The sequence below is a fragment of the Streptomyces sioyaensis genome, from assembly GCF_004122735.1.
GTDB classification, from domain to species: Bacteria; Actinomycetota; Actinomycetes; order Streptomycetales; family Streptomycetaceae; genus Streptomyces; species Streptomyces sioyaensis.
Map to the genome: position 1 here is coordinate 1 of NZ_SDIF01000056.1, position 42,271 is coordinate 42,271.

42 protein-coding genes and 4 pseudogenes are annotated in these 42,271 nt (G+C 69.5%); 13 read left to right on the top strand and 33 right to left on the bottom strand.

The annotated features are described in order from the left end of the window. Positions 1-101: 101 nt before the first annotated feature. Both EST54_RS19645 and EST54_RS19650 read left to right on the top strand, forming a co-directional pair. Positions 102-941: an ABC transporter permease gene (locus EST54_RS19645; protein WP_129248978.1), complete on the top strand. Its 840-nt coding sequence runs from the start codon at positions 102-104 to the stop codon at positions 939-941. 4 nt (positions 942-945) lie between these two features. Further along, on the top strand, positions 946-1,755 hold the full coding sequence (locus EST54_RS19650; protein WP_129248949.1) for a sirohydrochlorin chelatase: 810 nt from the start codon (positions 946-948) through the stop codon (positions 1,753-1,755). Positions 1,756-1,777: 22 nt separating this feature from the next. Here EST54_RS19650 and EST54_RS19655 read toward each other — a convergent pair whose 3' ends face one another. The 4 genes from EST54_RS19655 to EST54_RS19670 all read right to left on the bottom strand — a co-directional run bounded on the left by EST54_RS19655 (position 1,778) and on the right by EST54_RS19670 (position 6,737). After that, positions 1,778-3,448: a glycoside hydrolase family 13 protein gene (locus tag EST54_RS19655; RefSeq protein ID WP_129248950.1), complete on the bottom strand. Its 1,671-nt coding sequence runs from the start codon at positions 3,446-3,448 to the stop codon at positions 1,778-1,780. A 129-nt stretch (positions 3,449-3,577) separates the two neighbouring features. Next, positions 3,578-4,426, bottom strand: a complete 849-nt coding sequence (locus EST54_RS19660) for a carbohydrate ABC transporter permease (RefSeq protein WP_129248951.1) — start codon at positions 4,424-4,426, stop codon at positions 3,578-3,580. Further along, complete coding sequence (locus EST54_RS19665; protein ID WP_174857468.1) at positions 4,423-5,415, bottom strand: carbohydrate ABC transporter permease; 993 nt, start codon at positions 5,413-5,415, stop codon at positions 4,423-4,425. The genes EST54_RS19660 and EST54_RS19665 overlap by 4 nt, the downstream gene beginning before the upstream one ends. After that, positions 5,412-6,737, bottom strand: a complete 1,326-nt coding sequence (locus EST54_RS19670; RefSeq protein ID WP_129248952.1) for an extracellular solute-binding protein — start codon at positions 6,735-6,737, stop codon at positions 5,412-5,414. Before EST54_RS19670 ends, EST54_RS19665 begins: the two co-directional genes overlap by 4 nt. A 149-nt stretch (positions 6,738-6,886) precedes the next feature. Here EST54_RS19670 and EST54_RS19675 point away from each other — a divergent pair, with 149 nt between their 5' ends. The 4 genes from EST54_RS19675 to EST54_RS19690 all read left to right on the top strand — a co-directional run bounded on the left by EST54_RS19675 (position 6,887) and on the right by EST54_RS19690 (position 10,587). Continuing rightward, entirely contained in the window at positions 6,887-7,921 is a 1,035-nt protein-coding gene (locus tag EST54_RS19675) for a LacI family DNA-binding transcriptional regulator (protein ID WP_239012671.1), read from the top strand. A 228-nt stretch (positions 7,922-8,149) separates the two neighbouring features. Further along, complete coding sequence (locus tag EST54_RS19680) at positions 8,150-8,347, top strand: hypothetical protein (protein ID WP_129248953.1); 198 nt, start codon at positions 8,150-8,152, stop codon at positions 8,345-8,347. A 163-nt stretch (positions 8,348-8,510) separates the two neighbouring features. Then, the gene (locus EST54_RS19685; protein WP_167511574.1) at positions 8,511-9,140 is read left to right on the top strand and encodes a PadR family transcriptional regulator; all 630 of its coding nucleotides are present in this window, start codon (positions 8,511-8,513) and stop codon (positions 9,138-9,140) included. A gap of 73 nt (positions 9,141-9,213) precedes the next feature. Beyond that, a complete protein-coding gene (locus EST54_RS19690; protein ID WP_129248954.1) occupies positions 9,214-10,587 on the top strand; it encodes an FAD-dependent oxidoreductase in 1,374 nt (457 codons plus the stop codon). A 229-nt stretch (positions 10,588-10,816) separates the two neighbouring features. Here EST54_RS19690 and EST54_RS35925 read toward each other — a convergent pair whose 3' ends face one another. Next, entirely contained in the window at positions 10,817-10,942 is a 126-nt protein-coding gene (locus tag EST54_RS35925; protein WP_275416024.1) for a hypothetical protein, read from the bottom strand. Between the two features lies 1 nt (position 10,943). After that, on the bottom strand, positions 10,944-11,324 hold the full coding sequence (locus EST54_RS19700; protein WP_244942565.1) for a cation:proton antiporter domain-containing protein: 381 nt from the start codon (positions 11,322-11,324) through the stop codon (positions 10,944-10,946). A 414-nt stretch (positions 11,325-11,738) separates the two neighbouring features. Between EST54_RS19700 and EST54_RS19705 the strand changes: the two genes are divergently transcribed. Further along, entirely contained in the window at positions 11,739-12,995 is a 1,257-nt protein-coding gene (locus EST54_RS19705; RefSeq protein ID WP_129248982.1) for a DegT/DnrJ/EryC1/StrS family aminotransferase, read from the top strand. Positions 12,996-13,112: 117 nt separating this feature from the next. Here EST54_RS19705 and EST54_RS19710 read toward each other — a convergent pair whose 3' ends face one another. The 4 genes and pseudogenes from EST54_RS19710 to EST54_RS19725 form a co-directional block, all read right to left on the bottom strand. Then, complete coding sequence (locus EST54_RS19710) at positions 13,113-14,099, bottom strand: MsnO8 family LLM class oxidoreductase (protein ID WP_129248955.1); 987 nt, start codon at positions 14,097-14,099, stop codon at positions 13,113-13,115. Between the two features lie 104 nt (positions 14,100-14,203). Beyond that, positions 14,204-14,440, bottom strand: a pseudogene (locus EST54_RS35545) (SAM-dependent methyltransferase); the annotation flags it as partial. Between the two features lie 51 nt (positions 14,441-14,491). Then, entirely contained in the window at positions 14,492-15,217 is a 726-nt protein-coding gene (locus tag EST54_RS19720) for a nucleotidyltransferase domain-containing protein (RefSeq protein ID WP_129248956.1), read from the bottom strand. Between the two features lie 89 nt (positions 15,218-15,306). Then, positions 15,307-15,960 (bottom strand): maleylpyruvate isomerase N-terminal domain-containing protein, encoded by a 654-nt coding sequence (locus EST54_RS19725; RefSeq protein ID WP_129248957.1) that lies wholly within the window; start codon positions 15,958-15,960, stop codon positions 15,307-15,309. Between the two features lie 213 nt (positions 15,961-16,173). Here EST54_RS19725 and EST54_RS19730 point away from each other — a divergent pair, with 213 nt between their 5' ends. The 3 genes from EST54_RS19730 (at position 16,174) to mtnA (ending at position 19,668) form a co-directional block, all read left to right on the top strand. Further along, complete coding sequence (locus EST54_RS19730) at positions 16,174-16,374, top strand: hypothetical protein (protein ID WP_129248958.1); 201 nt, start codon at positions 16,174-16,176, stop codon at positions 16,372-16,374. A gap of 918 nt (positions 16,375-17,292) precedes the next feature. Beyond that, positions 17,293-18,117 (top strand): AfsR/SARP family transcriptional regulator, encoded by an 825-nt coding sequence (locus EST54_RS19735; protein ID WP_129248959.1) that lies wholly within the window; start codon positions 17,293-17,295, stop codon positions 18,115-18,117. A 24-nt stretch (positions 18,118-18,141) separates the two neighbouring features. After that, the gene (gene mtnA, locus EST54_RS35065) at positions 18,142-19,668 is read left to right on the top strand and encodes an S-methyl-5-thioribose-1-phosphate isomerase (protein ID WP_161989310.1); all 1,527 of its coding nucleotides are present in this window, start codon (positions 18,142-18,144) and stop codon (positions 19,666-19,668) included. On the opposite strand, the gene EST54_RS35070 is transcribed toward mtnA, so the two are convergent. The 5 genes from EST54_RS35070 to EST54_RS19755 form a co-directional block, all read right to left on the bottom strand. Then, complete coding sequence (locus EST54_RS35070) at positions 19,646-19,912, bottom strand: helix-turn-helix domain-containing protein (RefSeq protein ID WP_217371190.1); 267 nt, start codon at positions 19,910-19,912, stop codon at positions 19,646-19,648. The two genes, mtnA and EST54_RS35070, sit on opposite strands and share 23 nt — an antisense overlap. Next, positions 19,825-20,082, bottom strand: a complete 258-nt coding sequence (locus tag EST54_RS36230) for a DJ-1/PfpI family protein (RefSeq protein ID WP_372448163.1) — start codon at positions 20,080-20,082, stop codon at positions 19,825-19,827. Before EST54_RS36230 ends, EST54_RS35070 begins: the two co-directional genes overlap by 88 nt. Beyond that, on the bottom strand, positions 20,031-20,411 hold the full coding sequence (locus tag EST54_RS35080; RefSeq protein WP_217371192.1) for a hypothetical protein: 381 nt from the start codon (positions 20,409-20,411) through the stop codon (positions 20,031-20,033). The genes EST54_RS36230 and EST54_RS35080 overlap by 52 nt, the downstream gene beginning before the upstream one ends. A gap of 351 nt (positions 20,412-20,762) precedes the next feature. Beyond that, the gene (locus tag EST54_RS19750; RefSeq protein WP_174857470.1) at positions 20,763-22,025 is read right to left on the bottom strand and encodes an MFS transporter; all 1,263 of its coding nucleotides are present in this window, start codon (positions 22,023-22,025) and stop codon (positions 20,763-20,765) included. A gap of 73 nt (positions 22,026-22,098) precedes the next feature. Continuing rightward, the gene (locus tag EST54_RS19755; RefSeq protein ID WP_129248960.1) at positions 22,099-22,704 is read right to left on the bottom strand and encodes a TetR/AcrR family transcriptional regulator; all 606 of its coding nucleotides are present in this window, start codon (positions 22,702-22,704) and stop codon (positions 22,099-22,101) included. 380 nt (positions 22,705-23,084) lie between these two features. On the opposite strand from EST54_RS19755, the pseudogene EST54_RS19760 reads away from it, so the two are divergent. Then, positions 23,085-23,382: pseudogene (locus tag EST54_RS19760) on the top strand (transposase); the annotation flags it as partial. Here EST54_RS19760 and aceA read toward each other — a convergent pair. The 14 genes and pseudogenes from aceA to EST54_RS19830 all read right to left on the bottom strand — a co-directional run bounded on the left by aceA (position 23,379) and on the right by EST54_RS19830 (position 35,607). Beyond that, positions 23,379-24,665 carry an isocitrate lyase gene (gene aceA, locus EST54_RS19765; protein ID WP_129248961.1) on the bottom strand — a complete coding sequence of 429 codons (1,287 nt, stop codon included), beginning with the start codon at positions 24,663-24,665 and terminating at the stop codon, positions 23,379-23,381. The pseudogene EST54_RS19760 and the gene aceA overlap by 4 nt on opposite strands. A 63-nt stretch (positions 24,666-24,728) precedes the next feature. Beyond that, a complete protein-coding gene (metK, locus tag EST54_RS19770; protein WP_129248962.1) occupies positions 24,729-25,952 on the bottom strand; it encodes a methionine adenosyltransferase in 1,224 nt (407 codons plus the stop codon). Between the two features lie 57 nt (positions 25,953-26,009). Next, entirely contained in the window at positions 26,010-26,801 is a 792-nt protein-coding gene (locus EST54_RS19775; RefSeq protein ID WP_129248963.1) for an S-methyl-5'-thioadenosine phosphorylase, read from the bottom strand. Then, entirely contained in the window at positions 26,798-27,994 is a 1,197-nt protein-coding gene (locus EST54_RS19780) for an aminotransferase class I/II-fold pyridoxal phosphate-dependent enzyme (protein WP_129248984.1), read from the bottom strand. Before EST54_RS19780 ends, EST54_RS19775 begins: the two co-directional genes overlap by 4 nt. Before the next feature lie 5 nt (positions 27,995-27,999). Then, a complete protein-coding gene (gene mtnC / locus EST54_RS19785; RefSeq protein ID WP_129248964.1) occupies positions 28,000-28,719 on the bottom strand; it encodes an acireductone synthase in 720 nt (239 codons plus the stop codon). Further along, positions 28,716-29,306: a 1,2-dihydroxy-3-keto-5-methylthiopentene dioxygenase gene (locus EST54_RS19790; RefSeq protein WP_129248965.1), complete on the bottom strand. Its 591-nt coding sequence runs from the start codon at positions 29,304-29,306 to the stop codon at positions 28,716-28,718. The genes mtnC and EST54_RS19790 overlap by 4 nt, the downstream gene beginning before the upstream one ends. Continuing rightward, positions 29,303-29,977 (bottom strand): methylthioribulose 1-phosphate dehydratase, encoded by a 675-nt coding sequence (gene mtnB, locus EST54_RS19795; RefSeq protein ID WP_129248966.1) that lies wholly within the window; start codon positions 29,975-29,977, stop codon positions 29,303-29,305. The genes EST54_RS19790 and mtnB overlap by 4 nt, the downstream gene beginning before the upstream one ends. Positions 29,978-29,991: 14 nt before the next feature. Further along, positions 29,992-31,119 carry an aromatic ring-hydroxylating oxygenase subunit alpha gene (locus tag EST54_RS19800; protein ID WP_129248967.1) on the bottom strand — a complete coding sequence of 376 codons (1,128 nt, stop codon included), beginning with the start codon at positions 31,117-31,119 and terminating at the stop codon, positions 29,992-29,994. Positions 31,120-31,170: 51 nt separating this feature from the next. Continuing rightward, complete coding sequence (locus tag EST54_RS19805; protein WP_129248968.1) at positions 31,171-31,968, bottom strand: class I SAM-dependent methyltransferase; 798 nt, start codon at positions 31,966-31,968, stop codon at positions 31,171-31,173. Next, positions 31,965-32,843, bottom strand: a complete 879-nt coding sequence (locus tag EST54_RS19810) for a class I SAM-dependent methyltransferase (RefSeq protein ID WP_129248969.1) — start codon at positions 32,841-32,843, stop codon at positions 31,965-31,967. Before EST54_RS19810 ends, EST54_RS19805 begins: the two co-directional genes overlap by 4 nt. A gap of 1 nt (position 32,844) precedes the next feature. Further along, complete coding sequence (locus EST54_RS19815) at positions 32,845-33,966, bottom strand: NAD(P)-dependent oxidoreductase (protein WP_129248970.1); 1,122 nt, start codon at positions 33,964-33,966, stop codon at positions 32,845-32,847. Positions 33,967-34,037: 71 nt separating this feature from the next. Next, entirely contained in the window at positions 34,038-34,445 is a 408-nt protein-coding gene (gene speD, locus EST54_RS19820) for an adenosylmethionine decarboxylase (RefSeq protein ID WP_129248971.1), read from the bottom strand. Between the two features lie 276 nt (positions 34,446-34,721). Next, positions 34,722-35,060: pseudogene (locus EST54_RS19825) on the bottom strand (transposase); the annotation flags it as partial. 49 nt (positions 35,061-35,109) lie between these two features. Then, on the bottom strand, positions 35,110-35,607 hold the full coding sequence (locus EST54_RS19830) for a DUF1772 domain-containing protein (RefSeq protein WP_129248972.1): 498 nt from the start codon (positions 35,605-35,607) through the stop codon (positions 35,110-35,112). 343 nt (positions 35,608-35,950) lie between these two features. On the opposite strand from EST54_RS19830, the pseudogene EST54_RS36360 reads away from it, so the two are divergent. Continuing rightward, positions 35,951-36,682 (top strand): annotated as a pseudogene (locus EST54_RS36360) (IS5 family transposase); the annotation flags it as partial. Between the two features lie 422 nt (positions 36,683-37,104). On the opposite strand, the gene EST54_RS19845 reads toward EST54_RS36360, so the two are convergent. The 3 genes from EST54_RS19845 to EST54_RS34465 form a co-directional block, all read right to left on the bottom strand. After that, positions 37,105-38,196 (bottom strand): glycosyltransferase family 2 protein, encoded by a 1,092-nt coding sequence (locus EST54_RS19845; RefSeq protein ID WP_129248973.1) that lies wholly within the window; start codon positions 38,194-38,196, stop codon positions 37,105-37,107. A gap of 283 nt (positions 38,197-38,479) precedes the next feature. Next, complete coding sequence (locus EST54_RS19850) at positions 38,480-39,685, bottom strand: S8 family peptidase (protein WP_129248974.1); 1,206 nt, start codon at positions 39,683-39,685, stop codon at positions 38,480-38,482. 223 nt (positions 39,686-39,908) lie between these two features. After that, positions 39,909-40,157 carry a hypothetical protein gene (locus EST54_RS34465; protein ID WP_129248975.1) on the bottom strand — a complete coding sequence of 83 codons (249 nt, stop codon included), beginning with the start codon at positions 40,155-40,157 and terminating at the stop codon, positions 39,909-39,911. Positions 40,158-40,349: 192 nt separating this feature from the next. Here EST54_RS34465 and EST54_RS19860 point away from each other — a divergent pair, with 192 nt between their 5' ends. Then, positions 40,350-41,240, top strand: coding sequence for a phosphotransferase enzyme family protein (locus EST54_RS19860; protein ID WP_129248976.1), 891 nt, complete (start codon positions 40,350-40,352; stop codon positions 41,238-41,240). Positions 41,241-41,337: 97 nt separating this feature from the next. On the opposite strand, the gene EST54_RS19865 is transcribed toward EST54_RS19860, so the two are convergent. Beyond that, positions 41,338-42,057, bottom strand: coding sequence for a 3'-5' exonuclease (locus EST54_RS19865; protein WP_129248977.1), 720 nt, complete (start codon positions 42,055-42,057; stop codon positions 41,338-41,340). Positions 42,058-42,271: the final 214 nt, after the last annotated feature.

Below are 42,271 nucleotides of genomic sequence, written 5' to 3' on the forward strand. Positions count from 1 at the left end.
CCACCGACGCCACCGACGCCACCGACGCCACCGACGCCACCGACGCCACCGACGCCACCGACGCCACCGACGCCACCAACGACGCCGGTGACCTCGCCGGTCTGGAGGCCGGGCTCGACGCCCTCGAATCCCGGGTCGTCGCCCGGCAGCCGTGGCTGCGGGCCGCCGCCGCCAAGGCTCTGCCGCCCCTCCTGGCCATCGTCATCGTGCTCGGCCTGTGGCAGCTCGCCTACCACGTCGAGCTGAAGCCGCACTACCTGCTGCCCAGCCCCCTGGACGTCTTCGACTCCCTCCGGCAGAAGTGGCTGGAGGGCACCCTGCTGAGCTTCGTGTGGACCAGCGTCTCGCGTGGCGCCCTGGGCTTCGTGACCTCGGTGGCCATCGGGACGGTACTCGGCCTGATCGTCGCCCGGGTCAAGGCCGTACGGGCCGCGATCGGGCCGATCCTGAGCGGTCTGCAGTCGCTGCCCTCGGTGGCCTGGGTGCCGGCCGCGATCATCTGGTTCGGGCTGAGCGACGCCACCATCTACGCGGTGGTGCTGCTCGGTGCGGTCCCGTCCATCGCCAACGGCCTGGTGGCGGGCGTCGACCAGATATCCCCGCTCTATCTGCGGGCCGGCCGAACCATCGGCGCGACCGGTCTCACCGGGGTACGGCACGTGCTGCTGCCGGCCGCACTGCCCGGCTACATCGCCGGACTCAAGCAGGGCTGGGCGTTCTCCTGGCGCTCCCTGATGGCCGCCGAACTCATCGTCAACGCGCCCGATCTGGGCACCGGCCTGGGTCAGCTGCTGGAACAGGGCCGGGAACTCCAGGACATGTCCTGGGTGCTCGCCGCGATCCTGCTGATCCTGATCGTCGGCATCGGCATCGAGCTGCTGATCTTCGCCCCGATCGAGCGCCGGGTGCTGCGCAGCCGCGGCCTCCTCGTCAAGAGCTGACCCCATGGACGTCCGCCCCACGCTTCTCGTCATCGCCCACGGCAGCCGCGACCCGCGGCACGCGGCGACCGTCTCCGCGCTCTGCGCACGGGTACGGGCGCTGCGGCCCGGGCTGCGCGTCGAGGTCGGCTATCTCGACTTCCATGCGCCCCGGGTACCGCGGGTGCTGGAGCGGCTGGCGGACGGGACAGCGGGACGGCGCGCGGGGCAGGCTTCCGGGGGCGTACGGGACGTGGTGGCGCTGCCGCTCCTGCTGACCCGCGCCTTCCACGCGAAGTCCGACATCCCGGCGGTACTTCAGGAAGCCGCCGCCCGGCTGCCCCGGCTGGCCGTCCACCAGGCCGAAGTGCTCGGCCCGTCCGCCCTGCTGACCGCCGCGCTGGAGCGGCGGCTGGCACAGGCCGGGCTGCGGCCCGGCGACCGCCGTTCGACCGGGGTCGTCCTGGCCGCGGCGGGCTCCTCCGACCCGGAGGCGATCGCAGTGATCGCTGAAACCGCGCGGGAGTGGCGACGCACCGCTGGTTGGTGCGCCGTGCGACCTGCGTTCGCCTCCGCATCTCTTCCCCGCACGGCCGATGCCGTGCGGGAGCTGCGCGCCGAGGGTGTCGACCGGGTGGCCGTCGCCCCGTACGTCATCGCCCCCGGCTTCCTGCCCGACCGCATCGCCGCCGGGGCCCGCGAGGCCGGTGCCGATGTCCTGGCGCCGGTCCTGGGGGCCGCGCCCGAGCTGGCCCGGCTGCTGCTCCGGCGGTACGACGACGCGGTCGCGGTCGCGGACCGGGCCGGTGCGGACCGGCCGGCGCTGATCGCCTGACCGGTCCCGCCCGGTGTGCCGGTCAGCCGGCCGTGGTGCGCAGCCAGACCGTGGTCCACGGCGGCAGGTGGCCGCCGGTGACCGGTGCGGAGGACAGCAGCAGCTCGCCGGCCGGCAACGGGCGGGCCTCGTCCGACAGGTTGGCCACGCACTCCCAGCCGCCCGAGCGGCGGAAGTGGAGTATGTCCGGGGCGGCGGTCGGCGCGTCGTCGGCCCATTCCAGCGCCTCGTCGGCGACCAGCCGGCGGCGGGTGGCCAGCGCCGCGCGGTACAGCTCCAAGGGCGAGGAGGCCACGCCCTGCTGTGCCTCGACGGACCACTCGCCCCAGCCCGTGGGCTGCGGCAGCCACGAACCGCCGCTGCCGAACCCGTACGAGCTGCCCTCGCGCCGCCACGGCAGGGGCACCCGGCAGCCGTCGCGCCCCTTCAGCCGGCCCGCGCTGCGGGTCCACACCGGGTCCTGGAGGCTGTCCCGGGTCAGGTCGGCGACCTCGGGAAGCCCCAGTTCCTCGCCCTGGTAGAGGTAGCTCGAACCGGGCAGCGCCAGCATCAGCAGGGTCGCGGCCAGCGCCCGGCGCAGCCCGAAGTCCCGTTCCAGCGGCGGCTCCTGGCCGTCGGAGAGCAGCCAGGCCTCCTCGTCGCGGCCGTCCGGGAGGCCGTAGCGCGAGGCGTGCCGGATCACGTCGTGGTTGGAGAGCACCCAGGTGGCCGTCGCGCCGGCGGCCCGGGCGTCGGCGAGCGCGGTGTCGATGGAGGCGCGCAGCTGCGGCGCGTCCAGCTTCGCCTTCAGGAAGTCGAAGTTGAAGGCCTGCCCCAGCTCCTGGGGGGTGGCGTAGGCGGTGCGGCGGGAGTTGCGCACCCAGGCCTCGGCGACCGCGATACGGGGCGGGTCGTACTCGTTGAACACCTTGCGCCACTCGCGGAAGACGTCATGGACCTCGTCCCGGTCCCAGAAGGGGTGGCTGCCGTCCTCGGGCAGGTCCTCCGGCCGGTAGCTCTCCACGCCTCCGATGTCGCGCAGCGGCGCGGCCAGGTCCTTGGCGAGACCGTGGGCCACATCGACCCGGAAGCCGTCGACGCCGCGGTCGGACCAGAAGCGCAGGGTCTGCCGGAAGTCGGCGCGGACCTCGGGGTTGTCCCAGTTGAAGTCGGGCTGCTCGGGGGCGAAGAGGTGGAGGTACCACCAGCCGTCGGGCAGCCGGGTCCAGGCCGGGCCGCCGAAGCAGGAGACCCAGTCGGTGGGCGGCTCCGCCCCCCGCTCGCCCCGCCCCTCGCGGAAGACGTAGCGCTCCCGGGCGGCGGAGCCGGGCGCGGCACGCAACGCCTCCTGGAACCAGACGTGCTGGTCGGAGGAGTGGTTGGGCACGATGTCCACCATCACCTTGATGCCGAGGCGGTGGGCGGTCGCCACCAGGGCGTCGAAGTCGTCGAGGGTGCCCAGACGGGGGTCCACGTCGCGGTAGTCGGCGACGTCGTAGCCGCCGTCGGCCAGCTGTGAGGGGTAGAAGGGGCTCAGCCAGACGGCGTCCACGCCCAGATCGGCGAGGTAGGGCAGCCGGGAGGTCACGCCGGGGAGATCACCGAGACCGTCGCCGTCGGAGTCGGCGAAACTGCGCGGATACACCTGGTAGACGACGGCCTGCCGCCACCAGTCGGTGGTGTTGCTGTCGGAGCCGAGGTGCGGTGCGGTCACGTGGATACATACCTTTCGGTGCGGTGTGCGGTTGCGGTTGCGGACGTGTGGCGGGGTACGGCGCGGTGCGGCGCCGGGCGTTGGGGGCGGTGTGGGGCCGGCACCGGTGCCGGCCCCGGGGCGAAGGAGTCACCCCTTGACCGCCCCTGACGTCATGCCCGAGACGATCGAGCGGCGGAAGATCAGGACCAGCACGCCGATCGGAAGGGTGGCCGCCACCGCCCCCGCGAAGAGCGTCCCGTAGGGGACCGTGTACTGGCTGGTGAACAGGGCGATGCCGACCGGAACGGTGCGGTGGCCGTCCTCGCTGTTGAAGGTCAGCGCCAGCAGGAACTCCGCCCAGGTCGCGGTGAAGGTGAAGATGCCCGCGGTGAACAGGCCCGGCCGGGCGAGCGGGGCGATGACGGTCAGGACGATGCGCAGCGGCCCCGCGCCGTCGACGGTGGCCGCCTCCTCCAGTTCGTGGGGGATGCCGACCAGATAGTTGCGCATGATCCAGATGGCGAACGGCAGGTTGAGCGCGACGTACGGCACGATCAGGCCGGCGTAGCTGTTGAGCAGCCCCACCTGCCGCTCCAGCAGGAACAGCGGGACGACCAGCGCGATCGGCGGGAAGACCGACAGCATCAGCAGAACGGTCATCAGCGGACCGCGGCCCCGCAGCGGGGTGCGGGCCAGGGCGTACCCGGCGAAGAAGGACAGGCCCAGCACGACGGCCGTCGACACCGAGGCCACCAGCACGCTGTTGAGCAGATACCGGCCGATGCCGTTGCGGACGAAGGCCTCCGCGTAGTTGCCGAGCGTCGGCGACGTGGGGGCCAGGGTCGGCGGGGCGGCGCTGATCTCCCCCGGGCCCTTGAAGGACGACGCGAGCATCCAGTACAGCGGCAGCGTCGACAGCACGACGATCGCCAGACCGCCGAGGTTGACGACGTTGAGGTACCGGCGGATGCCGGACGCCGGTGCGCGGCGGCTCATCCCCGCCCCCCTTCGTCGGCCTGCGCCTTGAAGAGCCGCAGGAAGAGCAGACAACAGCCGATCACGATCACGGCGGTGCTGGTCGCCACCGCCGCGCCCCGGCCGATTTCGAGATTCTGGAAGAGCGTTTTGTAGCCCAGGATCGCCAGCGACTGGGTGGCGGTGCCGGGACCGCCCTGGGTCAGCACGAAGGGGAGGTCGAAGATGCCGAAGGCCTGGAGGATGCGGAAGAGCACGGCGATGGCCATGATCGGGCGCAGCTGCGGCAGCGTCACCTTCCAGAACGTGGTCCAGGCACCGGCCCCGTCGATCTCTGCCGCCTCGTAGACGTCGTCGGGAATCAGCATCAGCCCGGCGAGGACGACAATGGCGACAAAGGGCGTGGTTTTCCATACGTCGACCACCACCATGGCTCCCATGGCGGAGGCGGGCTGCCCGAGAATGTCCGGCTGGTGGCCGAGCAGCTGCTCGAAGAACCAGGTCAGCCCGCCGTAGGTGCCGTTGAAGAGATATCCCCACAGCTGGGCGGCGACCACATTGATCAGTGCCCAGGGCAGCAGCAGCACGGCGAGGACCCAGCCGCGGGCGGCGCCCAGCCGGTCCAGTACGAGCGCGGCCGCGGTGCCCAGCACCAGCTCCAGCACGACGGTGACGACGGTGAAGCCGAAGGTGAAGGCGAGCGCCTGCCGCCATTCCGGGCTGCTCAGCACGGCGGCGTAATGGTCGCCCGTCAGGGAGCGGAAACTGAACCCGCCGTATTCCAGGCGGACATCGGCGAAGCTCAGCAGGACCGAGAAGAGCACCGGGAAGACCGTCACGGCACCGATGGTGAGCAGCGCCGGCGAGGCGAAGAGCCAGCCGGTGCGCGCCCGTCGGCGCCGGCTCGCACGGGCCGGACCGCCACGGTGCGGGCCCGGTTCGTTCCGCGGGCCGGCCGGCTCGGGGGCCGGCTCCCGCGACACGGTCGCGGAGGAGGTCACGGCATTCACAGCGCCCTGCCTTCCAGCGCGGTGCGGATGTCGGCGCGGGCCGCGCGCACGGCCCCGTCCGGCGAGGTCCGGCCGCCGGTCACCGCGTTGGCCTGGGTGTAGAGCGCCTTGCTGACCTGGGAGTAGTACGGGGTCTGCACCGGCCGGGCGACCAGCCGCAGTGTGTGCGCCATGGTGAGCGTGGGGTCGCCGATCTTGCGGGCCTCGGGTCTGGTGAGTACCTCTTGCAGCGCCGGAATCACCCCGGCGTTCTTCAGCAGGATCATCTGTGCCTCCTCGCCGGCGCAGAAGCGGGCGAAGGCGACCGCGGCCCCGAGGTTGTGGGAGTTGGGATTGACGAAGTTGCTCCAGCCGCCGGCGCAGCTCACCCCGGGCGGGCCGCCGCCGGCGAAACCTGGCCGGGGTGCGACGCCGACCCGGCCCGCGATCTTGGAGACCGAGCGGTCGGCCGCATTGGCCCAGGCGTAGGACCAGTTGCGCAGGAAGACCCCGCGGCCGCCGGTGAAGGCGTCCTGCGAGTCCGCCTCGACGTAGGTGGTGACCGTAGCGGGGGTGACGCCGGTCTCGGTGAACTCCCGCATCAGCGCGAAGGCCCGCTCCGCGCCCGGCCCGTTCAGCGCCACACCGCCCGAGTGATCCAGTACGGGGGCGTCGGCGTCGGCCAGGAACTCGGTGACGTTGCAGGTCAGCGACTCCGAGACGTTCCCCTGCCAGAGGAAGCCGTAGGCGGCGTCACCGGCCCGCTGGATCCTGCGGGAGGTGCGCAGCAGCTCCTCCCAGGTGCGGGGCACCGGCAGGCCGTGCTTGGCCAGCAGGTCCTTGCGGTAGAAGAGGAAGGCGCTGTCGGTGAAGAAGGGCAGCGCATAGACGGCACCGCGGTACTCGCTGACCCGGCGCAGCGCCGGCGGGTACCCCTCCCAGAAGTCCTTCGGCAGCAGCTTCTGCAACGGCAGGGCAAGGGAGTTGGCCCCGAACTGGGCCGGCCAGATGGTGTCGCCGAGATAGACGTCGGGGGTGGGCGAGGCGCCCGCGAGCTGGGTGGTGACCGCGGCCCGGTTGGCGTCGGTGGTACTCAGGGCGTTCGACTTGCGGACACGGATCTGCGGATGACGGCGTTGGAACGCACGAATGATCAGGTCGGCCACCACGGGACCGCCCCGGGAAGGGATTTCGGACACCCACCAGGTGAGAGTGGCCGGGGTACGCGGGACGTGGGCAGCCTGGGTCAACAGGGTGTCCAAGGACTTGCCCGCGCAACCGCTGGTGAGCCCGGCTCCGACGGCGAGACCGCCCGCGAGCAGGGTTCTGCGGCTCAAGGCCATGAGTGCTCCTCACGTCTTGGCTGTCACCGATGACAGCGCTTGCAGGCTAGAAGTGGCCTTGTCGTCAGGTCAACGGGTCGTGAACAGCAGATTTCGTGGAGGAATCACTTGGCAACGCTGTCATCGCCATTTTGTGCTAGCGTCCCGGCATGTCCTCAGCTCGGAGCGAGGCCACGATGGCCGACGTGGCCCATCGGGCGGGGGTCTCGGTGTCCACGGTGTCGCGCACGCTGCGCGGCCTGTCCACCGTCTCGGACACGACCCGCGCCCGCGTCGAAGCGGCAGCCCGCGAGCTCTCCTTCGCGATCACCCGCAGCGCCTCCAGCCTCGTCACCGGCCGCACCGGCCGGGTCGCCGTCCTCATGCCCAACCTGGCTTCGTGGTTTCTGAGTTCGGCGCTGTCCGGGATGGCGCCCGCGCTGCGCGAGGCGGGCCTGGACCTGCTCGTCTACAGCGTGACCGATGTGCACGAACGGGCCGATTTCTTCGACCGGCTGCCCGCCCGCCGTAATGCCGACGCCCTCCTCGTGGTGAGCTTCGCGCTCACCCCCGCCGAACGCGCCCGGCTGGACGATCTAGGGATGCCCCTGATCTTCGTCAGCCAGCACGCACCGGGGCGCCCCAGTGTCTACGTGGACGACGAGGACGCCGCCCTGCGCGGCACCCGCCATCTGATCAACCTCGGGCACCGGCGGATCGCCTTCCTCCAGACCTTCGACGAGACCGGCTTCGCCTGGAGCAGCAAGAACCGGCTCGCCGGACATCTGCGCGCGCTCGACGACGCCGGACTGGAGCACGACCCCTCGCTGGTGATGAGCGTGCCCGACTGGAAGGGCGGCGGAATGGCCACGGCCGTGGGACGGCTGATGAGCCTCCAGGACCCGCCGACCGCGCTGTTCGCCGAGACCGACGACTTCGCGTTCCGGCTGCTGGCGGCCCTGCGCGCGGCCAACGTCCCGGTACCGGCGCAGGTGTCGGTCATGGGCTTCGACGACCACGTCATGGCGGAAGTGCTGGGCCTGACGACGCTGGCCCAACCCGCCGTGGAACTCGGCCGCACCGCCGTACGCCTCACCCGGTCGGTGATCGAGAACTCCGACGGCGCCCAGGAGCGCCACATCGTGCTGCCGACCGAACTCGTCCCCCGCGGCAGCACGGGACCGCCGCCGGCGGCGGGGAGTTAGAGAACTTCGACGACAGGCCGGGACGTCAACCGGCGCCGCACCGACCGATGCCACCGCATCCGAGCAGAAAGCGGGCGGGACCACCTACTACGTCGACTGCTCCGCGGGGAACGACGCGAAGGACGGCACCTCGGCCGGCCCGGCGCGGACGTCGGCGACCTGTACCAGTACAACGTCAGCCACGACAACAGCCAGAACATCTCGACGGTTCCCGCCGACGCGTAACGGGTGCTGGGTGACCCGAAGTTGGTCAAGCCCGGATCCGAGACGTCCGTCGACGACGCCGACGGGTACCGGCTGAAGAAGTCCTCGCCGGCGCTGGGCAGCGGCGTACGCCTGCCCCAGGACGCGGCGCGCGACTTCTTCGGCAACCGCGTCCCCGCCGCGCACCCGAACATGGGGGCGTACCAGGGGCCCGGGGTGTAACCGGGGCGGACCGTACGCGGTACGGCACGGGGGCGCCGTCCCCCTGAGCGGGACGGCGTCCGGAGTCCTTCACGTGTGGCCGGTGGGCATGCCCACCGGCCACACGTGTGTGCGTACCGCGCGACGGCCAATTAGTCGCTCTCCGACTAGTAACCTGGCTACTATGACCTACAGGCGCTCAACGTTGGCTCTGGCGGTGCTCTCCCTGCTGGCCGAGGTGGACCACCAGCAGCAGCCCGGCATGCACCCCTACAAGATGCAGCGGTTGATGAAGGACCGCGGCAAGGGCGAAGTGGTCAACGTGGGGCAGCGGGCCAGCCTCTATCGCACCATCGACCGCCTGCACCGCAAGGCCCTGATCGAGGTGCGGGAGAGCAGCCGCGAGCACAACCGCCCCGAGCGGACGCTCTACGCGCTCACCGACGAGGGCCGCGCCGTGTGGCGCGACTGGATGCTCGACGCGCTGGCGGCTCCGACCCGCGAATACCCCGAGTTCCTGGCCGCCATGGCGTTCGTCCCCCTCCTGGAACCCGGCGAGGTGGCCGAACAACTGGAGAAGCGGCAGGCGAACCTCGCCACCGAACTGGCCCGGCTCGACACGCAGATCGCGGCGTCGGGCGAATGGGGCAGGCTGTTCACCCTGGAGATGGAGTGCATGCGGGCCACGACCGCCGCGGAGCTGGACTGGGTGGAATCGGTCATAGCCGACCTGCGATCCGGGCGCATCACCTGGACCAAGGAGTGGCTCGCCGCGATGGCGGCCGCCCACGACCGCCAGGGAGCCCCCCGCTAGGACGTTCACGCCCTGGGCGGGGTACCGACCATGGCGCCGACGCGCCCTCACCATGACGAAATGGGAGACCACAATGCCCGGTTCACCTTTGCATGTCATCATCATCGGCGCCGGCACGGGCGGGCTCTGCCTCGCGCAGGGCCTCAAGCGGGCGGGCGTCAGCGTCGCGGTGTACGAGCGCGACCGCACCCGCCGCGACGGTCTGCAGGGCTACCGGGTCGGCATCGACGCCGACGGCAAGCGGGCGCTGCGGGCCAACCTGTCACCGGAGCTGTACGACACCTTCCTCACCACCTGCGCCCGGCGCCCCGTCTACGGCAACCAGATGACGCACGAGAAGAAGTTCCTCTTCTCCGCCGGACCCGAGGTGCTGAAGCCGGAGGACCAGCCGTCGGAGGACGACGCCGACGAGTCGGTGAGCCGCATGACGCTGCGTCAGGTCCTGCTGACGGGGCTGGAGGACGTCGTCCACTTCGACAAGCGCTTCACCCACTACGAGCAGGCCGCCGACGGACGGGTCACCGCGTTCTTCGCGGACGGCGACTCGGCGACCGGCGATCTCCTCGTGGGCGCCGAGGGGGCCAACTCGCCCGTCCGCCAGCAGTATCTGCCGCACGCCAAGCTGGTCGACACCGGGCTGATCGGCATCACCGGCAAGACACCGCTCACCGACGAGACCCGGGCGCTGCTGCCCAAGGAGGTGATGGAGGGCGTCACCATGGTGCACGGCCCCAAGGGGTTCATGTGCATCCTGCACGTGATGCGCTTCAAGTGGGACGAGGACGGCAAGCCGAAGGAGGGCATCGGCAGCACCGACGCGGAGGCGCTGCGCGCCTGGCCCGGGATGCTCTACGACAACAGCCGTGACTACATCATGTGGGGCTTCGCCGCGTCGGAGAAGTGGCTGGCGAAGGACGTCACGCAGATGCGCGGCGCCCGGATCCAGCAGCTGGTGAAGGAGAAGACCGCGTCGTGGCACCCCGACTTCCGGCGGATCTTCTCGCTCGGGGACCCGGACAGCAGCTTCCCGCTGGTGATCCGGACGTCCGAGCCGATCGACCCGTGGAAGCCCAGCTCCGTCACGCTGATCGGGGACGCCATCCACACCATGACGCCGGGCCGCGGGGTGGGCGCCAACACCGCGCTGCGGGACGCCCGGCTGCTCACCCGCAAGCTGGTCGCCGCGAGCGGCGGAGAGCTGTCCCTCCTCGATGCGGTGGGCCAGTACGAGACCACCATGACGTCGTACGCCTGGGACGCCGTCATCAAGTCCCGTGCGCAGATGGACGGTCACTCCGTCATGCACAAGGGTGACCTGATCGGCAACCTGGCCCGCACGGGGATGCGGACCGCGATGCGCACGATGAACCACCTGCCTCCGGTGAAGCGGAAGATCGCCCTCGCGGAGAGCTCGTTTCGCGGTGCCGGCCGCGAGGACGAGGACTGACCCACCGGCCCGCCCCGGGGCGCGTCGTCCGGAACACGCGGGCCCGCCGCGTGTTCCGGACGGGTCACCCGGCCCGCGGATCGCCGGGCTCCGGCTCCTCCTCGGGCGGCGGGGGCGGCGGCGCCCCACCAGCCATGCGGTGGAGTGCCCCAGTACGACCAGCATGTTCAGCAGGGCACGGGCCACGGCGCGGCACGGCCGCACGGCCGCTCCGGGAGGTCCGCGGCGGTCAGTAGGCCGCGGTGACACGGAAGATCTCGAACGGGCGGCCTCCGTCGTGGTCCCGGAACGGGCGCAGCGGCGAGGTGCTGTCGCGGTGCGCGGCGCCGGCCTCCCAGGTGCGGAAGGCGGCCACGTCACGCCACCGGCTGACGACGACGAAGACGCCGTCCTCGCGCGCCGAGGGCGAACGGCACGGCGGCGGAGCCGAGGACGGTTCCGACGGCGATCCGCCCGCAGCCCCGGAGCCTGCCGAAGTCGACCTCGCACCCCACCACGAACATGAAGAGCACCAGTCCGAGATTGGCCAGCGCACTCAGATAAGGCCGGATGTCCACGGGGAACAGGGCGTGCGCGAGCGCCCCGTGGAACAGCGTGGGGCCCAGTAAGAGTCCCCCGACGATCTCACCGATGACGGCCGGCTGGCCGAGCCGGTGAGCGATCCGGCCGGCCACCCGGGCCATCACAAGGATCAGGGAGAGATCTGCGAAGAGTATTGCCGCGTTGAGTTCGGTCACCGGTCGCCACCTCGCGCTTCGGTCCGCATCCCGTCCGTACGACGGCGACGCCCTGTCGCATGAAGCGCCCCGTCAGGCAGCCGCTCCGGACGCCTCCGCGCGCGCCATCCTCGGGCACGGCACAGCGATCGGCCTCGAAGTTCACTGAAATTCAGGTCTGTTGGCCCACGCGGACGGACTGGTCCGGTGTGGTCCGGGCGGGTGCGGTGGGGTCCGGCGCGGTGGGGTGCGGCGCGGTGGGGTGCGGCCCGGTGCGGTGTTGGTCCGGCCCGGTGCGGTCCGGCCCGTCCACGGACGGCGAAACTGACCGAACTGACCTTGCTGACCACCGTCTGCTCTTCACCCCGCCCCCGCTCCTGCACTCTCATGGGTAGAGCACCCACCGGTGCGCCGGCGACCATCTGGGGGGACCTGATGCTGGACAAGAGTTACGTCGTGCCCTGGGGAAAGCGGGGCGTGCTGCCCGCCGACACCGAGGCAGCCGTACTGGCCGAGCTCATCCACGAGAGCACCCCGCTGCCGACGGGCGTGCGACGGGAACGGTTCGAGCGCTCCTTCGCCGAGTCAGTGGGCAGCAGGCATGCCATTTCGGTGACCAGCGGAACGGTCGCCCTGCAACTGGCCGTCCGGATGCTCGGACTGACCCCCGGCGACGAGGTGATCGCCACCCCGCAGACCCATCAGGCCACCGTCCAGCCGCTGTTCGACTACGACGTACGGGTCCGGTTCTGCGATATCGACCCCACCACCCTCACCCTCGACCCGGCCGTGCTGGAGTCGCTGATCACCCCGCGCACCAAGGCCCTGCTGCTGGTGCACTACGGCGGCTGCCCCGCCGAGATGGACACGATCATGGCGCTGGCACGCCGCCACGGCTTTCTGGTGCTGGAGGACTGCGCCCATGCGCTGGGCACCCGCTACCGCGGACGCAGCGCCGGGTCACTGGCGGACATCGCCACCTTCAGCCTCCGCAATTCCCGGAACACCAGACTGCTCGGCAAGGGCGGTGTGATCACCTGCGACCGGGACGACTGGGCCGAGCGTCTGCACCGGCTGCGCGCCGAGGACACCGACGCGCGCAGCGCGCACCTGCGGCCGGACCACACGGCGGCGCCGAACCCCGCACTGTGGACCCCGCACACCGTCCCGCTCCAGCGCGGACCCGCACGGCGGCCCGGCGGCGCCGCGACGATGCCGGACATGGTCGCGGCCCTCGGCCAGGCCCAGCTCACCCGGCTCCCGGCCACCACCGCCCGACGGCGCGCGCTCGCCGGCCGGCTGGACGAGGTACTCGCCCGCTACCCCTTCATGACCCCGCAGTCGACGCCCGCGCACAGCGCACACTCCTACCACCTCTACAGCTGCTTCACCGACCACCAGGAACTGCGCGACCGGCTCGTACTGAGCCTGGACCGCAGGGGCGTGGAGATCCAGCTCCGCTACTTTCCCCAGCATCTGCTGCCGCAATGGCGCCACCGGGGCCATCTGCGCGGTGAGTGCCCGGTCGCCGAACGCAGCTGGTTCGAGCAGCACCTCAACCTCCCCTGCCATCCCCTGCTGACGGCCTATCAGGAGGACTACCTCATCGAGGCCTTGGACGAGTCCCTGACCGAACTGAACGGCGGGACCCCGGCTCCACTCCCGGTACCGGCTACGGCCTGCGGGCGGTAACCAGGCGGGCCGGTAACCAGGTGGGCCGGTAGCGCGTGATGGCTTGCTGCCGCCCCGGCCCAGCACCGGCTCGGCCCGGCCCGGCCCGCCACCGCGGCCCTACCCCCGGCAAGGCTGCTACGACACCATCGCCACCTCGGAATACTTCTTGATGAGCTCGTAGGAGCGAATGCGGTCGCCGAGGTCGTAGACGGGTGTGGTCAGCATGAGTTCGTCCGCTCCGGTCTCGCCGGCCAGTTGCGCAAGCCGTCGGACGACGGTCTCGGGTGTCCCGACGGCTTGCTGTGCACGGAACCCGGCCAGCGCCCGTCGCTCCTCGGCCGTGAACGGGTGGGCGGCCGCGGCCGCGGGGGTGGGGAACGGGATCTCACTCAGGCCTTTGAGGAGCCCGGCTTTGACGACGTCCATCGGCCCGACCCGCCACGCGGCTTCTTCTTCCGTCTCGGCACACACCGCCTCCACACACACCAGCACCCGAGGTCGCTCGCACCAACGGGACGGGGTGAAGTCGGCCCGGTAACGCTCCACCGCCGCAAGGGTGTTGTCCGGCCGGATGTGGTGTGCGAGGGCGATCGGCAGGCCACGTCGTGCGGCGAGAGCGGCACCCGCGGTGCTGGACGACAACAGCCACGGCTCCGGCAGCGGGTCGAGGGCGACTTCGTCGACCAGGAAGGACAGGATCGCGGCCACGTCCCCGTCGTATTCCGCGTCCGTCGTCGGTCCGGCCCCTCGGCGCAGTGCCCGTGCGGTGGCCTCGTCGAAGGTGCCCGGACCACGGCCGATACCCAGATCGATGCGGCCCCCGTGCAGTCCGGCCAGCGTTCCGAACTGCTCCGCCAGCATGAGGGGGGCGTGGTTGGGTGCCAGTACACCGCCCGAACCGAGACGGATGGCCGCGGTCGAGGCGGCAGCGTGCGCGATCAGCACGACCGGTGGAAACGCCCCGATGGCGGGCGAGTGGTGATGCTCGGCGTACCAGACCCGGTGGTAGCCCAGCCGTTCCAGTCCCTGCGCGAAGGCGGCGGTGTCACGCAGGGTCTCCACGGCACGTGTGCCCGTTTGGACCATCGCGACTTCCAGCGCTGAAAGAGGTACATCGATCATGTCGTCAGCATAAGGATCGGTGTTCGACAAGCGCGCCGCACTCGCCCTGTTCCCGGCCACAAATCCCATGCTGCCCCGGTGAGTTGGGTGGCGTGATCTCCGACTTACCTCCCTCTGCGCATCAGCAGGTGACCCCGGCGGAACCGTTCCCCCTCGCGCGGCTCACGCAGCATCCGGCCGACTTCGACGAATCCCGCTTCGCCGGCCAGCCCCACGAGGTCGTCGATCGGCCACCGGTAGGCCGTCGCCACTTTGTGGTCGAACGCCGCAACGGGCTCACCTTCCGACTCGAAGAAGGCGAGCAAGAGGTGGCCGTCCGGCGCGAGCACCCGCCGGAACTGGCGTAGAAGGTTCAGTCACAGCCGAGGACACTGGAAGCCTCCGTTGGCGAATCAGGTGCGCCATGGGTGTGCGTAGCCTTCCCGCAGCGGGCCGCCCAGCAGGTCGAGCACCTGCTCGGCAGCGGCCGCCAACGGGGCGGGGTCGGCGCGTTCGGCCACCGCCTGATGGCCGTCCAACAGGGCCTTGCCCCGTACCGGGTCTGCGCTCAGCAGCCTGCGGGGCAGCCACTTGCCGATGCCCGTCCAGGCGTTGTGGTAGGCCGTGAGAAGGTGCGTCGCCTCGCGCAGAGTGGAGTCGGCGAGGGCGAGCTGTTCGTACCGATGGGTCGGCGCGGTGTCGACCAAGTCGTCCATGAAGCAGGTGAGTCCATAGCGGGACCGTTCCCGTTCCGCTGGGGTGAGCGGGGGTGGCCCGGCCGCGAGCACGGCTCGGGCCCGTTCGCACGTACGGGACAGATGGCCATGGGGGTCCATCAAGGGAAGCCCCTGGTCATAGATGAACAGGACCGTGCCACGACGGCGGGCTCTGTCCCACTCGAAGAATTCCGGCACGTCCGCGAGGGTGTTGAGGAACAGCTCGGCCAGGCGGCCCTCGTGGCGTATCACCTCACGACGGCTGGTGTCCGAGTCCGGCAAGAGGACGGCCACGTCGAGATCGCTCATCGGGGTGGCCCGCCCCTGGGCAGCCGAGCCGCCCAGCATGGCGCCCAGCGCACGGGGGAAGAGGGTGGTGACCAGGCGCAGAGCTTGGGCGGCAGGGATTTCTTGATCATTCATGGGCACTCATCGTGGCAGGTGCGCTCCCAGCGCGACGGAACCCCACACGTGACTCGTCGTCCTTTCACGACGTACCACCTTCGCGACTCTCAGCCGAGGATGAGCGGGAGCTTCGCGGCAACATCGCCCAGCGCGTCCTTCTCCTCCTCGGTCGGCGTGCGACGTCCGGTGCCGACCAGCAGCGCGTCCGCGTCGGAGAGCGAGGCGGGAAACGGGGTCCCGGCGATCTTCTCCAGCGACGCACGTGCCGCCGCGAGGGTCTCGGCGGGCGGCTCGGCGGCCGACGGCAGATGCGCGATCAGGTCGAGGTGGTGCAAGGTCCATTCGAGCACGTACGCGGACAGGTAGTCACCGGCGGTCAGCACCTCGTCGCGGGTGCTGACGCGGACGGCGGGATCGGCGAGTTCGGCGGCGCGGCCCGCGGCGGAACCGACGTCGTCGAGGTGGAACTTGAGCCACCGCGGCTCGCCGTATGCGGCGGCGAGCCGCGGAATCAGCGCATCGAGGGGGTCCTCGCCCGTCGGGGGTTCGACGAGCTCCCAGTAGGTGACCGCGTCCACGGTCGGTTCGGTTTCGGCGGGCGTGACCAGGGTGATCAAGACGTCCTGGGCGTCGATGACCAGGTGGCACACCAGGTCCCGCACGAGCCAGCCGGTACAACCGGACGGCCGCTCGAAGTCCTCGTCCGGGATGTCGGCGACCGCCGTGCGCAACGCCGTCCAAGAGCGTGAGAAGAGATCCACTGCGGCACGGTAGTGCCGGACCGGAACGACGGACAAGCATATTTGGGTGCTCGGTTCGCGGACCCGGGCCGACGGTTCGTGGACCCGGACAGCCGGTTCGCCTGCCCAGACGGCCGGTTTCCGTACGCGGAAAGCCGGTTCACGTACCGAGGCGGCCGGTCTCGGCCGGTAGCCCCCTACCTCAGCGGCGTCGTCCAGTCCCCGTGCCGTGACGTGGCGGCGGAACCGCGTCCCTCACCTGCAGCGTGCCAAATCTGCCGGCACGGCCTTGACCGCATCGGCTCCGCCAAGAACACCGGCAAGCACACAGCCACCTTCTACCAGCACGCCTACTACTCCGGCGCCAAGTTCTCCCTGAAGCCGGGCGAGTCGGAGCCCCACCGCGACGGTGCGGGCTCCCTCAAGTTCCAGTGACAGCGGATTCCGTCAGCACCGCTGCCAGGCGGAGTACGGCGACCGCGGCCGCCGCGACTGCGCCGCGAAGACGGGGGCACCGCTACGCGGGCATGTCCCTCGCTGATGCCGCTCGGTGCTGTTTACCGATTTCGTTGCGGATGGGGCTGGAGTGACGGTGTCACAGCGGTGGCTGCGTGATCTTCTCTGGGATCACGTCGCCGACCGGCTCCGATCGCCCCAGGGCCCAGCGCGCAGAGGGGCCTGCTCTCCCACGACCGGCGCGCCCGCGGCGAAGGCCAACCGCGGGCCCGGCACGCAGCACATGCCTGGCCCTGCTGCTCGCCGTCGAGCAACTCCCTTCGCAGACATTGCCGTTCGCGGAGCTCGCCGACCGGTGGAACGGGTGGAAGGTCTGACGGCTGGGCGATTGACGTTGGGGAACGGCGGATGAATCTGTGTCAGGAGTGCCGGGCGGGTGGGCAGGGCTGCTTGCCCGGCCAGTGGGTAAAACCAGCCAACGCATATATGCCAACGAGGCAATCTCCTGGCCGTATGCGCGCATGGGCCGGTGGCGGGACCTGGGTCGCTCCGGGCGGGGTGCCGCGTGCGCTGCGCGAGGCGAGGGCCACAGGTGAGGCCTGTTCTCACCACCCCTGTCCACGCGTCGTGAGGTGCGTCAGCAGTAATTCATGACTCAACCACGCCCTGATTGGCGGAGCGGAAATTTCCGCATTTGAGTGGTGACGCAAAGGAGCAAGCGTCAATGCGTAACGCTTGACCAGCGCGTCTGCAATGCACCTATTCTCTGAACGTGCCTACCCGCGCCGTACTAAATAAGCCCACGCGACTTACCGCCCGCCATGGAACGCAAACGTTCCGGCGGGTTCTTTTTGAGTGAGATCGGCCACTGGCTACCGCCCCCCACATGGAGATTTCATGGAATTCAGCGTACTCGGCTCATTCGCTATGCGGGACGGCGGGAAATCTTATCTCCCCTCCGCCCCCAAGACCCGGCAATTACTGGCACTGTTCGTCCTGCACAGCAATGAGCCCGTATCGCTCGCCACCTGCCTGGAGGAGCTGTGGGGCAACCGTGTCCCGCGCAGTGCCGTGCAGAGCCTGCACACCCGCGTGCTGCATATCAGGAGGGCACTAGCCGGATCGGTGAGCGTCGGGTCACAGGAGAAGGCCAAGCAGCTGCTCGTGACGCAGCACCGCGGCCACCTGCTCCGGGTCGCCCCGGGCAGCCTCGACCTCCACGAACTCGACCGGCACGTACAGGAATCCCGGCGCGCCCAGAAAGCCGGGGACGACCTCGGCGTAAGTTCCGCACTGCGTTCCGCGCTGTCGATGTGGCGCGGCACAGCCCTCTCCGACATTCACGCCGGGCCGATTCTGCAGGCCCGGGTGAACGGCCTCGAAGAATTTCGGCTGACGCTGCTGGAGCAGTGCATCGAGGCCGAGTTGCGGCTCGGAATGCACCATGACCTGGTTTCCGAACTCGGCCGGCTCGTAGCGGAGCACTCGGCGCACGAGAATTTCCATGCGCAATACATGCTCGCCCTCTACCGGTCGGGACGGGCCGCCCAGGCGCTCGACACGTATCACGCACTCCGCGAAACCCTCAACGACGAGCTGGGCATCGAACCCACCCCGAAACTGCGCGAACTCCAGACCGCGATACTCACGGCCAATCCGATTCTGAACGTTTCGCCCCCGCAGGGGCGAGGACTGTCACTGGACCTGTTCAGCTCCTGCTGAACACCTCGGAAAGGAATTCCTCAAATGGAACATGCCATAGCGTGGGACGACGGAGCCATTGTTACGATCGACCAGCGAGCGCTTCCTGACGACCACCGCCCCTTGCGGCTGACGACGATCGACGAGCTGATCGACGCGATCGCCGCGCTGGCGATCCGCGGCGCACCCGCAGTCGGCGTAGCCGGCGCCCTCGGCATCGCGCTGTCGGCCCATCTGCGGGCGCACGAGGGCGAGTTGGACGAGGCCGGGGTGCGGGCGGACGCCGAGCGGATCGCCTCGGCCCGGCCCACCGCGGTCAACCTCGAATGGGGTGTGCGGCGGGCGCTGTCACGGGTGGCGGACGGCGCGGACGCGGTGCTGGCCGAGGCGCTCGCCCTGCTCGGCGAGGACGAGGCCGTCAATCGGGCCGCTGCCCGCAGGGCCGCCGAGTTCTTGCGGGCGCGCTGCGCTCCCGGGCCGCTGCGCATCCTTACGCACTGCAATACCGGGCGGCTCGCCACAGTGGCGTGGGGCACCGCCCTCGGCGCGATCCGTGAGCTGGCCGCTGCGGGGCAGGTGGCCGAGGTGCTCGCGGGGGAAACCCGGCCGCTGCTCCAAGGCGCCCGGCTGACCGCCTGGGAGCTGGCCGAGGAGGGCATCCCGCACCGGCTGTGCGTGGACTCGGCCGGTCCCGCGGCAATTGCCGCCGGGATGGTGGACTGCGTGATCGTCGGCGCCGACCGGGTCGCGGCCAACGGCGATGTGGCCAACAAGATTGGTACGTACTCCCTGGCGGTCGCCGCCGGGCGGGCAGGTATTCCGTTCGTCGTCGTGGCCCCCGAATCCACCCTGGATTCCCGGACGTTCAGCGGAAGTGAGATAGAGATCGAAGAGCGCGCCGCCGAGGAAGTCACGCACCACGGTGGCCGCCGTATGGCGCCCGAAGGCACACCGGTATTCAATCCGGCCTTCGATGTGACACCGTCAGAACTGGTGACCGCCGTCGTCACGGAAACGCGGACATTGGTGCGGGGGAAGGAAGACGGAAGTGGCCTTCCGGATCGCATTGCCGACCGAATCGATGTGATTCCTGACTTCCCGAATAAGGGGGTTCTGTTTCAGGACCTGGCACCCTTTTACGCGGACGCCGCGATCGTGCGCGATACGGCCGCGGAAATGGCTCGGGCATTCCGGGGAAAGTTCGACTGCGTGCTGGCTCTGGAAGCCCGTGGATTTCCGATCGGTGCCGCCGTCGCACAGCACAGTGACGTACCCCTAATTTTGGCCCGTAAGCCCGGAAAACTCCCCGGAGAAGTAATTTCGGCGGGCTACGGGCTGGAGTACGGAAAGGACACTCTGGAGGTCCAGGCCAAGGGAATTCCCGCGGGTTCCAGGGTGCTGATCGTCGATGACGTGCTGGCCACCGGCGGCACCCTGACGGCCGCTGCACAGCTGGTGACCGGCTGCGGCGCGTTGGTGGGCGGGATCGCCGCCATCGTCGAGCTCGACGCGCTGGGGGGCCGCGCGAAGCTCTCCTCCCATGAGGTGTTCACGGTGCATCACGTCGCGTGAACGCTTTGCGGTAGGCCGACCGAGAGGTCCGCGTGAAGCGGTTGAAGTGGTGCCGGTAGGTCACCGCGGTGTCGAATCCGACCGCGTTCGCGATCTCCTCGATCGGGGTGCGGGTCTTCTCCAAGAGCGGCGGACTGCCCTGCACTCGCTGGGAGATCAGCCAGTGCACGGGGGTGTTGCCCGTGGCCTGCACGAAGTGGAGCAGGTACGTACGGATCGACATGCCGGCGGCTCGCGCCGGCATGTCGACCGTGATCGGTTCGGTGAGTCGACGTACAGCGGGGCCGAATCGACGGGGACCAGCGGATATCGCTGGTGCAGCAGGTCGGCGTAGCGCCAGTGGGTGGTGGCCCGGCGGCCGTTCAGCAGGCCGGCGGTGGCCAGTGCGAAGGCTCCGGAGCAGATCGACACCACCGGGAGCCCTGCTGGTGCGCCCGCCGCAGCGCGGTGATCAGCTCCGGGCTCGGCTCGCGCGTCACATCGGCGATGCTCGGGACGATCACGGTCTGGGCCTCGACGAGCGCGTCGAGTCCGTACGAGGTGTGCAGGGTGGCGCCGCCGACCATGCGCAGCGGTCCGCGTTCCTCCGCGCAGATCTTCAATTCGTACCGAGGAGAATCCAATTCTGGCCAGGAACCGCCGAAAACCGCGGTGACGATACCGGTTTCGAACGCGGTCATCCCGTCGTACGCCAGAACGGAAACGGTCCGGGGAGGGTTGATCTGCGCTGTGTCAATCTGCACTGTGCCGACCATGGCGTTATCTTAGCGGAGATTGACATCGCTGCCACTGTCGCGGAGCGGCATGAATCGGCATGATCGGCAGCAGTATGCCGATGTGCCGGGGATTTCCCGGACGAGAGGGAGATGACCTCCATGCGTGCGATTCTCCGGGTCGTGCTTCACACGCTGCAGGATGTGGCCTACGGAATTCATGCCTGGCACGCCATTAGGCTCGGTATGACTCCCCCGCTGCCGCCGAGGTCCGTACCCCGCCGAGAGGTGCACAATCTGGTGGCGTGAACTCGATTCTCACCCACCTGCTGAAGGGCCCAGGAATATTTCCTGGGCCCTTTCTTCATTCCGGCTTCGCCGTCAGCCCATCCGCGCCTCTTCGCCGACGGCCGGGACGTGCGCGGCGGCCGGCTCCGCGGGGGCGGCGATCCGGTTCTGCCGCCGGCTCGGCCTGGCCAGCAGCGTCAGCAGGGTGATCGCGGCGGTGAGCAGGAACGCCGCCCGGAGGCTGTAGTGATCGGCGAAGGCCCCAAGGGCCGCCGGGCCGATGATGGTTCCGATGCCGAGGAAGAACACGGCGGAGCTGAAGCCGGTCGAGGGCTGCTCGGGGAAGACCTGATAGCTCCAGACCGCGAGCAGGCCCGAACCGGCCATGAACGCGGGGCCGTAGAGGACCGCGGAGGCGGCCACGGCCGGGATCGCGCCCGGCGCGATGCCCAGCAGCGCGATGGCGGCGGCCATGGCGAGGAACAGATAGACCTGCGTACGCCGCAGGCCCTGCCGCGCGATGAGAACACCGGTGAAGACACCGGCCGTACCGGCCAGGCCCATCAGCGTCCAGAACAGCGGGCCGGTGGGGTCGCCCTCCTTGAGGTCCTGGGAGACGGCGTCCACCGCGAACGTCCAGTAGACCGCGCCGATGAGGCCGTAGGACAGCGCCGTCAGGTAGAGCGGCACGGCCTGGACGCGGGCGAACCAGCGCAGGCTCACGCGCTGCGCGGAGCCTTCCGTGGTCCTGCGGTGCGGACCGCCGGGCAGGATGCGGGCGTTGTAGAGGGTCACGGCCAGCGCGGCCACGGCGAACGCGGTCCAGGCGTACTGCCAGGCGGGGCCCTTGGCGATGATGGCCAGCGGGCCTGCCACGACGACGGCGAAGGCCGTGCCGCTGGGGATCAGCGCCATGACGCGTTCGCGCTGCCGCTCGGGCACCATGCGGTCCACCGCGTCGGAGTACGGCGCCCAGGCGAAGCCCGGGCTGAGTCCGGCCATGACCAGGCCGGCGACCAGCATGCCGGTGCCCTCCGCGTAGGCCACCAGCAGCATGCCGGCCGCGGCGGAGAGACCGCCCGCGATCACCAGCGGCCGCGGGCCGAAGCGCGCCGAGAGGACGCCGACGATGAGCAGGGCGATGAGATAGCTGATGTAGGTGGCGCTGCCGATCAGGCCCACCAGCGAGACCGAAAGATCGAATTCGTTACGTATCTCCGGCAGGAAGAGACCGTATCCGTATCGGGCGAACCCGAAGGTCACGCCCTGGGCTGCCACCCCCGCGATGCCGACCTTCCACGCGGCCGACAGCCGCTGTTTTTCCCGGTGCTGGTCCTGCACCTGGTCCTGATCCATAAAAAAACGGCCTTTCTCAACGGAACGTTCTGTTGCCCACCGTGCGGGGGTTTCTGGGAGACTCCGTCGCCGCTCAACTGCCGCCCTCCCGGCGGGGCCAGGTCTCCAGAAGCCGCGCCACGGCTGCGCGGGCCTTGCTGATGGCGTCCTCCACCGTCCCCAGTGCCTGGGTGGTGGTCGCGCCCTCGTAGAGCATGAGGAGGGTGTCGGTCAGGTCTGCCGCGTTTTCATAGCCGGCTCGGTGGACGAGCGAGCTGATGTCCTCGCGGAGTTCGGACTTGTGGGCCGTCACGATCGTCCGGGCGGGGTGATCGCGATGGGCCAGTTCGGCTGCGGCGTTCGCGAAGGAGCAGCCGCGGAAGCCGCGTTCGGAGTGGCAGATCCCCAGCGCGTCGAAGACGGCGAGGAGCCGGTCGCGCGGGTCGTCACCGGCCGCCTCCCAGGTGAGGTCCAGCAGCTTGCGCCAGCGGTCGTCCCGCTCCTCCAGATACGCGACCACCAGGGCATCCTTGCCTCGAAAGTGCTTGTAGAAGGTCATCCGCGCGACATCGGCGGCCTCGATGAGGGCGTCGACCCCGGTGGTCTCGATGCCCTGGGCGTAGAAGAGGTCGTCGGCCGCGGTCAGCAGCCTGTTCCGGGCGGAGGGACGGGGCGGTGGTTCAACTCCGTGGACGTTCACAAGAACGAGTATACGGATCGTTCTATCTACTGCATAACGACCGTTCTATTCGCCGGCTGAACGAGCGTCAGCCGGGTGCCGCCGCCCAGGGGGAGGAGCGCGGCGGCCACCCGCGCACGGGCCCGTCCTGCCACCCTTCCGTTCTAGTGGTTGTCGCCACACCCCAGTTCAGGGGATGCGATGGACTTCGAGAGTCGGAAGGAAGCTCTCTGCTGAGTGGGCCGCATATTTCAAGCTCATGCAGCAGGATGTGAGCAACGAGGACGCCGGCCGGATCGTCGGGGTGAACTCGAAGACCGGCAGGCGCTGGCGCAACGGACGTAGACCGTCCGGCCGGAGAGGCGGCACCACCGGTTCGTCCGGTGGTGCCGCCGGCCGCTGCCACCGACGTCCCGGTCTACTTCTGCGCCCCTGCCAGTCCCTGGCAGCGCGGCTCCAACGAGAACACCAACGGCCTGCTGCGCAGTACTTCCCCAAAGCACCGACCCTTCAGTCCACACCCGCAAGCACCTTGCAGCCGTCGCCGCCGAACTCACAGGCCGTCCACGCAAAACGCTCGGCTGGGAAACCCCAGCCGAGCGCCTGCATAAACTGCTCGCGGCTGATCAACACGACCACGTGTTGCAACGCCCCTTAGAAGCCGCCGACCCGGCGGAGGGGCCTAGGGGAAGCGTCTAGTGGAACTGCTCTTCCTCGGTGGAGCCGCGCAGCGCCGTGGTGGCGGATGCGGGGTTGACAGCAGTGGAGACCTGGTCGAAGTAGCCGGTGCCGACCTCGCGCTGGTGCTTGACCGCGGTGAAGCCGTACTCCTGGGCGGCGAACTCCCGCTCCTGGAGGTCGACATACGCGGTCATGCCCTGGTCGGCGTAGCCACGGGAGAGGTCGAACATCGCGTGGTTGAGGGAGTGGAAGCCGGCCAGGGTGATGAACTGGAAGCGGTAGCCCATCGCGGCCAGCTCCCGCTGGAACTTGGCGATCTGGTCGTCGTCCAGCGCCGCCTTCCAGTTGAAGGACGGCGAGCAGTTGTAGGAGAGCATCTGGTCCGGGTACTGCGCGTGGATGGCCTCGGCGAACTCCCGGGCCTGGGCGAGGTCGGGCGTACCGGTCTCCATCCACAGGAGATCCGCGTACGGGGCGTAGGCCAGCCCTCGGGCGATCACCGGCGCCATCCCCGGCTCGACCCGGTAGAAGCCCTCCGCGGTGCGCTCCCCCGTGCAGAACCGGGCGTCCCGCTCGTCCACATCGCTGGTCAGCAGGTTCGCCGCCAGCGCGTCCGTACGGGCCACCAGCAGCGTCGGCACATCGGCGATGTCGGAGGCCAGGCGGGCCGCATTGAGCGTGCGGATGTGCTGGCCGGTGGGCACCAGCACCTTGCCGCCGAGGTGCCCGCACTTCTTCTCCGAGGCCAGCTGGTCCTCGTAGTGGATGCCCGCGGCGCCCGCCGCGATCATGGCCTTGGTCAGCTCGAAGGCGTTGAGCGGACCGCCGAAACCGGCCTCCGCGTCCGCCACGATCGGCGCCAGCCAGTCCGTGGTGTCCTCCCCGCCCTCGGCCGCGGCGATCTGGTCCGCCCGCAGCAGCGCGTTGTTGATCCGGCGCACCACGGTCGGCACCGAGTTGACCGGGTACAGGCTCTGGTCGGGGTAGGTGTGCCCGGACTGGTTGGCGTCCGCCGCGACCTGCCAGCCGGAGAGGTAGATCGCCTGCAGCCCGGCTTTCACCTGCTGCACCGCCTGGCCGCCTGTCAGCGCGCCCAGCGCGTGGATGTAGTCCCGCTCGTGCAGCTGGCGCCACAGCCGCTCAGCACCGCGCCGCGCCAGCGTGTGCTCCTCCCGCACACTGCCGCTCAGCCGTACGACCTCCGCCGCCGAGTATGTACGCTCCACGCCCGCCCAGCGGGGGTCGGTCTGCCATTTCTGCGTCAGCGCCGTTGCCGCGGCGGCCTGCTGAACAGTGGTCATGTCCGCTCCTTCGTCATCTAATGAGGGGTTCCCCGATGAGGGGTCAGAGGCGAGCGTGTGGCGTCAGCAGCCCGCGGCCTTGCGGAGGGCGTCCACGCGGTCGGTGCGCTCCCAGGTGAAGTCCTCCAGCTCGCGGCCGAAGTGGCCGTAGGCGGCGGTCTCCGCGTAGATCGGGCGGAGCAGGTCGAGGTCGCGGATGATCGCGGCCGGGCGCAGGTCGAAGACCTCACCGATGGCCTGCTCGAACTTGTCGGTGTCGACGGTGGCGGTGCCGAAGGTCTCGACGAAGAGACCGACCGGCTCGGCCTTGCCGATGGCGTAGGCGACCTGGACCTCGCAGCGCGAGGCCAGACCGGCGGCCACCACGTTCTTCGCGACGTAGCGCATCGCGTAGGCCGCCGAGCGGTCGACCTTGGACGGGTCCTTGCCGGAGAACGCGCCGCCACCGTGACGGGCCATCCCGCCGTACGTGTCGATGATGATCTTCCGGCCCGTGAGGCCCGCGTCGCCCATCGGGCCGCCGACCTCGAAGCGACCGGTCGGGTTCACCAGGAGACGGTAGCCGTCGGTGTCCAGCTTGATGCCGTCCTCAACCAGCTGCTTGAGGACGTGCTCGACCACGAACTCACGGATGTCCGCGGCCAGGAGCGAGTCCAGATCGATCTCAGAAGCGTGCTGCGAGGAGACCACCACCGTGTCAAGGCGCGCTGCCTCGTCGCCGTCGTACTCGATGGTGACCTGCGTCTTGCCGTCGGGACGCAGATACGGGACCGTGCCGTTCTTGCGGACCTCCGACAGCCGCCGGGAGAGCCGGTGCGCGAGGTTGATCGGGAGCGGCATCAGCTCCGGGGTCTCGTCGCAGGCGTAGCCGAACATCAGGCCCTGGTCGCCCGCGCCCTGCTTGTCCAGCTCGTCCCCTGCCACGCCGGACGCGGCGCCCTCGACACGGTTCTCGTACGCGGTGTCGACACCCTGGGCGATGTCCGGGGACTGCGCACCGATGGACACCGAGACGCCACAGGAGGCGCCGTCGAAGCCCTTCTTGGACGAGTCGTAACCGATGTCCAGGATCTTGTTGCGGACGAGGGCGGGGATGTCGGCGTACGCCTTCGTGGTCACCTCGCCGGCCACGTGCACCAGACCGGTGGTGATCAGGGTCTCCACAGCGACCCGGGAGGCAGGGTCCTGCTTCAGGAGGGCGTCGAGAATCGTGTCGCTGATCTGGTCGGCGATTTTGTCGGGGTGGCCCTCGGTGACGGACTCCGAGGTGAACAGAGGGGAAGGCATAGCGGTTCCTCTGGTGCGCGTCGGGTGGCTGGGTAACAGGTGGGCGGGAGAGAGGAGTTACAGGACTCCCGGCTTCAGCAGAGCGCAGCCGCAGTCGCGTTCACCCGGCATCAGGGCGACCAGCTCGTCCAGTACGTCCCGCAGTCGTCCCAGGTTGCCGGCGAAGGCCTGCATGACCTCTTCCTGGGTCACGCCCTCCCCGGTCTCGATTCCCGCGTCGAGATCGGTCACGAGGGACAACGGCGTGTAGCAGAGGCCCAGTTCACGGGCGAGTACGGCCTCGGGGTGAGCCGTCATCCCGATGATCGTCCAGCCCTGCGCCGCGTACCACTGGGACTCCGCGCGCGTGGAGAAGCGCGGGCCCTCGATGACGACCTGCGTGCCGCCGTCCACCGGCGGCCAGCCGGTCTTGTCGGCGGCCTGCAGCGCGGTGCGCCGGCCCGCAGGGCAGTAGGGGTCGGCGAAGGGGGTGTGCGCGACATTGGGGCAGTCGAAATAGGTCTGTGCCCGGCTCGTCGTACGGTCGACGATCTGGTCGGGCACGACGAGACTGCCGGGCGGCACGGACGGGGTGAGGCTGCCGACCGCGCCGACGCCGATCACCTGGGTGACACCGGCCTTCTGCAGGGACCACATATTGGCGCGGTAGTTGATCAGGTGCGGGGCGTACTGATGGTGGCGGCCGTGCCGTGGCAGGAAGGCGACCCGGCGCCCGGCCAGTTCACCGATGGTCAGCGGCGCGACGGCTTTCCCGTACGGTGTGTCCGGATAGACCTCGTGGCTGTCCTCAAGGAGTGAGTACAGCCCCGAACCGCCGATGATCCCGATCTCGGCCTGGGGGTCGGTCATATGAGCTCCCAGTGCGGTGGTGAAGGCATGGGTGGCGCGGCGATGGACTGGGCGGCCTTCTCCAGGAGGCCGCGCTCTTTGCAGAAGGCGAAGCGGACAAGGTGGCGGCAGCTTTCGCCCGCGGTGGAGAACGCGCTGGTCGGGATCGCCACGACGTTGCGCCGAAGCGGCAGCGTGCGGCAGAAATCGGCGGCATCCGCCGCGCCGGTTCCCGAGACGTCGGCCTGGAGGAAGTAGCCGCCCTCCGCGCGGATCACCTCGATACCGGCCCGGCGTAATCCGGTGGTCAAGAGGTCGCGCTTGTCCTGCAGTTGGCCGCACAGCCGCTCGACCCACGCCTCTTCCCGGTCCAGCGCGTGCGCCACCGCGTCCTGCAGCGGTGCCCCGCCGGCGAAGGTCAGATACTGCTTCACCGACCGCACGGCGGCGACCAGGGCCGCGGGACCGCAGGCCCAGCCCACCTTCCAGCCGGTGAGGCTGAAGGTCTTGCCCGCCGAGGACACCGACAGGGTCCGCTCGCGCATTCCGGGGAGCGAGGCGAGCGACAGATGCCGTGTGCCGTCGTACGTCAGGTACTCGTAGACCTCGTCCGTCACGGCGACCAGGTCGTGGCGGCGGCAGAGCCCGGCGACGGCCTCCAGCTCGTCGCGCGTGAAGACCTTGCCGGTGGGGTTGTGCGGGGTGTTGAGCAGCACCAGCCGGGTGCGGGGCGATACGGCGCGCTCCAGATCGGCGGGGTCCAGACCGAAGCGGTCGACACCGCGGCGCAGCGGCACCCGGCGGCAGACGGCGCCCGCCAGGTCGGCGGACGCCTGGTAGGCGTCGTAGCAGGGGTCGAAGACGATGATCTCGTCCCCCGGGTCGCACAGCGCCAGGACCGCCGCCGTGACGGCCTCGGTCGCGCCCGTCGTGACCACGACCTCGTCGGCCGGGTCGTAGGACAGGCCGTAGCGCCGCAGCCGCTGCCGCGCGACGGCGCTCCGCAGCGCGGGCGTGCCGGCGAGCGGCGGGTACTGATTGGCGCCGGTGACGAGTGCCTCGCGGGCTCGGTCGATGACGGCACGCGGGCCGTCGGTGTCGGGAAAGCCCTGGCCCAGGTTGATCGCTCCGGTGCGCTGCGCCAGTTCGGTCAGCTCGGTGAAGACCGTCGTACCGAGGGCGGCCGCCCGGCGGGCCGTGCGGACCGGGATCATGTCGGTCACAGCTGGGCCTCCTCCGCCACGGCGAGGAGGTTGCGGTAGACCGGGTGACCGGTGGCCGGCGGCCGGGCGGAGTCCGCCGGGCCGCCTTCCTCCGGGCGGACCACCCACGCCGTACGCCAGCCGGCCGTGCGTGCCGCGTCGAGTTCCGCCACGGTGTCCGATGCGAACAGCACCTGCCGGACGGGGACGCCGACGCTCCGGGTGATGGCCCGGTACGAGTCCGGGGAACGCTTGCCGCCCGCGGTGCGGGTGTCGAAGTGGCCGGACAGCCGGCTGCGGAGGTCCCCGAACTGGGTGTGCGCGAAGAGCTGCCGCTGAGCCTGCACCGACCCGGAGGAGTAGATGTAGATCTGTGCGCCGCCATTGAGCCACTTCCGCAGGGCCAGCAGCGTGTCGGCGTACACATGGCCCGACAGCTCCCCGCTGTCGTAGCCGGCCGTCCAGATCAGCCCCTGGAGCTCCTTGAGTGGGGCCACTTTCCGGTCGGCGTCCGCCCACTCGGTCAGGGCGCGCACGGCCTCTTTGTCGTCCCCGCCCGCCGGGCGGCCGCCGATGCGGTCGACGTCGTCGAGGATCGCCCGGGTCTCTTTCTCGTGGCCGTGCTCGGCCACCCAGTCGGCGATCCGGGCGCGGGCGTAGGGGAAGAGCACTCCGTAGACATGCTCGGTGGCGCTGGTGGTGCCCTCGACGTCGAGCACCACCGCGGCGGCGGTCATGCTGCGGCTCCCACCGCGGCGTTGAGATCGTCCAGGCTGGGGAAACGCCCGGCGATGCTGTCGGGGAGGAATTCACCGACCCAGCCGTCCTCCTCCTGGAAGAAGCGGATGGCCGTGAAGCGGGGCCGGCTGCCCATGTCGAACCAGTGGACGGTGCGCTCGGGGACCGAGATCAGATCGCCCGCCGTGCACACCGTCGCGTAGACGAGGTTGCCCACGTGCAGGTAGAAGCAGCCGCTCCCCTCCACGAAGAAGCGCACCTCGTCCTCGGTGTGGAAGTGCTCCTCCAGGAAGGCCGACCGGGCCTTTTGCGCCCGGTCGGGCCAGCCGGGGTCCGAGGGGTCGGGGTGCAGCCGTACGACGTCGACGAGGCGGTAGCCCCCCTGGGCGCTGATGCGGTCGATTTCGCTGCGGTAGGCGTCCTTGACGGCGTCGGAATCGGCGCCGGGCGGCTGCGGGTCCGTGGTGCTCCACCGTTCGAACCGGACGTCGATGGCGGCGAGTTCCTCGCGGATGCGTTCCGGGGACTGGGTGCGCAGGCGCGGCCGGTCCGGCGCGTCGACCGACATCACGTGCAGATATGTCACAGTACGTCCTCCTGTTCGTGAGCGGCGGTGCCGCCGGCCAGGAGCACGAGGCGGCAGAGCATCTCCACGCACTCCAGGCGGTTGGTGGCCTCGGTCAGATCGCGCCCCCACGTCGTCACCCCATGGCGCGAGATGAGCAGCGCGGGCACGGCGGGGCCCGGCGCGGCGCGCAGATGCGCCACCAAATCACCGGCGATGCGCGGGACGTCGGACCGGTTGGCGAAGACGGGGACGGCCACCCGCGAGGGGTCAGGCACGCCGAGCCCCTTGGCCAGCTCCCAGTCGTCGAAGGCGACCTGACCGGCCGCTCCGGGCCCGGAGGCCACGGTCGTCGCGTACGGCGCGTGGGCGTGCACCACAGCGCCGGCCTCGGGCACCTCCCGGTAGACCGCCAGGTGGATGGAGGTCTCGGCGGACGGGCGTTCGCTCTCCCCGTGCAGCGGCCGGCCGTCGTCGAGGGCGACGACGACCGTGTCCTGCCGCGACATGGTGCCCTTGGCCCGGCCGCTCGCCGAGATCACGATGCCCTCGCCGGTCCGTACGGACACGTTGCCGGCCGTGCCCGGCATCCAGCCCCGCCGGTAGAGATCCCGGCATGCGGTGGCCACCTCACCGCGCTCCAGTGCGAGGCCGGTGCCCGCCCGACGGAGCGGGGCGCTGGCGTGCTGCATCTTCACTCCCGTGGTCACGGCTCTCCAAAGGCCTTGGTGAACCAGTCGTGGAACGCGGACCCGATGTGGTGCTCGTGCGGGACGAGCACCCCGCCGGGCTCGTAGACACGGGACTTCATGTTGACCTGGCAGCGTTCGCAGGCCTCGAAGTCCTGCTGGTTGATGCGGTGGAACAGCTCCACCGAGTGGTCCAGCGCGGCGCCGCTGTCGGGTACGTCCTTGGCGTAGAGCCAGTCGCACTCGACGATCGTGCGGTCCACCGCCACCGGGAACATCCGGTGGAAGATCACATGGTCCGGCACCAGGTTGATGAAGACCTGCGGGTTGATGGTGACGCCCCAGTACTTGCGGTCCTGCTCCTCGGTGACATCGGGGAGCTTGCCGAAGCCGCCGGTGCCGTCGAGCGTGAAGGCCTCGGCGTCCTCGCCGAAGCTGATGCCCCGGCCCACGTAGTGCTGGGCCGCGTACCCCTTGGCGTACTCGGTCACCACACCGACGAACTCTGGGTGGATGGAGGCGCAGTGGTAGCACTCCATGAAGTTCTCGATGACGATCTTCCAGTTGGCCTTGACCTCGTAGCTGATGCGCCGGCCGACTTTGAGGTCGGGGATCGCCCAGTTGTCGATGGCGGTCTCGTCGGCGAACCGCTCGGTGACCGTGCGGATGACGGTGTCCTCGAAGGACGGCGGTTCCTCGGCGAGGCAGACCCAGGCGTAGCCGAGGTACTCCCGCACATGGACCTGTTTCAGGCCCCACTCCACCGGGTCGATGTCGGGCATCTTCGCGATGTGCGGGGCGGTGACGAGTTTGCCGTCCAGGCCGTAGGTCCAGGAGTGGTAGGAGCACCGGAAGTTGCGTTTGACCTCGCCGTACTCCTCGGGGCACAGGCGTGTGCCGCGATGCCGGCAGACGTTCAGGAACGCCCGCAGCGCACCGTCGTGGCCCCGCACCACGATCACGTTCTCCTTGCCGACCTGGGCGGTACGGTATTTGCCCGGCGCGTCCAGGTCGGAGAGGTGGGTGAAGCCCCACCAGTACGGGTGGAAGAGCCGGTCCTGCTCTTGGTCGAATATCTGCGCGTCGCTGTAGTAGCGCCCGGGGAGGGTCGAGATCAGACTCGCCGGCAGCTGAGGAGCCGTCACGCTGGGTCCTTCCTTTCGTGATCGCCGTGGAGCGCGCGATGGGTCGTACGGTCAGCCCACGGGCTCGGCCGACCACACGATGAGCGCGTCGTACAGTTCGTCGCCCTTGATGGGGCACAGCCGGCTGGCGCGCAGCCGCAGACCGGCCTCGCGGACGGCCGTGGCCACGAGCTCCTCGGTCAGATAGGTGTTGTCGTGGCCCTCGCTGGTGATGAGCCGTGCGCTGCGGATCCAGTCCGCGCCGATGACCCGGCCGCCCGGCCGTACGTGCTCGCGCAGGTGCTGGAAGCACTCGCGGTAGCCCCGCTCGGTCGGCGCGAGGCCGAACAGCCCGAATTCTGTGACGAGGTCGAAGCGTTCGCCCGCGAACTCCGCTGGCCAGGGGCTCATCGCGTCGAAGACGTGATAGCCGCCGATCCGGCCGCGCATCTGCTCCAAGTGGCCGGGATCCCGGCCGTAGCGGTCCAGGACCTGCTCGTAGCTGCGGGGCACGTCCTTGCTCTCGGCGAACTCCCGCAGGACGGCGACAGCTTCCGGTGCGGCGTCCGCACTGCGGACCGACCGGATGCCGGTGAGGGCCAGGGACCAGAACAAGGTGGAGGGCCCGGATCCCAGGTCCAGCCAGTCGCCACCGGCGCCGGACTCGGCGAGGGTGTCGAGGATGTCCTCCGTGCCCATGCCCAGGACGAAGTCGCCCTGGAAGAACTCGGTGAAGTATCCGCGGTAGTACGCCAGCCGCTCGGGGTCCAGCGCTGCCTGGCCGCCAGCCGCCGGAGCGGCGGGGCGCAGGCCGCCCGAGCGTACGCTGTCCCTGCTCACGCCGGTGGTGCTCACGCTGTCGGTACTCACGAGTCCTCCTGGCCGGTCGCGGAGCGGAGGAGCGTGATCATGCGCGCGGCCCCGGGGGTCCACGGCGTACCCGAGTAGTCGCGGGCCATGCCGGCGATGCGCAGCCCCGCCTGCCCCGCCAGCCCGGCGATCTCCTCCCGCGTGTAGCGGCGCAGCCGGATCCAGGACTCCCACCGGTCCAGCACGCGCTCGTCCTCGCCCAGCCGGTAGTGGTAGTCGATACGCGTTCTGGCGCCGCCCTCGTCGTGCTGCCGGCGGGAGCGCTCCAGCCAGCGCGGGCCCTGGAGCGTGCGGCGCCACTCGTGGAACAGCGTCCCGTCCTCGATCGCCGGGTCGAAGTAGTCCGGGAGGGCCGGGTTCTGGTGGTGACGGTCTTGCTTGTCGCGACGGTCGTGCTTGTCGGCCGCGAACGTATGCAGATCCAGCAGCAGCGTGCCGCCGGGGGCCAGCTGCCGGGCCAGCGCCGACAGTGCCTGCTCGGCGTCGCCGGGGGCCTCCACCAGCTGGAAGGCTTCCTGGGGTACGAGGATCAGGTCGAAGCGACGCCCGAAGTCCAGCTTCCGCAGGTCGGCCTGTGCCGCTGTGGCGCGGTCCGTCGCCCCGGCGGCGGCTATGCGCTCGCCGACGCGCTGGACCATGGCGGGCTCCAGGTCGGCGCAGAGCACCTGGCGGCCGGTCGCCAGCAGCCAGTCCAGGTTGCGTCCGGCGCCGCAGGGGATCTCCAGGACGGACTGCACCTTGTCGGTGACCAGGCCCTTGAGGAACTCCTGGTCGACGGTGGTGCGGTACTCGACCTCGTAGAAGCGGGCCCGCTCCACGTAACCGCCCTGCCGCGCACTGCGGTTGGTGGTGACGGTGGCTTCCCCGGTCGCCATGTCAGCGGCTCCCGGCCGACGCGAGGTCGCTCTCTTGGGCCATGTGGCGTTCGATCTCGTAATGGGTCATCCGGCCACCGTCGGTGATCATTCCGTTGACGGCGGTGGGGGCCGGACGGCCGTCGTACAGCGAGTGTCCGAGCTCGATCAGATACGGGGTGATCAACGGGCTCACGGCGCGCGAGGCGGTGTAGGGCACCGACCCGGGCATGGCGTCGATCTTGCAGTGCAGCACCCCGAACCGCTCGTAGACCGGGTCGACGTGGGTGGTCTGGCTGGGGAACGTCGGCAGATAGCCGCTGCCGTAGCCGACCGTGACATCGACGATCATCGAGCCGGCCTTCATCCGGCGGACCAGGTCCTCGTCGATCATCGGCGGGGTGTCGTACGTCGAGATGAGGATGGCGCCCACCACCAAGTCGGCCTGCTCCACCTCTCGTTCGAGCACCTTGGGGGTGTTGAGGTGGCAGGTGACGCCCGGTACGGAGGCGGCGAAGCGGCGCAGGCGCTCGCGGTTGGTCCCCAGGACCACGACATCGGCACCCAGGGCCTGTGCCGTGCGGGCGGCGGCGGCACCGGCGTTGCCGTAGCCGATGACGACGACGCGGGGCGGCGCCACGTGCGGCATGTCGGCCAGGAGGACGCCAGAACCGCCGATGTGGCTCTGCAGGTGGTACGCCGCGTAGAGGACGGCCAGCTTGCCAGAGATCTCGCTGTCGGGAACGGCGAGCGGGAAGACGTCCTGGGGAGTCTTGAAGAACTCGTAGGCATACGCCTGGGTGCCGGTGTCCAGGAGCTTACGGGTCAGCTCGGCATTGCCCTCCGCGTGGAAGAACGCGCCCAGCCGCAGCCCCTCGCGCAGGTACTGGTACTCGTGCGGTCCCGGCGCCTTGTACTTCAGGACGAAATCCGAATCCCGCCAGGCCTGTTCGGTGGTGACGATATTCGCCCCGGCCTCTTTGTACGCGGAATCCGGAGCGCCCGTCTCGGAACCCGCGCCGGACTCGACCAGAACGTCGAAGCCGGCGTCACTGAATTCCTTGGCCTGGTCCGGCAGGATGATGACGCGCTTTTCCCCTGCCCGGGTTTCCTTGAGGATGGAAACGATCTTCTGTGCGGTCATACTGAGCCTCCCTTGTCGAAATGCGGTGTGCCTGTCTCACAGTGCAGATCAGTCTTGCCGGCGGAGGCCGGTCAGTCGGTGTTGATGCCCCGCTTCAGCTCGGCCACCTGGATGTGGGACGGGTTGAACGCCTTGCACAGGACCGGTATGGCCTTGCGCGGGTCGGCGTCGCCACAGGTGAACACGTCGGCGGCCGCGTAGCCGTTCTCGGGCCAGCAGTGGATGGAGAGATGGGACTCGCTGAGGATGGCGACCCCGGTCAGCCCCTGGGGAGCGAAGCGGTGCATCTTCAGCTCCAGTAGATGGGCGCCACAGGCATCCACGGCTTCACGCAATGCGGCGCTGACGATGCTTTCATCATCGAGCGATTCCGCACCCCAGAGATCAAGGGTGATGTGCACCCCGGCGTACTGCAGTCCGTAATCGTCCACCTGGTACTCACCCGGGGACTTGATAAGCGCTTCGGATACCACGGACATCGTTTTGCTCCTACCTACTTGCGGCGTGCCGAGGTCGCTTTCACAGGAGGCATCGGTACGTCCTGGCCGCGACCACGGAACCGGCTGTTCGGAAGATCTATTTCGTATCGCGGTGACAACTGAAGCAGCCGGCCATACCCGGGCGATCATTTTTCCCTAACGAACCACTATTCCGCCGCCGCTGACCTGCGAGGACATCGCCGGAAAACAGGTTCCACCCGAGCCTTGGGGCAGGCTCGGTGGAGGTCATGGGTGTCCGGCGGGGAGCGGCGAGTCGCGCGGCCCGGCGGCGTGCTGATGGGCCCGGGCGACCGTTGAGTCCACGCTGACATCCCACGTGATCAGGCCCTTCGCATCGGCCTCGGCCTGCAGCCGCACGAAGATGCGCTGCCAAGTGCCGTCGCGTTGCCGGCGCCGGAACAGGTCGTAAACCCGGTCCCATGGGCCGTACCGCTCCGGCAGGTCGCGCCATGGAGCCCCGGTCCGAGTCCGCCACCGTATGCCGTCGATCAACTGCCGCCGCGTCCACGTCGGCGGACGCCCAAGCCTCTTGCCCCGCGGCAACAGCGGCTCCGGCCGAGCCCACTGGCTGTTTGTCAGATCACCTCGCCCCACGCCAGTGATCATCCACATCCACGGCCTTGATCGACTTTCGCAACACTCCCTAGGACTTGTCCGCCCGATCATGTTCAGGGCGAGTGACCGGACGCAGCTCGCGGACGGCGAGGACGATCAGCAGGCCAAAGGCTGCGAGGGCGGCGAGCGTGCGCATGGTGTTGAACAACTCCCAGCGCCCCAGGATCTCTGCGTGCTCCGCCGGGGCTGAGGTAACCGCCCATCGCTTGACCCGTCCGTTGATCGGCACGTTGCCGAACCGGGTTATCAGGAAGGAAGCGAGGGTCAGCAGACTTGCCGCACCCGCGATCAGACGGGCGCGGCCGCCTGTCAGGACGGCGAGGGCCAGGGAACTGAGGAACGCCGTGCCCATCGCCGCCTGCATGGTGATGCCGTTCATCTTCATCAGTTCGGCATGGAACGACAGCCGCATGCCGAGCGGTACGGCATTGAAGGTGGGGACGAGATTGGCCGCGCCGTAGCCAAACGCGCCGGCGAGGAGGCCGGTGGAGAGCAGGGCGAGTCCGTGGACGATTCTGATGCGCATGTTCGTCGGTTCCAGTGCGTTGGCTCTTGGGGGCGTGTGGTCGGCTCTGGTAGGTGATGAGCAGGGTGCCGGGGCTGCCACCAACGCGGGGTTCGGCGGCGTCTCCATGAATGCAAGAGTTGCGGGGTACCCGCTATAAGTCCAAGATCTTGATCTTCTGGCATCCAGAACCGTCTGTTATGGCCCTCGGTACCTGTGGTACTTGGGACTTGTCCGGTCGTTCAGGTGACTGCTCCGTGGTCAGGTCGTTGATGTGGACATGTGGCGGGGCGATCTGAGTGATACCGAGTGGGACCGGCTGCGGCCGCGTCTGCCGGTCAGTAACAGGCGTTGCGGCCGGTGACGGGACCATCGACAGGTGATCGACGGGAATCTGCACCGGGTTCGGACCGGTGTGCAGTGGCGGGACCTGCCGGAACGGTTTGGGCCATGGAAGACGGTCTATGAACGCCATCGGCTGTGGTCGGCCGACGGGACCTGGGAGCGTCTACTTCAGCAGGTCCAGGCGGCAGAGGATGCGGCCGGTGAAATCGACTGTGACATCTCGGTTGACTCCATCATCGTGCGCGCACATCAGCACGCGGCGGGCGCTCGTACCGATCCGCCGCCGGCGCCCGCCTCAAAAGGGGCCGAAACGCCAGAACACCAGAACGAGGCGCCGTGGCCAGCCCTGCACGCCCGCCTGGCGGAGGTGGTGCGGGAAGTGGGGGCCTGGGTCGCTCGCGCGGCGGGTTCACCACCAAGCTCCATCTGAGCACGGACGGCCGCTGCCGCCCGCTGTCCCTGGTGGGTTACGCCAGGTCAGCGAGCGAACTGCACCCGGTGCAAGCCGGTGTTGGAGAAGATCCGCGTTCCACGACTTTGGCCGGGCAGGCCCCGCAAGAAGCCTGACAGTGTTGCGGCGGACAAGGCCTACGGCAACGGACCCTGCCGCGACTACCTGATGCGCCGGGGCATCCGACACGCCATCCCTGAGAACACCAACAGCCAGGCCGCCCGCCTGCGCAAAGGCTCACGCGGCGGACGAGCCACCCGGCTTCGAAGAAGAGCGGTACAAAAAACGCAACACCGTTGAACGAGCCATCGACTGAAGCAGAACCGAGCCGTGGCCACTCGCGACGACAAGCGCCGCTATGTCTACCTCGGCACCGCTACCGTTGCCGCCCTCACCATCTGGCTCCGGACGTGATCGGCCGGACAGCGCCTAGCTGACGCCTGGTCAGGAAGGTCAGCAACGAGTCAGCATCAGCCCTGCCATACCTGGTTTCAGCCTGCCGCACGTGCACATGCCGAAAGTGACGCAGGAACCAGCCCTGACCTGCATGTTTGCCGCCCCACCTGGGAAGATCGTAGGGCCACTCCCCCAGGGCATGCAGGTGAAATCCATGTCCTCGACGATGGTGCGTTCGGGGAAGCCGCCGACAGCCATCAGATCGTCGCGCCGGAAGACGGAGCAGCAACCCGAGCAGACCATGGGGCTGTTGGCGCGGGCTCGAGTCACCCCGTCCCGGCGAGGGCCGTTCGCGTCGTCGGGGCATCGGCCCGTCCCTTCTCGTAGACGGTGAGCCCCCGTGAAAGGTGGAGCGGTACCAGGAGCAGTTCCACGAGGAGGGCCTTCCAGGCGTAGATGAGGTTGACGGCCTTGGTGGCGTAGACGCAGGGGATGTTCAACAGGACGGTGGGCAGCGGGAGTTTGCGGCGGTGGGCGGCGTAGAGGAGGGGTGGGAGGGTCAGGAGGAGTTCGGCTCCGGCCCACCAGCCGAAGGCGAGCGCCGGTGGCTGATCGGTCGTCGCGGCGATGACGAAGGGCGTGGCCCACCAGAGCGGTGCGGTGAGGATCTCCAGGAGGGCCAGCAGTACCCAGACCGCCAGCAGGGGTTTGTGGACGATCAGGCGACCGAGGTGGAGCCGGACGTTCTGGCAGAAGCCGGCCATCCAGCGCCAGACCTGTTTGCGGAGGTAGGTGAGGTCTTCCGGGTCGGCGGCGAGGGCTACGGCGTCGGAGACGTAGACCGCGCGTCTGCCCGCGATCTGCTGGGACCACGTGAAGTCCATGTCCTCGACGATGGTGCGTTCGGGGAAGCCGCCGAAGGCCATCAGATCGTCGCGCCGGAAGACGGAGCAGCAACCCGAGCAGACCATGGGGCTGTTGGCGCGGGCCTGGATGGGGCGGTGCCAGTGGAAGCCGAAGAGATACTCGGTGGAGCGTCCGCGCTCCCAGAGCGTACGGGTATGGCGGGTGCGGACGGTGCCTGCCGCGACGGCGACACCGGGGTCCTCGAAGACGGGAACGACGGTCTCGATGTAGTCCGGCGCGAGGACGGTGTCCGCGTCGACGGCCAGTACGAGGTCGGTGGTGCACTGTGGCAGGGCGAAGTTCTGCGCCTTGGCCTTGCTGCCCAGATTGTGCGGCGGGCGCAGTACGGTCACGCCGTGTGCGGCCGCCACCTCGCCCGTACGGTCCGTGGAAGCGTCGTCCACGACCAGGATCCGGTCAGGCCGGACGGTTTGCCGTGCGAGGGACTCCAGCGTGGCCGGCAGCCCCTCCTCCTCGTTGTGAGCGGGCACGATGACGGTGATGGTGTGCAACTCGATCTCCCCCTGTCTTGCGGATCGCGCCGACTACGACCATGACCAGTCCGATCACGCCGTAGACAATGGTGCTGATGCCGATGAACGGCAGTCCTCCGTGCATGTCACCGACGGTAGTGACATGACGCGACGGATGGTTCCGGAGGCTTCCTCCTGTGGATAACTCGGCGGCGGAAGCGTCGGGTTGGGGGAAGGGAACGTCCGACACGACGACGCCGGCCGTCGCGCCCCGTGGGGGCGGGCGCGACGGCCGGCGCGTGGAGCTGAGGCGGCGAGGTGGTTACTCGACGACCTTCAGCAGCTTGTTGGGCGTGCCCTTGGTCGGGTTCGTGATCTTGTCGGTGGTGGCGCCGTCGGTCAGGGCCTTCTCCACGTCCGCCGGCTTGGCGTCCTTGTGACCGGCCAGGTAGACCGCGGCGGCGCCGACGACGTGCGGGGTCGCCATGGAGGTACCGGAGATGGTCTTCGTGGCGTCGTCGCCGGTGTTCCAGTCCGAGGTGATGTCGGAACCGGGCGCGTAAAGGTCCACCGCGCTACCGAAGTTGGAGAAGTCGGACTGCTGGTCGTCCTTGGTGCTGGAGGCCACGGTGATGGCTTCCTTCACCCGCGCCGGAGAGCTCTGGCCCGCGTCGGCGTGCTCGTTGCCCGCCGCGACACCGAAGGTGACACCGGCGTCGATGGCCTTCTTCACGGCCGTGTCCAGCGCCTCGTCCACGCCGCCGCCGAGCGACATGTTGGCGACCGACGGACCCTTGTGGTTCTTGGTGACCCAGTCGATGCCCGCGACGACCTGCTCGGTGGTGCCGGAGCCCTGACCGTCGAGGACCTTGACGGCAACGACCTTGGCCTTCTTGGCGACACCGTGCTCGGTACCGGCGATGGTGCCCGCGACGTGCGTGCCGTGCCCGTTGTCGTCCTCGGCCTTGTCGCTCTTGTCGATGGCGTTGAAGCCGTACGACGCACGGCCGCCGAAGTCCTTGTGGCTGATGTGGATGCCGGTGTCGATGACGTACGCGGTGACGCCCGCACCCGCGCTGTCGGGGTAGTTGTACTTCTTGTCGCCCTTGGCGTCCGCCTGGTCGATGCGGTCCAGGCCCCACGACGGCGGGTTGGCCTGGCTGCCGTCGATGTGGAACTTCTTGTTCTGTACGACCTTGTCGACGGCCGGGTCGGCGGCGAGGCGCTTGGCCTCCTCGTCGCTCAGACCGGTCGTGGAGAAGCCGTCGATGGCGGAGGAGAAGCTCCGCTTGACCTTGCCGCCGTACTTGGCGGCGAGGTCGCCGCTCTCCGCAGTACGGATCGACTTCTTCAGCATGACGATGTAGCTGCCGTTGACGGCGCCCTTGGCCTCGGCTCCGTAGATCTTTCCTTCGGCGGCAGGCGACGCCCCCGCGGTGACCGCGGTGACGGTTGCGATACCAGTAGCGGCTACCGCGGCGCTTATCGCCGTGATGAGCCGCTTCTTGCTGGAACGCTTGTGAGCCATTGCGAGGGTTCTCCTCGTTCGTGGTGTGGGGGGAAAGCGTTGCGCAATAGCCCGAGGAGACCGGAAGATCTGCGTCGGACTGGCACGAACCCTGTCTGATTGATCAGTCCGATTTCAAGGCCAGCCCGGTCGTGTGAGATAAGCAACAACCTGCCCCAAAAGGGAAAGGCTTCAGAAGTGGTCAAAAGGCCCAAGGAGTTGAAGCCGAGGGACTCAACTCCGTTTACATGAATGCAATGGAAGTAGTTGAAGGCGATGCGAACGGCACCTGGGAGGCCAGGAGTTGGGCTCCAGCAGACTGGCGCCGGGGCGAGGCGTCCGTCAGCGCTGGTAGGTAGCGGGCCGGCGCCGGATTGCCACCCTTGACGAGCCGCTTCCGCAGGACGTCCAGGTCGATGGCGCCGCTGTCGTACTCCTGGAGGCCGGGAGTGGTGATCTCGCCCTTCCACTCCACCCACTCCTCCCAGTTCACCCACTCCACATAGCTGCGGACGTGGATTGCCGGCCGGAATATCGGGGGGGGATTGCCGGGCGGATTGCCGGCCGGATTCCCGGGTGGATTGCCGGGTGGATTGCCGAGGGGATCCGCCCGCCCGGCAGGTCTCCGGAGCCGCCGGGAGGACCTGCGACACTGGTCGCGTTCCCGCACCGCAGGAGGCATCCGATGACCGCACCGAGCCCCGCCGCCTTCACGGAGGCGCGCGCCCGGGACGTCCTGGCCGCGGCCGGGCGGCCCGACGCGGCGGCCGACGCCGAGTTGCTCGCGCTCGGCGAGAATGCTGTCTTCGCCCTCGGTGACCACGGGACGGTCGTGCGGGTGGGCCGCAGCGCCGAACTCCTGGAGCGGGCCGAGCGGGAACTGGGCGTGGCGCAGTGGCTGGCGGCCGAGGGCGTACCGGCCGTACGGGCCGCGGAGCCGGTGGCCACCCTCGTCGACGGGCATCCCGTCACCTACTGGCAGCGGCTGCCGGCGGCCGTCCGCCCCGCCTCGCCCGACGATCTGGCCGCGCTGCTGAAGCTGGTCCACTCGCTGCCGGAGCCGCCGTTCGCACTCCCCCGGCGCGCACTGCTCGGTGGCGTCGAGCGCTGGCTGCGGCTGGCCGGCGATGCCGTGTCGGCCGCGGACGCGGAGTATCTGCGCGGGCGGCGGGACGCCTTCGAGGCCGCCGCTTCGGCCCTGGAGCCGCGGCTGCCCCGGGGGCCCATCCACGGCGATGCGCTGCCCCGCAATGTGCACATCGGGCCCGACGGACCGGTGCTGGTCGACCTGGAGACCTTCTCCTGCGATCTGCGGGAACACGACCTGGTCGTGATGGCGCTGAGCCGGGACCGCTACGGCCTGTCCCCGGAGGCCTACGACAGCTTTGTCTCCGCCTACGGCTGGGACGTACGGGACTGGGAGGGCTGCGCCGTGCTGCGCGGGGCGCGGGAGACGGCGAGCTGCGCCTGGGTGTCCCAGCGCGCGCCCGGCAACCCCGCGGCACTCACGGAATTCCGGCGCCGGATCGTCTCGTTGCGCGACAAGGACGCGACCGTCCGGTGGTACCCCTTCTGACGCTGAGCCGGCGGCCCGGGCAGCCGGCGCTCCCGGCCGGGGCGGGAGCGCCCTGGCAGCTTCGGCGGCGCTCAGACGCCGACCTGGTACGGAATCATCAGACGCCGGCCTGGTACGGAATCAGCGGCCAGGCCGGCTCGACTATCGCCCCCGGGTCTCCGGTGCGCCGCAAATACTCCTGGAACGAGGCGGCTTGTTCGGCGGCCGCCTGCTCCTGAAGGGCGTGCAGCGCCCGGGGCGACGGGAGGGCGACGGCCGGATACTTCTCCCCGATGCGCCGGGCGACCCCGGCCGCCGCGGCGGCGTCGGCACCCGCTTCGTGGGCACCGTCGAGCCGGACGCCGTAGTGACCGCAGAGCGCCTGCAGGGCGCGCTTCCCCTTGCGGTAGCGGTCGACGTGTTTGTCCAGGACGAGGGGGTCGATGACCGGCGCGGGGGGATGCCCGAGCCGTTCGGTCAGGGTCCGCAGGCCGTACCGCCGGCACTCGCGGTCCAGCAGCGAGAGGTCATAGCGGGCATTCATCACCACCAGCGGGATGTCCGCGCGCAGGGCCTCGGCCAGCGCCTCGGTGATTTCCGCTATGGCGTCCGCCGGCGGACGTCCGTGCGCTTGGACATATGTGGTCGAAATGCCGTGAATGGCCGCGGCTTCCTCGGGAATCGGCACACCCGGATCGAGCAGCCAGGTCAGCTTCTCGGCGACCCGGCCGTCCCCCTCCAGCCGGATCAGGGCGGCGGTGACGATGCGGTCCTGCTCGACGTCGGTGCCTGTGGTCTCCAGGTCGAAGCTGACCAGCAGCTCCTGATGCCAGCTCATGCGGCCTCCTTCGGTGGTACTTCCCCCGTGCCCGGTCACTCTCGCACGCACCACTGACAATCGACCGGCCACCCGTCGCCCGCAGCGGCCCCCGGCCCCGGGCCCCACGCCTCAGCTCCGGCTCGGCCCGGCCCGGCCCGGCCGCCGCGCGCTCCTCGAACATCCGGTACATGGAGGGGGTGACGATCACCCCAGGACTCACACAGTTCGCGGT

Excerpts from the sequence above, each read along its gene's own strand:
- EST54_RS19705 (WP_129248982.1), top strand. The coding sequence starts at position 11,739 with ATGCTGGACAAGAGTTACGTCGTGCCCTGGGGAAAGCGGGGCGTGCTG.
- EST54_RS19860 (WP_129248976.1), top strand. The coding sequence starts at position 40,350 with ATGACCGCACCGAGCCCCGCCGCCTTCACGGAGGCGCGCGCCCGGGAC.
- EST54_RS19865 (WP_129248977.1), bottom strand. The coding sequence starts at position 42,057 with ATGAGCTGGCATCAGGAGCTGCTGGTCAGCTTCGACCTGGAGACCACA.
- metK (WP_129248962.1), bottom strand. The coding sequence starts at position 25,952 with ATGCCTTCCCCTCTGTTCACCTCGGAGTCCGTCACCGAGGGCCACCCC.
- EST54_RS19675 (WP_239012671.1), top strand. The coding sequence starts at position 6,887 with ATGTCCTCAGCTCGGAGCGAGGCCACGATGGCCGACGTGGCCCATCGG.
- EST54_RS19775 (WP_129248963.1), bottom strand. The coding sequence starts at position 26,801 with ATGACCGACCCCCAGGCCGAGATCGGGATCATCGGCGGTTCGGGGCTG.
- EST54_RS19850 (WP_129248974.1), bottom strand. The coding sequence starts at position 39,685 with ATGGCTCACAAGCGTTCCAGCAAGAAGCGGCTCATCACGGCGATAAGC.
- mtnB (WP_129248966.1), bottom strand. The coding sequence starts at position 29,977 with ATGCAGCACGCCAGCGCCCCGCTCCGTCGGGCGGGCACCGGCCTCGCA.
- speD (WP_129248971.1), bottom strand. The coding sequence starts at position 34,445 with ATGTCCGTGGTATCCGAAGCGCTTATCAAGTCCCCGGGTGAGTACCAG.
- EST54_RS19780 (WP_129248984.1), bottom strand. The coding sequence starts at position 27,994 with ATGATCCCGGTCCGCACGGCCCGCCGGGCGGCCGCCCTCGGTACGACG.
- EST54_RS19650 (WP_129248949.1), top strand. The coding sequence starts at position 946 with ATGGACGTCCGCCCCACGCTTCTCGTCATCGCCCACGGCAGCCGCGAC.
- EST54_RS19815 (WP_129248970.1), bottom strand. The coding sequence starts at position 33,966 with ATGACCGCACAGAAGATCGTTTCCATCCTCAAGGAAACCCGGGCAGGG.
- EST54_RS19735 (WP_129248959.1), top strand. The coding sequence starts at position 17,293 with ATGGAATTCAGCGTACTCGGCTCATTCGCTATGCGGGACGGCGGGAAA.
- mtnA (WP_161989310.1), top strand. The coding sequence starts at position 18,142 with ATGGAACATGCCATAGCGTGGGACGACGGAGCCATTGTTACGATCGAC.
- aceA (WP_129248961.1), bottom strand. The coding sequence starts at position 24,665 with ATGACCACTGTTCAGCAGGCCGCCGCGGCAACGGCGCTGACGCAGAAA.
- EST54_RS19810 (WP_129248969.1), bottom strand. The coding sequence starts at position 32,843 with ATGGCGACCGGGGAAGCCACCGTCACCACCAACCGCAGTGCGCGGCAG.
- EST54_RS19830 (WP_129248972.1), bottom strand. The coding sequence starts at position 35,607 with ATGCGCATCAGAATCGTCCACGGACTCGCCCTGCTCTCCACCGGCCTC.
- EST54_RS19670 (WP_129248952.1), bottom strand. The coding sequence starts at position 6,737 with ATGGCCTTGAGCCGCAGAACCCTGCTCGCGGGCGGTCTCGCCGTCGGA.
- EST54_RS19685 (WP_167511574.1), top strand. The coding sequence starts at position 8,511 with ATGACCTACAGGCGCTCAACGTTGGCTCTGGCGGTGCTCTCCCTGCTG.
- EST54_RS19710 (WP_129248955.1), bottom strand. The coding sequence starts at position 14,099 with ATGATCGATGTACCTCTTTCAGCGCTGGAAGTCGCGATGGTCCAAACG.
- EST54_RS19720 (WP_129248956.1), bottom strand. The coding sequence starts at position 15,217 with ATGAATGATCAAGAAATCCCTGCCGCCCAAGCTCTGCGCCTGGTCACC.
- mtnC (WP_129248964.1), bottom strand. The coding sequence starts at position 28,719 with ATGACCGCCGCCGCGGTGGTGCTCGACGTCGAGGGCACCACCAGCGCC.
- EST54_RS19750 (WP_174857470.1), bottom strand. The coding sequence starts at position 22,025 with ATGGATCAGGACCAGGTGCAGGACCAGCACCGGGAAAAACAGCGGCTG.
- EST54_RS19690 (WP_129248954.1), top strand. The coding sequence starts at position 9,214 with ATGCCCGGTTCACCTTTGCATGTCATCATCATCGGCGCCGGCACGGGC.
- EST54_RS35070 (WP_217371190.1), bottom strand. The coding sequence starts at position 19,912 with ATGCCGGCGCGAGCCGCCGGCATGTCGATCCGTACGTACCTGCTCCAC.
- EST54_RS19660 (WP_129248951.1), bottom strand. The coding sequence starts at position 4,426 with ATGAGCCGCCGCGCACCGGCGTCCGGCATCCGCCGGTACCTCAACGTC.